The sequence below is a fragment of the Sphingomonas sp. IC-11 genome, from assembly GCF_021043365.1.
Classification (GTDB): Bacteria; Pseudomonadota; Alphaproteobacteria; order Sphingomonadales; family Sphingomonadaceae; genus Sphingomonas.
Map to the genome: position 1 here is coordinate 1 of NZ_JAJNDU010000004.1, position 56,977 is coordinate 56,977.

Sequence of the window (56,977 nt, forward strand, 5' to 3'; positions counted from 1 at the left end):
GCCGTCAAAACGTCCAACGCACCTGAAGCCACTATGGGCGCAAACGTCGGCAGCTTGATCCTGATATTGTCGGGCGAGAAAAGCCAATTGCCAGCCATTGGAGAACGGCGGCTCCGCGCGCCGGACGAACGGCAACTTACGGGATCGGCGCCGCGGCCATGGAATGGCTCAAATTGGGCGCATAGCTGCCCCGCGCCGCGGCAAAGCCGCGTCGTCGATCGACACGCCCGGTGGGGCCGGGCGGCCGTCGGCCGGGCGCGACGCTTTGCTGAATTTAGCGCGGCGATGCCGCGCTAAATTCAGGCGTCGTCGCCCATCCTCAACGCTGCGATGAACGCCTCCTGCGGTATGCTCACCGAGCCATATTCCCGCATGCGCTTCTTGCCTTCCTTCTGCTTCTCCAGCAGCTTGCGCTTGCGCGTCGCGTCGCCGCCATAGCATTTCGCGGTCACGTCCTTGCGCAGCGCCGCGATCGTCTCGCGCGCGATCACCTTCCCGCCGATCGCCGCCTGGATCGGGATCTTGAACATGTGGCGCGGGATCAGGTCCTTCAGCCGCTCGCACATGCCGCGCCCGCGCGTCTCCGCGGTGCCGCGGTGGACGATCATGCTCAGCGCATCGACCGGCTCGTTGTTGACCAGGATGCTCATCTTGACGAGGTCGCCCTCGCGATAGCCGATCTGGTGATAGTCGAAGCTGGCATAGCCGCGGCTGATGCTCTTCAGCCGGTCATAGAAATCGAACACCACTTCGTTCAGCGGCAGTTCGTACGTCACCTGCGCGCGCCCGCCGACATACGTCAGGTTCTTCTGGATGCCGCGGCGGTCCTGGCACAGCTTCAGGATGCTGCCGAGATATTCGTCGGGGACGTAGATCGTCGCCTCGATCCACGGCTCGCTGATCATCGCGATCTTGTTGGGATCGGGCATGTCGGCCGGGTTGTGCAGCTCGATCCGCCCGCCGTCATGCGTCAGGTCGATCTCGTACACCACGCTCGGCGCAGTAGTGATCAGGTCCAGGTCATATTCGCGCGTCAGCCGCTCCTGAATGATCTCCAGGTGGAGCAGCCCCAGGAAGCCGCAGCGGAAGCCGAAGCCCAGCGCCGCGCTCGTCTCCATCTCGAAACTGAACGATGCGTCGTTCAGCCGCAGCTTGCTGATCGATTCGCGCAGTTTCTCGAAATCGTTGGCGTCCACCGGGAACAGCCCGCAGAACACCACCGGCTGCACTTCCTTGAACCCGGGCAGCGCCTCGGCCGCGGGCCGCTTGGCATCGGTCAGCGTGTCGCCGACGCGCGCCTGCGCCACGTCCTTGATCTGCGCCGTGATGAAGCCGATCTCGCCCGGCCCCAGGTCCGCCAATTGCTCGATCTTCGGGCGGAAACATCCCACGCGGTCCACCAGATGCTGCGTGCCCGCCTGCATGAAGGTCACCTGCTGGCCCTTCTTCAGCGTCCCGTCGATCACCCGCACCAGGATGACGACGCCGAGGTACGGGTCATACCATGAATCGACCAGCATGGCCTTCAGCGGCGCGTTGGGATCGCCCTTGGGCGCCGGGATCCGCTCGACCACCGCGTCCAGGATCTCCTCGATGCCGATGCCCGATTTCGCGCTGGCCAGCACCGCGCCGCTCGCGTCCAGCCCGATCACTTCCTCGATCTCGGCCTTCACCTTTTCCGGTTCGGCCGCGGGCAGGTCGATCTTGTTGATGACCGGCACGATCTCATGGTCATGCTCGATCGACTGGTACACGTTCGCCAGCGTCTGCGCCTCGACGCCCTGCGCCGCGTCCACCACCAGCAACGCGCCCTCGCACGCGGCCAGGCTGCGGCTCACTTCATAGGCGAAATCGACGTGCCCCGGCGTGTCCATGAGGTTCAGGACATGGCCCTTCCATTCCAGGCGCACCGTCTGCGCCTTGATGGTGATCCCGCGCTCCTTTTCAATCTCCATGTTATCAAGCACTTGGGCCGACATCTCCCGCTCGGAGAGGCCCCCCGTGCGTTGGATCAGCCGGTCGGCCAGCGTCGACTTGCCATGATCGATATGGGCAATGATCGAGAAGTTACGGATCTTGGAAAGCTCGGTCGCCACGTACGTCTACCAGAATGAGAGATTGCCGCGCGCGTTAGCACCTCCCGCCGCAATGCCAAAGCGGCACCTTCGTCGCACCGCGCACCACCTTCGTCGCGCGATGATCAGCCCCGTCGCGGCACCGATGCGGCGCTCCGAACACGCGGCTAGATCCGCCGCATCAGATCAGGAGCAAAATCGATGACTCGCACTCTCTTCTCGCTAATGGCCGCCTTCGCCGCCAGCGCCCTCTGCCTCGTCCCCACGCTATCAACGGACATTCCTCAAGAGATCGTCCTTCAGCAGGTCGCATGACGTGTCGACGCTGGCGAGTGAAATGGCTCAGTGGTAAGTTGGCGGTACGGAACAATCCATCACACCGCAGATCGGGAGCGATGCGGTAACAACAACAGGGGGAATTGAGGATGCGCACTACACTCACCATCGCTGCAGCCGCCACGCTGCTTGCCGCGGTGCCGGCTACGGCACAGAACAAGGGCTCGTCTGCTCACCAGGCGCAGCAAAAGGGTGAAGCGCAGATCCCGGTGTGCACCAAGCGATTGGGAACGCTGGCGATCGTTGAGCCGGACAATCAGTGGTGGCGAGAATTGAACCTCGGCAGCCCCGAAGCCATTATCAAAATCTTCGTCCAGAAATCCGGCTGCTTCACCATGGTCAACCGCGGCCGCGCGATGGTCAGCCGGAACATGGAACGCGCCATGGCCGACTCTGGAGAGCTGCAGGCCAATTCGAACCTGGGCAAAGGCCAGGTTCGCGCCGCGGACTACTTCCTGCAGCCCGATATTGTCACCGCAAACCGCAACTCCGGCGGCGGTGGCCTCGGAGGCGTGATTGGCGGCGTCGGCGGACTCTTCGGTGGGGCTGGCCGCGCAATCGGCGCGATCGCCGGAGGCATCAATGTGAAAAAGGGTGAGGCGAAGACCACGCTGAGCCTCGTGAACGCGCGCACCACCGAGGAGGAAGCCATGACCGAGGGCTATGCCCGCAAGTCTGACATCAGCTTCGGCGCAGGCGGCGGCGTTTTCTCCGGCGGCACCTTTGGCGGCGCGGCCGGCGGCGGATATCAGGATACGGCGATCGGCCAAGTGATCGTGCTGAGCTACCTGGACGCCTACACCAAACTGGTCTCCCAGCTGGGCGGTCTTCCGGCCAACGCCGCAGCTGCTGCTCCACGCGCGCAGTAATTTTCGAAGTGGGGCGGGCAGCCGTCCGCCCCACCATCATCGCACGCCTCGGCCGGTCCATTTTGAGGTTCCGGTCTCTAAAATCCTCGCTCCGCTCCGCAGCAGGCCGATCTCGTCGCGCACGACGCGTCTTCTAGTGCATGGCCGAAGAGGGCCCCCGAACTGCGGATCACCGGTTTCAGGCGGTTCCAGGGGTGGCAGGAAAATACGGCGATTAGCCTCTTGCTGCGCTGGATTTCGCTGATATAAGCCGCCGCCTGCCGCCGGCTCCAACCGGTTGGCATCTGGTCGGGGAATAGCTCAGCCTGGTAGAGCACTGTGTTCGGGACGCAGGGGCCGGAGGTTCGAATCCTCTTTCCCCGACCATCTAATCCTTACATTCGCTTTTTGAGACTGCCGCGCTCTGGGCGTTCTGCGGGCGAGGCGACTGTGAGCTTTGCATAGCATTATAATAGTCAAGCGAGCACATCATTGCTGTTGGCTCAGATGCGTGACAGCGGGAGCCCCATGCCGCATCGCGTGAAGCATCACTCCCGCTGCTGTTGACAAATATCTCCGCGGCGGTGTGTTTGCCTCGTCGGCGCAGAGGAGACTGAGCTATGGCCGCCAAACCGGTCACCATGGCGGATACCGTGCACAGTGTTTTCAAGCAGTGGTACGAGCGTGGACGCGAGACCGGACGCAGGCCGCCTCACGAACAATCTCGACATGCCGCCGACGGTGCGCTTTCAACATGAGCACCCTCGCCCTTGCGTCGAAGGATCACGTCGATACACCGTTGCTCGCTACGCTGAACCAGCATCTATCACAGGCCATAGAGCTGGTTCACCAGCCCGAACTCGCGCGCCCGATCAACCAGGCAGGCTATCTCGAAGGCATTTGGATCGACAGGTCCGGCCTTTGCTGGCTGGTCGGTTGGATGATCGAAGACGCTGTGCTGGACCGGTCGGTGATCATCCTGGATACTGCTCGGACCGCAGGGGGCCTCGCTCTTAGCTTGGCCCCGCGCGCGGATCTCGCGCCCGGCGCAAAGGCGTTTGTGGCCATGATGAGCTGCGCGTGGCAGGCTGATCCTGACCTGCCACCCCAAATTGTGCTGGCGGACGGGAGTGGACGCTACCTGGAGCCTTTGCGTCCAACACCCCTGACCTCCCCGGATGCGGTCTTGCCGATCATTCGAGATACACTCGACCGAGCCACAGGGCCCCACCGCGCCGCAATGCTGGAGTTGCTGCAAGCCAACCGCGACTGGTCGCCGCAGGAGTCAACCGTCGATCGCGTGCAGGTGGACGAGATTGCCGTGCTGCCGGGCTTTGGCGCCTTTGTAAACGGCTGGGCGCTCAGCCCGCGCAGACGAGCCGAACAGTTCATTCTCAAGGCAGGCACTCACATCATTCCGGCCGACCCCCGCAGCCAATCTCGGTTTACCCGCACCGACCTGATCCAAGCGCTTCCTAACGTCGAACATGCCCTGGAGACGGCGGCTTTCGTCACCTTGTTTCGTGGCCCCATCGATCGCGCTTTGTTGGACCGACTTACGCTGAGAGTTGTGTGGGACGATGGCACCATCACCAACACAGCCATTGCCCCTGCGGTTGTACGCGTGCTGGGGGTGACCTCACCGCTCGATTCAATCTCGCGCTTCTACCCGGCGGTCGAGGTAGAGCACTTCTTTGCCGATTTTGCGCGTCAGGCGGCCATCCATGCACAATCCCTGGCTGAGCGTGTTCAAGCCTATGATTTGAACAAGGCCGGATCAGTGCTGCTACTGGCCGCCCCCAGACAACCAGCCGATATATTCCTGTTGTTTGATCAAGCGTGCCAGCACGTTGCCTCGTTGCCGGAGGATTGGGGCGTCGCCATCGTCGCACGTCCGGATGACACCCGAGGTCTCGTCCTGACGCTGTTCGCGCAATTGCAACGAACAACAAGCCGTGCCTGCAGCCTGTTTTTCACCAGCGACACCGATCCCACCTCTGACGTAATCGAGGGAGTCGCAACGGTGCTTTCTTGCGAACGGCTGGCCTGGGTGGACGGCCGGGTGTCCTTGACCAGTAACGGGTGGCGTGAAGTCGCCAAGCAATCCGCCAGTCTCGCGCTGCTCGCGATCAATGACCCGCTCGGAAACTCAGCGGCTATTGCCAACCTCAATGCCTTTGTTGCCGATGTCACCGAATGGAAGCGTTTGCGTTCCATAGCGCCGCCTCAAATCGGTGGAATTCAGCTGCCACCGCAAGACGCGCCATTGCCGGTCGTACCCGACGCCGCGCTGTATCTGGCGCCGCGCAGCCATTCGTCGTTCACGCTCAAGATCAATGAGGCCCTCCATCGTGCTCATGGATAGCGGCGATATCCGTGTGCCTGCCGGCAACAAACGGATCGCCATCTACAGCCACACGCACCCTTCGCTTACGTCGGGCGGGGCGGAGATCTCCGCATACAACCTGTTCCGCGGGCTCCGCACCCTTGGGTGGGATGCGATCCTCATTGCTGCTTGCGACGAAAGCCTGAGAGACAAGATCAGTCTCGGTCCTAACGAATTCGCTTTGCCCGTTCGCGGCGGCATCTACGATCACTTCTACCATATCTCTTCGGTCGAAGTCCGGCGATCGCTGGTCAGGCTGCTCCAAGAACAGAACGTCACGCTCTTCAACGCCCACCATTTCCTGCACATCGGCATCGGTGCATTCTCGGACATCGTTTCGGCGGGTATCGACGTGGTGTTCACCATGCACGAGTTCCTGGCCATCTGTCACAATCATGGCCAACTCGTCACACGACCCGGCCAGACACTTTGTCACGGCCCGTCACCCTCCGCGTGTCAGCGATGCTATCCGGAGCACAGCAGGCAGCAATTCGCAGTACGGCAAAGCCAGTTCGCGGCTGCACTTGATCAGGTATCGGCGTTCATTGCCCCCAGCCAGTTTCTTGCCGACAAGATGGTGGAGCAGGGCGTCGTTGCCGCGCGGGTCAGCATCATAGAGAATGGGGTGCCACATCCGGCACGCCCCCGCTCCTCCCGGCACTCGCGTGACAACTGGCGGTTCGGATATTTCGGCCAGATCAACCCGTTCAAGGGCGTTGGCGTGCTGCTGGACGCCTGTGCAGTGCTGGCGCGCCGTCCTGATCTTGCCGCAAGGATACGGATCGCCATCCACGGAAACTTCATCGGACAGCCAGCCGCCTTTATCGACAGGTTCAATGCCGCCGTGGAGGAATATCCATTCCTCACCTACCTAGGGGCCTACGACAATCAGAACGTGGCTTCGCTGATGGCTGCCTGCGATTACGTCGTCATGCCCAGCACATGGTGGGAGAACTCCCCGGTCGTGATTCAGGAAGCCTTGGGCGCTCGTCGTCCCGTCATTTGCACCGGCATCGGCGGCATGGCTGAAAAAATCATCGACGGCGAAACCGGGCTCCACTTCGCTCGCAACGACCCTGCTGACCTTGCCGACCGCGTCGCACAGGCCGCAGATGAGGCGCTTTTCGCCAAGCTTCAGAGCGCACTCCCAACGCCGCCGACGCCGATTGAAATGGCCGAGCGCTATGCAGCCGTGTTCGATCAGGTTGCAAAAACAACCGCTTGATCAATCCACCATTCTGTCGATCTCGTCGGGCGGAATGTCGTTGAAGAACTCCAATCCCGCCTCGCGGACAACATCATAGAAGACGCGGTAGCGCTTCGCATACGTCTCCCGCATCTGCCGCAAAGCCGCTTCACTTAGCCGCTCGCGCATAATGTCCTGCGGATCGTTGTTGAGCAGTTCGTCGACGGTAGCGGTGGGAAGGTCGTAGAAGGAGGTGAGCTCCCGCACCCGCGCGTCCGCCTGAACGATGATCGCCGGTTTGCCCACCTGCATGAAGACCACTCCGCCGTGGAAGCGGTCACCGAAGAACGCTTCATTGCCAGTGGCGAAGCCTCGCCATTTTTCCGTGCTGCGGAACATCCAGTAATCGTTGAAAGGCAGGTTGAACCCAAGCTCGACCCCGCGCCGTTTCACCTGCTCAGGCGAAACTTCCCCCGTCGCGTCGTTGTAGATAACTTCTTGCGGATCAGCTGCTTGCAGCGTGCTGAAGAAGTCGTTCTGGAACACATAGCTCGTTTGGAAACGCTGGCCGATCCGCACCACGGCTTCCAGGCGCCTGTTGTCGTCTTGACGTGTCAGGCGCCCGGCGGTTGCCACCCGCAACGAGGGGACCACCGTTGCGGGGCTCCGTATGCTCATAATGTTACGGGGATAAACGAACAGGCTCGGGCAACCCAGCGCCCGCGCATTGGTCAGCCCAACGGCATGCAACCATGCTTCGGTTTCTCTTCCGCGCACCCCGAAGATAGATGCCCGCCGATTGATCGTGCTCAGCAGCGCGAACAGGCTCGGATCCACTACATCAGGGTTCGGCTCGAGCGCTTCTTGTATCCCGATCCCAAGCGCGACAATCTCGCAACGAGTCGCTGCCAAGAGTGCGGTTTCGCGACCGCGAGCGCCAATATTGCGGCTGTCCCGATTATCTTTTTCCTCCCGGGGCCGGATCATGTTGGCATATCCCAGCACGATGGCGTCGAAACGACGATCAAGCTCGGCGGCATCTGTCGCCCTTTGATCCGGCGCGACCGGTTTGTGTCGGAACAACTTCTGCGGCGCTTCCAGGTGAACCAGATTGCCCATGTTTCGAGAGGTCAGGCGAACGCTCTCTTCGATCTGGGCCAGCGTTTCCGCAGGTGACAGGATTTGGTCCGGGCGGCCGGAGACGCGGTGAAACAGCAAGCGCAGCGGCGCCTCAGAGGGCGAGCGCTGAAGCCTTCGCTGAGCTCTTGCCTTGGTTCGCTCCTTCGCCCTTGCGCCCGCCCGCGCTCTGGCACGCCGAAGCGCGAAGGAGTTTGTGGCGTCACTCACCTTTGCTCTCCTAGCTGCGCCACCCGTTCGCATTGCTCCGGCTACCGGACAATGTCACGATCTCGACGTGTACCATACGTTGATTTGCTTGAACCTTCGAGGCTAGCAGAGCCGGATGGCCGCTCACGTTCTCCGCCTTTCGATCAAGATAGCGATCTGGTTCGTGGGTCTGTCGCTCGCGCTCGTCGCGTTGTTTCGTTTCGTGCCGCCACCGATCACCTTCACGATGATGGGCGACCTGCTGTCAGGACGCTCGATCACCAAGGAATGGCGATCATTGGCACAGATTGACCCGGATATGGCGCGTGCCGCCATCGCCGGGGAAGACGCGAAGTTCTGCACTCATCATGGCTTCGACTTTAGCGCGATTGCCGGTGCTGCCTACCGCAATGCGCAAGGGGGAAAGATCCGAGGCGGATCTACCATTAGCCAGCAGACCGCCAAGAACGTCTTCCTGTTCCAGGGCGGCGGCTATGTACGCAAGGCCTTTGAGGCCTGGTTCACCGTCCTGATCGAGGCAATCTGGGGTAAGCGCCGGATCATGGAGGTGTACCTCAACGTCGCGGAAACCGGAATCGGCACCTATGGGGTGGAAGCCGGCGCCATCCGCTACTTCAATCACTCGGCAAACAGGTTGTCGGCCACCGAGGCGGCGCGGATCGCAGCGGTTCTTCCGCTGCCGAAGAAGCGGGAAGCTGTCACGCCCACCGGCTTCGTGCGTCGCCATGGCAACGCGATAGCCCGGCATGTCGGGGTTGTTCGGCGCCAGGAACTGGACGCCTGCCTGCGGTGACTTGCCGGGCCCAGCTCGATTACTTGGTCGCGCCGTCGATCGCCGCGCCTGCCTTGTCCGCCGTCTCGCCGACGCTCTGAGCGGCCGAGGTGATCGCCTTGGTTTCCAGGCCCTCGTTCTTCGACTGATTGAACAGGAAGAATGCGGCCACCACGACGGCAAGTAGAACGGCAAGCCCGATCAACATACCGCTTCCGCCGCCGCCGCGCCGTTCGATGATCGTGGTATTTGGCGTCGACGTCTCAGTTACACGTTCGTCGGTCATGTTACGCTCCATCGTTACCGATGAGCCGCAACGCAGGGCCAATCTTGGTTGTTCCCTTTGCGGAACGGGTGGAACCTCCACCCGCTCCGGGACCCGGATCAGAACGGGAGCTTGAAGCCCGGCGGCAGCGGAAGGCCACTGGTCATTTTCGCCATCTCCTGCGACGACGCGGCATCTGCCTTCGCGCGCGCGTCGTTGAAGGCAGCAGCAACCAAATCCTCCAGCATCTGCTTGTCGGCAGGCACGATCAGCGAATCATCAATGGAGACGGAGAGGATACGCCCCTTGGCCGTCGCCTTGATCTTCACCAGCCCTCCGCCGGACACGCCTTCCACTTCGATCGTGTCGAGCGTGGCCTGCGCCTCGTCCATCTGCTTCTGGACGTTCTCCGCCGCGCTCTGGGCTGCGGCGAGAAGTTCGTTGATATCCTTCACGCGTGGTTCCTCTTCTTGGGCCAGTCAATCAGTTCGGCGTCCGGAAACGCCTCAAAAGCAGCCTTTACCAGCGGAGACGCGAGCACCGCCTGCCGCTGTGCTTCCGCAGCCGCATCGGCGGCCTCTTTCAGCGTCGCCTCACCCGGCGCATCCAGCATCGAAAGCTTCCACGCGATACCGGTCATACCGCGCAGCGCCGTGGTCGTTTCCGCCAGCGTATCGGCGGCAATAGGCCGCGTGCCGCTGAAGACGATCTCCGGCGGGTCATAGCTGACGACCCGCGCGCCATGGGCCAGCCGGACGGCCAGCAAATGATGCCCTTTTTCCTCCATCTCCTCCACAAGCGCGGCGAAGGTGGCTGGCAACGCCGGCTTCTCAGGCGGAGCCGGCGTGGTCGCCGGCGGGGGAGCAGATGGCTGAGCAGAGCCGCCCTCGCTCAAAACGCGAGCGAGTTCGCCCGGATCCGGAAGGCTCCGTGCATGAACGATCCGCAGCAAAGCCATTTCAGCCGTCTCGATCGGGAGCGCAGCCTTGGCGACCTCATCATGCCCCTTGAGGAGCAGTTGCCACAAGCGATGCAGCATCGGGAAGGACAGCTTCCCCGCCCAGTCGCGGTAAGCCTCCCGCTCTTCGGCGGGCTGGGCGGGATCTTCGGCACTGCCGACCTTGGCCAACGTCACGCCGTGAACGGCTTCCAGCAAAGCCCGCAACACGCCTTGCGGGTCAACGCCGAAGTCATATTGCCGGCGCAGCGCCACCAAAGCGCCCGGCGCATCTCCCGCGAGCAAAAGCGCCAACAAGTCCCGTACGGCACTTCGGTCGGACAGGCCCAGCATCTCGCGCACCGCTTCTGCCGTGACCCCACCCCCCTGCAGGTCGGCATGGGCGATCGCCTGGTCAAGGATCGACAGACCGTCGCGAGCGGAGCCCTCAGCGGCGCGGGCGATCAGCGCCAGCGCCTCCGCCTCGGCTGCAACGCCTTCCTGGTGGCTAACAGCCGCGAAATGCTCCGCCAGCTTGTCGGCAGGAATACGCCTCAGGTCAAAGCGCTGGCAGCGTGACAATACCGTCACCGGCACCTTGTTCACCTCAGTTGTGGCGAACAGGAACTTCACATGACCGGGAGGCTCCTCCAGCGTCTTCAGCAGGCCATTGAACGCCGCCTTCGACAGCATGTGAACTTCGTCGATGATGTAAACCTTGTACCGGGCGGAAACCGCGGCGTAGCGTGAGGCTTCGATGATCTCACGAATGTCGTCGATGCCCGTATGGCTCGCGGCATCCATCTCGATCACATCGATATGGCGGCCTTCCGCAATCGCCCGGCACGGCTCGCAAACGCCGCACGGATCGATTGTGGGGCCGCCGGTTCCGTCGCGGCCCACGCAGTTGAGCGCCTTTGCGATCAGCCGTGCGGTCGACGTCTTGCCGACCCCTCGCACCCCGGTGAGCAGGAACGCATGCGCGATCCGATCGCGGCGAATGGCGTTCTCCAGGGTACGAACCATCGCATCCTGGCCGATCAGCGCTTCAAACGTCTGCGGTCGATATTTGCGCGCCAGCACGCGATAGGCTTCGCCACCGCGCTTCGGCTGAACCGGTTCGTCTAGGCCAAGAAGGGAGTCGGTCATCGCAGCCTATCTAGGCGCACAGACCATGCTTGTCGAAGGGGCAACGCCGGTCGGCACACGCGCGGTCCCGTCAGGCAAGGCGCCTACGACCGTCCATATCGATGTCGGAGAATGCTGCGGTGGGAGCCGGAACGACCCGCGGCGAAATCGTTGTGGCTGCTTCCGTCAGGATCTGACCAGGTTGGCGACGACCACGTCCGCCCGACTCCCGCGCGCCATATGGCCGAGCCAGGCGAGCGGTTCAAGCCCGTCAGTGACTTGGCTAGGGAATGCGGACGGTGAGGCCATTATGCTCCGATTTCAGGACGATCTGACATGATAAGCGGCTGGTTCGTGCCGCATTCGGTGCGAGATCGAGCATATCTTCCTCTTCTTCGGTCGCCTTCGGCAGGCGGGTGAAGTCATCGGGCGCAACGATAACGTGGCAGGTCGCGCATGCCATCTGGCCCTCGCAAGTGCCTTCAAGCGGCATTCCGACCCGCTGCCCTACCTCCAGCAATCGTTGGCCCGGTGACGCATCGGCTTCCACAACGGACCCATCCGGTGCCTCGAAGCGAACCTTCATGCCGCAACCTGTTGTGCGTCGGCCGCAGCGACGATCGTCTCCAACGCTTCGCGCATTTCTGTTTCCGTCGTGTAGCGCCCGAACCCCAACCTGATTGAAGACCGGGCATCGGCATCAAGCAATCCGATCGCCTTCAGGACATGAGACGGTCGACCTGAACCGCTGGCGCAGGCCGAACCCGCTGAAAAGGCGACGTGTCGGCAGTCACTCATCAGCCTGTTCACGTCCAGTCCACGCCGTCGCACGTTGAGATTGCCGCGGTAGCGGTGCTCCTCCGATCCGTTGATCGTCCATCCGCTCAACCGTTGCGTTGCGATCTCCCAGAGCTGGGCGACATGGGCCGAATCGGCGTCATGCCGCTCCATCATGAGCCGGGCAGCAACGCCGAAGCCCACGCACAAGGCGGGGCTCAACGTGCCCGAACGGCCAAGTTCCTGATCCCCGCCGTGAAGAAGTGGCTCCAGCGTCACGCCGTCCCTGATCCACAGCGCACCGACGCCCTTGGGGCCGTGGATCTTGTGCGCCGAAAGCGCAATCATGTCGCATTCTTCCGGGATGGCGACGCGGCCATAGCCCTGAACCGCATCGCAGAGCACCAAGGCACCATTTTGACGCGCGATACGCGCCAGCTCCGGAATAGGTTGAATCACGCCCACTTCATTGTTGACCAGCATGGCGGCAAGCAAACCGGCACCCTGCCCCAGAACTCGTCGCGCCACCCAGAGGTCGATCCGGCCATCGGGCCGCACCGGCAGCACCGTAATCTCCCGGCCACGCGCCCCCTCCGCTCGCGCGGTATCCAGTACCGCAGCATGTTCGCTTGCGATGGTGACCACGGAACCGCGGGTGCCCTTAACGGCCCAGTTGAGCGCTTCGGTGGCACCGCTCGTGAAGACGACGCGGCCACCATGGGGAAGCAGCGCCGCAACCTGCTCACGCGCGACCTCGATCGCCGCCTTGGCTGCACGACCTAGCCGGCTTGCAGAATGAGGGTTGGCGTACTGGTCTCGCAACCACGGAACCATCGCCTCGAACACCTCTGGCGCTAAAGGCGTGGATGCCTGATAATCGAGATAGATCATGCAGCAAGGATCCGGGCGCCGCGCGCCAAGCTGCGCCACGCATGAATGAAGCGATCGATATCTGCCTCCGTCGTCGTGCGCCCGAAGCTGACCCGCACCACTTCTCTGGTTTCCTCTTCGGTCCAGCCCATGGCCCGAAGCACATGGCTTGGCTTGAGGCTGCCGCTGGCACAGGCGCTGCCGGCAGACACCGCAATTCCTTCAAGATCGAGCCGGATTAGCTGCGCGTTGGCACTCACACCAGGCAGCCGGTAGCTGCCAATCGCAGGATTTCGCGGAGCATTCTCGCCCACCACCAGGCCGCCGGAGCGACGTATCGCGTCATCCAGTCGCGCGCGGCGGGCGGCGTGATCCGGTTCGGGCTCTTCCAAGGCAGCTGCATAGCCGAGTGCGGCCGGCAGGTTCTCCGTCCCCGCTCGGTAACCGCGCTCCTGTCCCCCGGTCGGAAGCAGCGTTCCAAGATCTCGAACCAACAACGCCCCAATACCGGGCGGCCCGCCGCGCTTGTGCCCGGAAAGCGCTACGAAGTCAGCCAAATCGGCCAGTTCTGAAGTTGCCGGCATCTGTGCCGCATCAACGAACAACAGCCCATCGGCCTCGTGCACGACCTCGGCGATTTCCCTGAGCGGCTGGAGCACACCGGTTTCACTGTTGCACCATTGGATGCACACTAGCGGTGGTGCCGACTTCGAATTCGTTTTTTCCGCGCCCGAACGAAGCTGCTCGCGCAGCGCCTCCGGGCTGACGCGCCCATCACCATTGACCGGCACATACTCGGCCTGATCCCCCGCCGCTCGCATCGCAGCATCATGCTCAACCCGAGAAACAAGCCGGCGCCCCACAATGCCTCGGCGAAGCGCTATCCAAAGCGACTCGCTGGCACCGCTCGTCAACAGCACCTCACCGCGCCAGCCATAAGCTGCGCCAATCGCCGAACGGGCCTCCTCAAGCGCTGCGCGCGCCGAACGCCCCTCGGCGTGAGGAGACGAGGGATTCGCCCATATTTCGACACCGTGCAGCATGGCGTCACGCGCTCGTGAAGTCATTGGAGTGGTGGCGGCGTGATCCAGATAGAGACGCTGAGGCAAAACTCGTTCCATATTCGGGTGCGATCCCTATATAGCCGATCGTTCAACGCGCCACATCCGCGGCAACAAACTAACAGAGTAACGATGCCCGAAGTCATCTTTCCTGGCCCAGAAGGCCGCCTCGAAGGGCGTTTTGCCCCTGCTCCCAAGCCGCGTGCGCCGGTAGCGATGATCCTTCATCCGCACCCGACGGCTGGCGGAACGATGAACAATCACATCGTTCAGGCCCTCTACAAGACGTTTCAGCGCCGTGGTTTCGCGACGCTGCGCTTCAACTTTCGCGGCGTCGGCAAGAGCCAGGGCACCTTCGACAATGGCGTTGGCGAGCTCTCTGATGCTGCCAGCGCGCTTGACTGGGTGCAGAGCTTCCATCCAGAGGCGTCGACGACCTGGATTGCTGGCTTCAGCTTCGGCGCGTGGATCGGCATGCAGCTTCTGATGCGACGGCCGGAGATCCGCGGCTTCATCTCCATTGCTCCGCCGGCCAATCTGTACGACTTCACTTTTCTTGCACCCTGCCCCTCCTCGGGGATCATCATTCAGGGCGCCGAAGATGAAGTGGCCACCCCGCCGGCCACTCAGAAACTCGTCGATAAGCTTCGCACGCAAAAGCACATCACGATCCACCACGACGTGATCCCGCGCGCGAACCATTTCTTTGAGCATGAAATGGACGACCTGATGAAGTCGGTCGACGATTATCTGGATATGCGGCTGGACCCGAACTCCCCGATCCGCTGAACATTTCTGCCGGTGCGCTGCGCTTGGCCGTGCGCACCGGCCGCACTCACGCCGCACTCACAGGCACCAAGGGCCCTCGTGACTGCTGAAACGCCGTCACCGCTCGTGTACGACGGCAGATCGTAGTCGAAGCACCGCCCTCCGGCGGGGCTCCTGCCTTTCTCCTCAGTAATCCTTGGAATAGCGTAGCTGCGCGTTCGATCCGCCAAATGATCCTGCCTGGGTCAACACACTGAGCGACCGGGTGAGCGCGATCGTCAGCTGCGTCGCGGTGAAGCCGCGAGCGTCTGTGACGATCTCGATATAGATGTCGTCCGTCAGATACTTGCCCGCCGCGAGCGCAGTACCACGGCCGCTCGCCTCGTCTGCGCCAAGCACCCTGAGACGATCAAAGCCGGTTGCTGACCGCAGCTTGCCTAGCGGATTCAATCCGCCGCCCGAGCCGCGCAGCGAGTTCAATGCCGCTGCCAACTGGATAGCTTCGGTTGCGGACAGATTTTCCGGGTTCGTGCCGAAGAGCAGCCGGCTCAACACCTCATCCTGCGGAAGCGCAGGATTAGACGTAAACGCGATTTGCGGACGCTGACCCGTGCCAGTGATGTTGATGACGAACGTCACCCCGTCGTTTTCGGTGGTTGCACGAATATCGAGGTCGGGGTCCGTCATCTCGCCGCCCCGGAAGCGAATACGGCCGCGCTCCACCTCAAACCGCTTGCCGGCAAAGGAGTATGTGCCTCGCACGAGATCCAGCCCGCCGGCGATCGTCGGCGCGGCCGAGGTGCCGCCGATCCGCATATCGGCTTCCCATTCACTCTCCAGACCCATGCCGGAAACGAACAACCGGTTATCGGCGCGCACCCGCATATCGAGGCGGAACAATCCCGGCGGTGATGCAGGTGGAGGGCGGTCGGTGATCCTGGCGGGTCTGATGTCGCTCTTGCGGCGCACACCGGTCAATTCAGGCACTTCGGCCGCACCCTGGCGAATGATCTCGTATCGCGCCTCGGGGATGGTCAGGTTCGCCTTGATCAGGCCACCACCCCGCCCGTTCGTGACAGAAACTGTTCCACTTGCCGTCGCGCCAACCGCGTCCGAACGCGCCAGTTGAGCGTCGTTGAGCCGAGCGTCGATCTGCATGGGATAGCCTTGGTCTGCTGCAAGGCTGACGAAGCCCTGAGCCCGAACCGAGCCATCGCCCGCCTTCGCGGTCAGACTGTCCAGCTGCAATCGATCCGCCGTGAACCGCGCCCGCACCGCCATGTTCGACAGGCGGGTGCCGTACGTCTCATTGTCATACGTCAGGCTGTCGGCGCGGATGACGCCATTCAGCTGTGGAGCCGAAACCCGCCCCGTGAAATCCGCCGCGACCACAACAGGACCGCTCAACTGCTGCTCTGCCAGCCCGGCAAGGCTGAAGAGTACGCCAGAAGGACCATTGTAGCGAATGCCGCCGCTCAGCGGCGCCGCCATCAGGCGCGACGCCCAGGAGCCGCCGGTACCCGCGGGGCGCAGAAAAGCTTGCGCCCGTCCGACGGTGGTCGCCCCGCGCTTCACCAATGCGCGTAGCTCACCGCCATTCTGCACCAGCCGCCCAGCCACTACGACATCGACCGGCTGCGAAACGCTGGCCAGACTGGACCGTGTGAACCCATTGATCGTCATGCGGGCGTCCGCCTGCGGGAACGCGCTGGGACTGCTCTGCACGAAATCAAGGCTGCCCGTTGCTCTGCCGCCAAGGCCGAGGTTCGGAACAAGGGCGTTGGCGATCGACAGGTCCAGGCTGTCGAGGCGCATCTGCGCGGACAGGCCAGCGCCATAGCTACCCGCGATCCGCAAACGTCCCTGATCGAAGATCACCTGCGTCGGAGCCAACCGGTAGGTACCGCCGGTGGCGCTGATACGCGCAGGATTGCCGGTGCGGAAGTTGATGTTGTTGGCCTGCCCCTGCAGCGCCACCAGGTACTCGTTCGGCGACAGCCGCGCATTGGCTGCCAGACGGAACGGCACGCTATTGGAGCCGGTGAGCAATGCTTGAGCGGTTCCGCGACCGCCCGCATAATTCACCTTCATGCGACCGGCCTGGATCACGGTCGGCCCGTAGCGAAGGTCGGCCACCTGCGCATCGGCAATGACTTGCGGGTTGTCGTAAAGAACAACGCTGGCCTTCACGATCGCCCGGCCGATTACAAAGTCGACGTCGCCGGGGATCTGGGCGGCGTAGGCCCGGGCATCCACGTCCGCCCGCTGGTAACGGCCCTGTGCCCCCAGGCGTGCTGCGCCGGACAGGCCAGAACCGGCGAACTGCACCCTTCCGGCGAACGGCCCGGCCGCCGTTTGTACAACCCGACCCGAGAAGTTGACGCCCGCAAAGACCACGCGACGGATATCGATTGCAAGTTGCGCGCCCGGGCTAACGAGCACGTTGGCATTGAACGGCCCGTAGGTCGTCCCGCCGGTCGCCGTTACGGCATAGGCGCCGCCCCGTCCCACGATGCGCGCGTCAAGGTTCGCCAAGCCTACGCCCAGGCCCGGTCGCGGCGCCCGAAGGTTGACGACAGGAGCGGCCGCGCTCCCCGTGACGCGTGCGAACAGAGGTCCGTACTGGGAGGAATATGCGTCCGCTTCGAGGAGCACGGCCCCCGTGTTCAGGTCATATCGCCCGTTGCCACGCGTTATCTTGAATGACGGTGCCGTGACCCGGACGTTGCGGAAGGTGACCAGCCCATCCGTGTCGTACCCGAGATTCGCGACTGCAACGGCGTTGCCCCCGAGGAAGGTACGCACCCCGTCGTTGAAAATCTGGCGTGTCTGGATACCAACGCGGCCAATGATCCCGAAGCCGCCATTTGGCTTCGCCACAAGTTCTGCGTCGGTGTTCAGATTGATGATGCCGACACCGTCTACGCGAAAGTTGTTAACCCGGCCCTTGATGGCACCAGTATAGCGACCAGTCTCCATATTGGCGGCGACAATCGCCGTCGCGTCGATCGTGTCGGAGCGAATGCGCAAATTGTCGGACAGGATCGTCGGCATGTCGATGGCAATATCGCCCTCGATGCGCGCATTCGTGGTCAGCCCGCCGAGCGCAGGGTTAAGACCCGTGATGCGCCGCGCCCGTGCCTTTACCGGGACAAGAATTCGATCGGCATCAACACGCGCCAACCCTTCAGCATAAACATTCTCGACGGTGGTCTCGCCGAACCCTAAGGTCGTGGCCCGCACCTTGTAGTCCACCGTCGGCGTTCCGAAAGCGCCGTTCAGCACCACCCGGGCCAGGACATCGCGGCCCCGCAAGTTGGGCGCGATCGCTCCTGGCGTCAGCAGCTTGGCGTCAACGGCGAAGTTCCCGAACTGGCTGTTGGCGAGATCGATCAATCCGCCTGCATCGACAGCAAGCGCATCGGATTGCAGCTTGATGCGGGTATCGGCACGCCGCTCCTGCAGCGTGGTGTCGATCGCCACCTTCAACTGCGGGGCAGTAAGCCGCTCCACAGGCCCTTCAAGATACAGCCCCGGCCGGGTGAAGCCGCGCACCTCGATATGGCCATTCCGGGCCATGACGCCAAGGTTCGCGAGCTGTCCGCCGCCTAGGCTCGCGACGGCTTTGCCCTGCCAGGAAGCCCAGCTGCCCCTGCCGCCGATCGTGGCCGTCAGCGGCGCCTTGGTTCCGGCGAGTGACGCTACCACACCGCCAGCAGGCGCAAACAGCCGCGCGTCGAGATCAAGCTTGTTGTCCTCCGGCACGGCGTCGAGGCGCAGGCGAAGGGTGTCGCCGCCAGCCACGCCTGGGCCACGCAGCGCGGCGGCGTTGACGGCAAGCTGCGCCCGCCTGTCCGCGATGTGAGCCGAGCCTTCGATCCGGCCGACATGGCGCCGGCCCGCAACCGGCGGTTCCATGACAAAGCGCGCAACGCGCAAGCGATCGATATCGATATCGAGATCCGGCAAGAGCGGGGCGTTCGGATCACTCGGTTGCGCAATCAACTCCGGGTTGCGGGCCATGGTGATGAGCTCGCTTTGCAGGCTCTTCACATCCACATGATTATTGATGAACGCGAATGGCCGCCAGTCGACATCAAGGCGTGGCGACGAAATGAACACGCCCTTCGGGTCACTGACGCGAACATCCGTCAGCACCATTCGGCCATAAAGCGAGCCATCAACCCGCCCGACCTTGATGTTCAGGCCGCCGGCGGTGGTGTAGTTGCCCAGTTGGTCTGCAACGAAGCGTCGCCCGGGATCGGTATTGATGCCGAAGACCACTGCGAGCAGCAGCAGCAACAGCGCCAGAACGGCAATGCCCAGCCATTTCAGGATCCGCTGCCACAAGGGCCGATGCACGATCACCGTCTGCACGGAGGCGGTTTCTTCGGCCATTAGAACGCCTGTCCGATCGAAACGTAGAGCGCGACTCTGCCATCGCCCTCACGCGGGTTTAAGGGCGTCGCCACGTCGACACGCATGGGCCCGAAGTTGGTGTAGAAGCGCCCGCCGATGCCGGCACCGAAACGAAGATCGGAGGCCTTCGGGAAGGTACTCTCATAGGCATTGCCCGCGTCGATGAAGGGCACGATGCCGAAATTTCCGAAACGATAGCGAGCTTCCAGCGCAAACTCGTTCAAGCTGCGGCCGCCGACTGGGCGCAAGTCACCGATGTCGATCTTGCCGTCTTCATCAGGAACGAGCGAGGAAACGGGCTCGAACGGTCCGAGACGCTGAAAGCCGTAGCCGCGCACGGATCCGCCGCCGCCACCGTAATAGCGGCGAGACGGAGCGATATCATCGCGATCCACACCCAGGATGGATCCGGCACGCGCCCGACCGGCGATCACCAGCTTATCGCTGACGGGATAGTAGAACGTACCCTCCACCATCGTCCGCGCGTAAGGCCGAACGGAGCCCTGCACCGACGTCTCGGGACTGACGTTCAACTTCAAACGATAGCCACGCGTGGGATTCAACAGATCGTCCGACGTGTCCCACACTGCCTGGGCAGGTATTGCTGCAATACCGTAGGTGCGCCGCACACGTTCGTTGCGGCCGAAGTCGAAGACGCTTTCGTTCGTGCCGGTCAATTCCGCGCCGAAAGCATAGGTGAAGCGCTTCTGCCAGATCGGGGTGGAATCATAGGCCCAGCGCACGAAGGCAGTGCCGGTGAACGCATCAAACGCATCATAATCGGCGTGATTGGCCGAAACGCCAGCCGAGAAGGTCCGATCGCGCTTTCCCGCATTCTGCCGTCGAAACGTCGCGGAGGCACCCTGCTGCTGGGTACCGCCTATGGCTGTGAGGATTAGCGCACCTTCGGGCGGGAAGAGGTTCCGGTGCGTCCAACTCCCCTCCACCTTGATGCCCTCGCCGGTACCGTAACCGGCGCTACCCGCCAGGCTACGCCACGGCCCCTTGGTTTGACGTACCAGGAGATCGACTTGCTCCGTTCCGTCCGGGCCTGGCTGACCGGTACGAACCGGCTCCACCCCTATGGTATCGAACAGTCCGGTGGCTACCAGCGCTTCGCGCAGATCGTCACGCTTGCGCGTGTCGTACAGATCCCCCCGCTTGAACCTGGGGAATATGCTCAGGTGATCGAGGTCGAATACCGCGTCGCCTTCGGTGCGGAGTACGCCAAAGGATGAACGCGGACCTGTTTCCACCGGCAATGTATAATCGCCGGTAACCGTCTGTTCGTCGAGGAGAATGTCCCTGTCGCCGACATCCACGAAGGGGTAGCCGCGCTGAGGAAGCACAAGCGCCACGTTCGCCTCTGCCCCCTGAACGCGCGTGGCCTCTAGCGGATCGCCTGTTCTGAGCGGAAGCTGCTCGCGCACCAGGTTCGGCGGCACCGTTGGCCCAGCCACGACGTTGATCGCGCCGAGCTTGTACAGCCGACCAGGGGTGGCCGCTAATACGGCGCGAAGCCGGCCTGGCTCCGTCCCGACCGTCTCGATGGTAGAACTGGCGACACCGTCGTAATACCCCAGCGACTTCATCAGGCGGATGGCGAGTTGCTCATCCTCCTTTGCCCGCGCATTCACCTGCGTGGCGTTGGTCGCCTTTCCGTCTCCATCTTCAAGCGCTGAGAGGGATTTGAATTCATCCTCGAGCCCGATTTCTTTCAGACCACGCACGGCCAGCTCATATCGGATCTGGGGCCGGTCATTTTCGGCAACGTCAGCGGCGGATTGAAGCGGAACCGTATTCGTGTTCGCCAGCGGCTGTAATGGCTGGTCAAGTTCGGGATCAGCGGCAGTTGCCGGCGGCATCGTCCCCGGGGGCACGACCGGAGCGGGCGCGCGCGCATCACCAATGGGCGGCAGCGGCTCCAGCGGAGCGTTGATGTCATTCGACAAGCTTGGCAGAGCCGCATCAAAGGCGGCATCCGGCACGATGGCTGAACCCGCGTCAGGATCTGTGGCGGGAGCCTGAGTCACTTCTTCGCGAGGAGCATCGGGCCCTCTCGCTGGCGCAGTGCCCGGCTTCGCCATCTGCGCGCCCGCCCCGGACGAGGCCGCTATAAGCGCGAAGGCCAGCCAGCGGTGACACCCCGAATTGAAACTCACGATTGCCCCTTTTCCACTCGGGGCCGCCCGATCTTTCGATACGTCCCCGTTCCGTCCAACGCCTTCTTGGAAGATAAGTTTCCTCGTTCAGGAACCTGCACCGCTGCGACATGTTGCGACATGTTGAGGGTGGCAACCCGCCAGAAAAGTGATTACCCGCCTTCGCAACAGGCACGGCGACCGCCGCCCGCCTTGTCCTCATCGCACGTTGCGGAGATCACGTTATAATGCATCGCGTGACAGTTCGTGCGCCCCGGCGCCTCGGGGTTGATCTACGAATTGCTAAGCAAACAGGATTGATGTCGCTCATGAACGCGCGCGGGCTTGCGTTGTGCGGCGCGTTGGCTCTGACGGCGTGCGGCGGCCAGCCCGAGAAGGGTGGAGAAAGAGGCCCCGGGGGGGGCCGCGGTGGCCCGGCACAGGTCGGCTATGTGGTTGTGCAGCAAACCAGCGTGCCGCTCGTCACCGAACTGGCTGCTCGTACCTTTGCCTATCAAAGCTCCGAGGTTCGCCCGCAGGTAAGCGGAGTCATTCAGAAACGCTTCTTTGAGGAAGGCTCGATCGTTCGCCGCGGACAACCGCTTTATCAGATCGATCCCAGCCTTTACCGTGCTGCCGTGAACGAAGCGACTGCCAACGTCGCAAGCGCGCGCGCTACGGCGGAGGCGGCACGCGTTCGGGCAGACCGCTTCCGCCCGCTCGCCGCGATTGAGGCGGTGAGCAAGCAGGACTATACCGACGCGCTCGCAACGCAGCGGCAGGCCGAGGCCAGCATCGCGCAAAACCGCGCACAGCTGGAAACTGCCAGGATCAACCTTCGCTTCACCACCGTTCCAGCCCCGATCACGGGTCGGATCGGCCGATCGCTGTTCACGGTCGGTGCGCTTGTGACCTCAAGCCAGGCGGATCCGCTCACCACGATCCAGCAACTCGATCCGATCTACGTGGACATTCAGCAATCCGCTGCATCCCTGCTTCAGCTCCGCCGCCGCATGGCATCGGGCGGCGTTCTGCCGGCGAGTGCAACTGTGCGTCTGAAGTTGGAGGACGGCAGCGACTATGGCGCCACCGGCACGGTGGAGTTCAGCGAGGTCGTGGTCGATCAACAGACCGGCACAGTGACCCTGCGCGCCCGCTTCCCCAATCCCAACGGCTTGCTGCTGCCCGGCATGTTCGTGCGCGCGGTCTTCGCTCAGGCGATCGAAACGAACGCGTTCCTCGTGCCCCAGACTGCGGTGTCACGCGACCCTAAGGGTGACGCGACCGTGTGGATTGTTGGTCCGAACAACAAGGCTGTACAGCGCACGATCCAGACCGTCCGCGCGGAGGGCGCGAACTGGGTCGTCACCGGTGGTCTGCGGGCCGGCGATAAAGTGATCACCCAGGGAACCGCGAACCTCAGCCCGGACGCGATCATCCGTCCGGTGCCCGCATCGGCCCCCCAGCAGCCCAAGCCTCCCTCGCCCGAGCAGCTGGAACAGCAGCAAAAGGCCAAAGGCAAGGCGGGCTAACGTGTCGCGCGTTTTCATTGATCGACCGATCTTCGCCTGGGTGCTTGCCATCATCGTCATGATGGCCGGCGCCGGCGCGATCCTGGGCTTGCCCATCGCGCAATATCCTGACGTTGCGCCGCCTCAGGTTTCGATCCGCGCCAACTATCCGGGCGCGAACGCGCAGACGATTGAAAACTCTGTCACTCAGATCCTTGAACAGCAGCTGACCGGTATCGACGGACTGCTGTATTTCTCCTCCTCTTCCACCTCGCGCGGCTCGGTCTCGATCACAGCCACCTTCGAGAAGGGCACCGACCCCGACATCGCGCAGGTCCAGGTTCAAAATCAGGTTCAACAGGCGATCACCCGGCTGCCGGCACAAGTGCAGCAGCAGGGGGTGGTGGTGCGGAAGTCCAATCCGGACTTTCTGATGATCGCTGGCGTCTATGACAGCAGCGATCAGATGACGAACCGCGACGTCTCGGATCTGATGACCTCGACATTGCAGGATCCCCTGGGCCGTGTTCAGGGCGTGGGCGATACGAACGTCTTCGGCTCACAATATGCGATGCGCATCTGGCTCGATCCGGCACGCCTTGCCAGCTATCAGCTGATGCCAGGCGACGTTGTCTCTGCGATCCAGACGCAGAACACCGAAGTCGCCGCCGGTGAAATCGGCGGACAACCAATGCCTTCCGAACAGATGCTGAACGCGACGGTGACGGCCCAGTCCCGGCTCCAAACGCCGCAGCAGTTTCGGGACATCATCCTGAAGACGCTTCCGTCCGGCGGCACGGTTCGGGTTGGCGATGTGGCCAGAGTGGAACTCGGCTCGGAGAATTACAACGCGAGCAGCCGCATCAACGGTCACCCGGGTGCTGGCATTGCAATCCTGCTCGCGCCTGGCGCCGACGCGCTGGAGACCGCCGAGCTGGTGAAGGCGGAAATCGCGCGCATCGCGAAAACCTACCCGCCGAACATCCGCGTTGCCTATGCGAATGACTCGACTGACTTCATCAAGCTGTCGATCGAGGAGGTCGTGAAGACCCTGATCGAAGCGGTCATTCTCGTCGTGATCGTGATGTTCGTCTTTCTTCAGAGCTGGCGGGCGACGCTCATCCCGACGATCGCCGTTCCCGTGGTGCTCTTGGGAACGTTCGCGATCTTCTATCTGGCGGGGTTCTCGATCAACACGCTGACGCTGTTTGGTCTGGTGCTCGCCATCGGATTGCTGGTGGACGACGCGATCGTGGTCGTGGAGAACGTTGAGCGCCTCCTCGAAGAGAATCCTGACATGACGCCGCGCGAGGCGACGATTGAGTCGATGCGCGAAATCACCGTCGCACTTGTCGCCATCGCGCTTGTTCTTTCGGCCGTATTCCTGCCGATGGCGTTCTTCGGGGGATCGACCGGCGTCATCTATCGCCAGTTCTCGCTGACGATCATCTCCGCCATGGTGCTGTCCGTCGCGGTGGCCATCATCCTGTCCCCGGCGCTCACGGCTACGCTGCTGAAACAACGACACAGCAGGGGCGCCGATCAAAACAAGGGGTGGTTCGAGCGTCGGTTTTCAGGCGTCTCATCCCGCCTGACGCGCGCAAGCGAATGGTTCAACCGCAACTTCGAACGCGGAACGGAGCGGTACGTCGGCTGGGTCGCTCGCGTGGTCGATCGCAAGTGGCTGTTCCTCGGTGTCTATCTCTTGGTGGTGGCCCTGCTAGCGGTTCTGTTCCTGCGGCTGCCCACTGGTTTTCTCCCAACGGAGGATCAGGGCGGTGCCACCGTTCAGTTCCGTTTGCCGGCCGGCGCCACGCGTGCGCGCACGGAAGAGGTGCAAAAGTCGGTCGAACGCTACTTCCAGCAATATGAGAAGGCGAATATTCGCACCATGCTGACCGTTTCGGGCGGCGGGGGCGGCGCGTCGGGCCAGAATACGGGTCAGGGCTTCATTTCCCTGACGGATTGGGCCGAACGTAAGGGCAAGGAGAACACTGCGGATGCGATCGTTGCCCGTGCCGCCGGTGCATTCCGGGCGTTTCGCGATGCTCAGGTGTTCGCCCTCATCCCGCCTGCCATCCGCGGCCTCGGTCAGTCCGAAGGCTTCACGATGGAGCTTCAGAACACTGGCGGGCTGAGCACGCAGGAGTTCGCGGCCGCGCGCGACAAGCTTCTGGCGCTTGCCAATGCGGATCCTGGCCTCACCGGCGTGCGGCTGAGCGAACTGCCTGACATCGGCACTCTTCGCGTGAATACTGATCCCCAGCGAATTGCCGCGCTCGGCATCTCGCAGACAGACGTCAATACCACGCTGTCGACGGCGTGGGGCGGCCGGTACGTCAATGATTTCGTGGACCGCGGTCGTGTGAAGCGCGTCTATGTGCAGGGTGACGCGCCGTACCGCGATGATCCGGACTCGCTATACCAATGGTTCGTTCGCGGCTCGAACGGCCAGATGGCGCCGTTCTCCAGCTTCGCCACGACCAGCTGGTCTCAGGCCCCCACCACCGTCTCCCGCTTCAACGGCATTCAATCCTTCGAATTCCAGGGCCAGGCATCGGGCGGCGGAAGCTCGGGTGAAGCCATGGCACGGATCGAGAAACTGGCCAGCCAGATTCCTGGCACCAGCGTCGCTTGGGCGGGCATCTCGTATCAGGAGCGGCTGTCCTCGGGTCAGGCCCCGCTGCTGTACGGGCTCTCGATCATCGTGGTCTTTCTTTGCCTCGCGGCGCTCTATGAAAGCTGGTCCATCCCGCTCGCGGTGCTGCTCGTCATTCCGCTGGGTCTTATCGGTGCAGTGGCGTTTGTGACGCTGCGGGGTCTGACAAACGATGTCTACCTGCAGATCGGCCTGCTCACGACCATGGGATTGGCGGCGAAGAACGCCATTCTGATGATCGAATTTGCCGAGCAGGAGGAAAGAAAGGGCGCTCGGGTGATCGATGCTGCGCTGACCGCTGCACGCATCCGCCTGCGTCCGATCCTCATGACCAGCCTCGCATTCATCTTCGGCGTGCTGCCGCTGGCGCTTTCTACCGGCGCGGGCGCCAACAGCCGCATTGCCATTGGCACCGCAGTGATCGGCGGCATGTTCACCGCGACGGTCCTGGCGATTTTCTACATTCCCCTGTTCTTCGTGCTGGTTCGCCGCGGCTTCCGGGACGCGATGGCGAAGGTGCGCGGCGAGGAGCCCGGCTTCCATCCGCCAGAGGGGCTGAACGAGCCGCCCACGGGCACGCCGCGGCTGGAGCAATCGTGATGCGTGCAGTCCTGTCCCTGCTGCTTGGCAGCGCACTCGCCGGGTGCAGCATGGCGCCCAAATATGTCCGGCCGGACCTCCCGGTTCCTACCTCATGGCCGACCGGCGACGCTTACCTGAGCCAGGCCGAAGCGACTCTGCCCAGCGTCACCTACCGCGATATTTTCAAAGACGTTCGATTGCAGCGCCTGATCGATCAGGCGTTGGCGAACAACCGCGATCTGCGGGTCAGCGTGGCGAACATCGAAGCCGCCCGCGCGCAATACCGCATTCAGCGCGCGGAGTTGTTCCCGCAAGTCGATGTCGGCGCCACCGCCACTCGCCGGGAGGTTGGCGCAGGAGCCGCCGGTGGCGCGTTCGCGGTCCGCGGCACCACCTACCAGACGTCGCTCGGCGTCAATGCCTTCGAGATTGACCTGTTCGGCCGCGTTCGCTCGCTCAGCGACGCGTCCCTTGCTCGCTACTTTGGCCAGGAGGCCGCCGCGCGCGCTGTTCGTCTGACCCTGACCGGCGACATAGCGAGCGCATGGCTCACCCATGCTGCCGACCAAAGCCTGCTGAAGCTTGCCGAGGACACAGCCGCGGTGGCGCAGCGCTCCGTCGCACTCACGCGAGCGCGCGTTGAAGGAGGTGTCGCCCCCAGAACCGACCTGCGGCAGGCCGAGCAGACGCTGGCCAACGCGGAAGCGAATATCGCCAGCCAGCGCACGGCTCTGGCGCAGGATCTGAACGCGCTGCAACTGCTGGTCGGCGCGCCCATCGATCCAGCCCTTCTGCCGCCCCCGATTGAAAAGGCTGCGACCACGGTAGCGGAATTGCCGGCGGGGCTCGACAGCCGAATATTGCTGCGGCGCCCGGACGTGGTGCAAGCGGAGTATGAGCTTCGCGCTGCCAACGCCGAGATCGGTGCCGCGCGGGCAGCGCTGTTCCCGACTATCTCGCTCACCGGCCTGTTCAGCCTCGCGAGTACCGCCCTCTCATCCCTGCTGGAAAGCGACTCCCTTACCAAGACGGCCAGCGGCAATCTCGCCTATCCGCTATTTCGTGCCGGAGCCGGGCGCGCCGGCGTGGCACAGACGGAAGCGCAACAGCGCGCGGCACTCGCCAATTACGAAGGCGCAATTCAAACCGCGTTCCGGGAGGTAGCGGATGCACTGGCCCGCCGCGGCACGATCACTGAGGAACTCGCTGCCACTGAACGATTCACCGCTGCCGCCGCCGACACGTTGCGCTTGACTGAGGCGCGCTATCGCGGGGGTATCGATACGTTCCTTTCCTCTTTGGACGCCCAGCGTTCTCTCTACGCGGCGCAACAGTCGCTAGTGCAGACGCGGCTGATCCGCGCGACCAATCTCGTTACGCTGTATCGCGCCCTGGGCGGAGATTCGCAGCTTGCGGTGGCGCCCACGGGCGCCGTGCCCGCGCCCGCGCTTGTGTCACCTCAACAGCCATAGGTCTGATCGTCGCGGGCGTGTTTCCGGGCGGCCTTGCAGAACCACGCACCTGGCAGCACGTTGTTGCCCGGTGCTTGTGGCTCAACGAAGGGCGAACCGGGATGGCTGACTCGCCAGCAAAACGATCGGGAAAGCGGCCGTCGCCGCTCCTGGGACTGACGGAGATACCCCGTGCGCTGTTCGAGTTCGGCATGCTCCCCTGGGCTGCACCGGCACTCGCCAGCGTGCCTCGTGGCGACGGACATCCGGTACTTGTCATCCCGGGCTTCAACGCCTCGGACCGGGCTACGCATGTCCTGCGCAGTTACCTTCGACGCCTCGGCTACGATGCACATGGGTGGGCGCTTGGCCGAAATCGCGGCCCTCGCTCGATCGGGAACGAGGGCGAACGATTGATCCAACGGGTCGAGGCGATCTACGATCGTCAGCAACGGCGCGTAAGTCTCATCGGATGGAGCCTTGGCGGGATCATGGCCCGTGCCGTCTGCCGTCGCGTGCCTGAACGCGTGCGCCAGGTCATCACGCTCGGCGCCCCCTTTGCTGGAGCGCCCAGAGACACGCGCGTGTGGCGCATGTATGAGTTCCTGACCGGCCAAAAGGTCGATGGCGATAGCGCCCGCGCCTATCTTCATGAGGGCGAAACGCCACTACCGGTACCATCCACCGCAATCTGGAGCCGCGACGACGGCATTGTTCCCTGGGCGAACTGTGTCGAACCGCATTACGCAACCAGCGACAATATCGAAGTATTCGGCAGCCATTTCGGCCTGCCCGTCAACCCTGCCGTTCTTTACGCGATTGCAGATCGGCTTGCTCAGCCAGAAGATGGCTGGAAACCCTTCGACCGGCGCGGCGTGTTCCGCGCGGTCGCTTATCCCAGCTCCGGCCACATCTGACTGCACTGGCCGCGCCGGCCTGCCTTACTACCGAGTTGACCTGCTGGAAGGGCATAGCGGCCGCGATTTGCGGAAGGATCGCCTGTGGCTCTCCACGTTGTAGATGTCCTTGGCGATGAAGTAATCGAACTTGCTTGCTTCGCCGCGGCGGGTGTCTTGCGGATGCTGGCGAGCCTCGCCCACCGGTTGTGCTGGGAACCGTTCTGAAGCCAGTTCGCGATACAGTTGTAATCGACTGGGAAATGCTTCGACCCGCGTTGCCTTGAAGACGTTTGCCGGGTCGGTGATCGGCCGCGATCGGACTTTTGGCCTCCCGTCATCATCAGGAGCGACAGTCCGATCGCCGCCAGGATCAATGCACGGTCCTTGCTCCTCGCTTACTTCGCGCCGGAGAGCATCAGCAATGTTGCGAGGCTCACCGCCATGCTCTCCACGTCCTTTTCCTTGTCGATCACCATGGCTTCTTCCAGCGAGTGCGCGCGCTGCGTCTGAAAGCCGGAACCAAGTGTCACTGCGGGAATGCCAAGGCTCATCGGGATGTTGGAGTCGGTCGATCCAGCGCCATAGGACGGCGTGAACCCCGCTGCCTTCGTCGTTGCAGTGGCGATCTGGACGATGTCGACATTGGTCGCTGTCGTGCCGACCGGCCGGTCGCCAACCTTCTTCGCCTCAAATGCCACTTTGCCCTTGGCCGTTGAGCGTGCGGCATTCTCAGCCTCCACCGCCCGCGGCAGGATCGCGAGGAACGCCTGTTCCTCGGCATCAAGCTCCGCCTTGCCGACGGAGCGCATATCCACTGTCATTGCCGTGGAGAAGGGAATGGAATTGACGGACGTTCCCCCTTCCAAAAGCCCGATATTGTAGACGGTGCGCGGCTCGCTCGGCACCTTCATCTTGCCGAACTCCACCATCGCATTGGCCATCGCATAGGCCGGGTTGACGATGCCGAAGTCGCCCATGGAGTGGCCGCCAGGCCCGGTGAACGTCACCTTGTACCGTCTGGAGCCCACGCCCGCATTGGTGATCCGGCCTGCGCGGCCAGGCTCCAGCGAGATGAAATAGTTGATCCGGTCCTTCAGCGGGCCTTTCGTGAACAGGTGCCGGGTGCCGCGCAGGTCGCCTGGCCCCTCCTCCCCCACGTTGCCCATGAAGATGATATCGGCCTTCGTGGTGTACTTGGCCGCGTTCATCGCCCGAATGAAGGCAAGCAGGACTGGTAAGCTGGACGTATCGTCGCCCACGCCGGGCGCGTAGAGCATATTGCCCTCACGCCGCACCTTCACGTTGGTGCCTTCTGGAAAGACGGTGTCGAGGTGCGCAGTGATAACGATCAGCGGCCCGCCACCCGAACCCTTGCGCATGCCATAGACATTGCCCTCCGCGTCGGTCGTGAGATCCGTCAGCCCTTCCGCCCGGAGCATCTCCAGAAAGGCTGCCGCGCGGTTCGCTTCCTTGAAGGGCGGCGCTGCGATTTCGGTCAGCTTGATCACGTCAGCCACGATCCGCTCGTGATCGGCCGCGAGCTTCGCCTTCGCCGCGGCAAATTTCGGGCTGGCGAGCAGCTTCTTCGCCTCGGCATCCCTGTTCTGCGCGATCGCGCTTGCCGGCATAGCCGCCGTGGCCGCCAGCAGCGCCAGCGTCATCAGTCTCTTCATCGGTGCGACCCCCTCACTGAAAACCATTTCGTCCGTTGATGCCCGCCGTATGCGGTCCCGTCGAGGCATAGAAATCTCAATTGATGGCTGGCGAACTGACCCGCTCCCACCACACTTGCCCATCAGGTTGTTGACGGACACGAAAGCGCTAAGGTCTGTCGCCATGCCGGTGCCCAGGTCACCAACCTCGCGATAGAAGGCCCTCGGCATAATTCGTCGGCCGCGTCATCGATCAGTATCGGTTCAGCGCCTTCAGGTCGGCCTAAGCACCACACCTATGCTGCACCTCGCGCAAATTCGACCGCCCGCTGGGCCAGAATGTCAGTTGAGTCGATCAAAGGGACGGGCAGATCCTCTGGTCCGACCACCAGCGGCACTTCGGTACAACCCGCGATGATCACCTCTGCCCCTTGCTCGATCAGGCGCATCGCCGCTTCCAGAACACCTTCCCGCCCGCGTGCGAGATCGCCTGCCTTGATCTGCCACACCGCCTCCATGAACGCAGCGCGGGTCGCCTGGTCGGGAACGACGGGCTGCAACTCGCGTGCCTCAAGTGCACGCTCATAGAGCCGGGCTTCCGCCGCCCCATTCACGGCCAGCACGCCAATCCGGCGTGCCTGTCCATGGTCGCTCGTCACCGCGGCCACCGTTTCCTCCACCAGATGAAGGAACGGCAGCGGCGTGGCCTCCTTAACCGCATCCGCAAAGGCGTGGGCCGCGTTGCAGGGCATCACCAGCACCTGTGCGCCCGCCGCCTCAAGGCCGCGCGCCATGGCCGCGAGCCCTGGCGCCGGCGAAGGGCCGGTTCCGGCAACGGCGGCATTGCGATCTGGCAGAGACGGATTGCTGTCCACGATCAGCCGAACATTGTCCTGCTCGCGCGCGGCGCCTGCCTGAGAATGACGCAACACCTTGGCCATGAAGTCGATCGTGGCCGCCGGCCCCATGCCGCCGAGCACGCCAATGGTCAGCGGCAGGGCCGTCATCAGATCGCCACCGCGCCGGTCAGCACGGGTTGATAGGCATAAAGCGCAGGCGATCCGCCCGTGTGAACAAACAATACCCGCTCGCCCTTTGCGATCTCTCCGGACCGCACCAGCGCGATCAGGCCGGCTGCCGCCTTGCCCGTATAAACCGGGTCGAGAAGCACACCTTCAAGAGAAGCGAACATCCGCACCGCTTCGATCATTTCAGCCGTCGGGAGCGAATAGCCCGGCCCGACCCACTCGTCCCGGCACTCGATTGCGTCGGGCGTGATTTCGGGGACAACCCCCGCCAGCTCGCCGACGGCAACCGCCAGCCTATGGACATTGCCTTCCTGCTCCGCGCGCGGACGCCGCACATTGATACCGGTCACCGGAATGCCGGCACTGTTGCCGATCAGGCCAGCGACGATCCCGGAATGGGTCCCGGCGCTTCCGCTCGCCACGACGATGCGGTCAAAGGCGATGCCGCTTGCAAAAGACTGCGCCAAGATCTCTTCGGCACAGGCGACATAGCCAAGCGCTCCCAGCGGATTGGAGCCACCGCCCGGGATGATGTAGCCCTTGCGCCCTTCGGCCTCGAGCTCAGCGGCAACTTTCTCCATCGCCGCTTGCAGATCGTCACCCAGCTTCACGACGGTGACCGCCTCCACGCCGAGCAGGTCGAAGAGGAAGTTGTTGCCCGACGCGTTCCGGTCATAGCTGTCCGGAACACGCTGTTCGAGCACCAGACGGCACTTCAGCCCCTCGCGAACGGCGGCGGCAAGCGTCAGGCGGCAGTGATTGCTCTGCACTGCGCCCACGGTGATCAGCGTGTCCGCCCCCTGGGCCAGAGCCTCGGCCACGAGGAACTCGAGCTTGCGCGTCTTGTTGCCGCCGCCGGTCAGGCCAAGCTGGTCGTCGCGCTTGATATACAGTTCCGCCCCGCCGAGCGCCTTGGTCAGGTGCGGCATGGCTTCGATCGCGGTGGCGCCCGGCGTGTAGCGGCGGCGCGCGAACTTCGCGAGGTTCATGGTGTCAAACTCCTGCTCTTGGTCCAATGCCTGGGCGGGATCGTCATTCCAGGCTGCTGTGTTCCGATGATCTATTGCTGTTGCGCCATTGCCGCAGCGCCAGCGCGATAACTGGCAACAAAGGCGGTCGCTTCGCCGACCACGCCCATGGTCAGCGTGAAGCCAATGTCCTTCAACTTCTTGGGGCCAGCCTCCCCCGGCACCTGATTGCGCGTATCCGCCGCCAGCGGACGAGCGTGCGCCGCACTGGCAACAGGAAACGCATCGGCGATCCCAGCCACATACGCGCGATCGATCATGTGCTCCCCCGTTCCAGACAGACGGGAAAGACTCACATCATCCGACCTACAGGCACAACCCTTCAGTGTTGGCAGGCAGCCATAGCATTTAGGCAATTGACGTGTGGGGTCACGTCTGCGGGCCGAGTACGGATCATCTCGCGCATGAGATCAAGGAAGCTGCGCGCGAGCCGCGACAGTGGATGCGTGGCGAGATGCTGGACCGACAGTTCGAACTCAGCCGCTGGCGCCACCGGCCGGAAATGAAGGTCCGGCCCGACAAAGGCCTCGGCCGTGAACTCATCCACGATCGCCACGCCAGCACCGCTACGGGCGAGTGCCGCCGCAATATAGACCGACTTGACCTGGATACCCGGCGAGTTGCCGGTCGCGCGCGAGAGGATTGGCGACACCAGATCCGCAATCGCCACGCTGGGCGCAAGATCGATGATCTCATGCTCGCGAAGCAGGTCCAGCGGGATCGACGACAACTCGCTACAGAGCAGTCCCGCCCCGAAGAGTGCCCCTACCCGCCCAGCGCCCAGCCGTGCCGATGCAATGTCCGGGTCTGTGGATCCCTGGTGCCCGATCACGAAATCACAGTCCCGGGAGACCAGCGCCTCACGGAAATCATCATGGTGGATCGCGGACACCTCGAACGTCACCCGCGGCAGCTTGCGGCGAAAGGCAGCGATCGCGCGCGGCGCCATTGCCAGCGCTAGTGACGGCAGCACGCCGACGCGGATATTCCCCTCCGACGTGGAGCGGAGGTTGCGGGCGGCGCGCTGAAAGGTGTCGATCCGGCTATGCAGATCGTCCACCTCACGGAACAGGATGTGCGCTTCCTCGGTCGGCGTCAGCCGCCCCCGAACCAGCGTGAACAACGGGAATCCCAGTCGGGACTCGGCGTGTTTCACAATCTTGCTGACCGAGGGCTGCGAAACGTTGAGCAGGCGCGAGGCACCGCTGATCGACCCGACCGAATAAACGGCGTGGAAAACTTCGATATGACGGAGATTCATGGCGCCCCCGGACCTGTCGCGTTCCGTCCCTGCTGCGTACGTAGTTCTATTTATGACAGGTCGATAACAGAAACGCCGCGCGCGAGACCAGCCCTGACGTGTCCGTGTCCGTGTCCGTGTCCGTGTCCACTAAGGCGGTGTCGAGACAGGCAAATGCGCAAGCGATCCGGTGACGGAGAGTACCGCACGGCGATAACCGCTGATTGTCTGGCTGGGGCGGCAGGATTCGAACCTGCGAATGCCGGTACCAAAAACCGGTGCCTTACCGCTTGGCGACGCCCCAGCAGAGCGCGCGGCCCTATAACGAGCCGGCGCGAAGTGCAATCACCTCAAAGGATCGGGTGAAGCCAATTGTGCGGATCGGCCAAGTGACCGCGTTGAATGCCGGTCAGCGTATCGAGGAAGCGCTTCGTGGTCTGCCCCGTGCCGCCGGTACCGATGGTGAAGCTGTAATCAGGGCCCGACACCTTCCCGATGGGCGTCACCACGGCTGCCGTGCCACACGCAAAGCTTTCCGTCAGACGTCCGCTTTCCGCATCGGCACGCCATTGCTCGATCGAATACAGCTCCTCCCGCACGGTGAGCCCGGCGTCCCGCGCCATCTGTAAGATCGAGTCGCGGGTGATACCGGGAAGGATCGTGCCGGTCAGTGGCGGCGTCTGGATCGATCCGTCCTCGAACACGAAGAAGATGTTCATGCCGCCGAGTTCCTCGATCCAGCGGCGCTCGGCCGCATCGAGGAAAACCACCTGGTCACAGCCACGGCGGATCGCTTCCTGCTGAGCCACCAGGCTGGTGGCGTAATTGCCGCCGCATTTGGCGGCGCCGGTGCCACCGGGCGCAGCACGCGAATAATCGTGGCTCACCCACAGCGAGACGGGGCGAACCCCGCCCTTCCAATAGGATCCGGCTGAAGAAGCGAGCACCATGTAGAGATACTCGCCCGCCGGCTTCACGCCCAGGAACACCTCGCTGGCGATCATGAACGGGCGAAGGTATAGCGAGCCGCCCTCTACAGAGGGAAACCAGTCGGCATCGGCCTTCACCAGTGCTTCGATCGAACCGATGAATAGGTCGTCCGGCAGTTCCGGCATCGCCATGCGACGGGCCGAATCGCGGAACCGGGCAGCATTGGCATAGGGACGGAACAGCGCAACGCTGCCGTCGTCATGACGATACGCCTTCAGACCCTCGAAAATCTCCTGCGCATAATGGAGCACTGCCGTTGCGGGATCGACTGTCAGCGTCGTGCGCGCCGTGATCTTCGCATCATGCCAGCCCTTCTCCTCGGACCAGCGCACCAGCGCCATGTGATCCGTGAAGACCCGCCCGAACGCCGGGTCCGCGATGCGACCGACCCGCTCGGATGCCGGAACCGGCGCGGGGTTTGGCTCGAAAACGAAGGGAGCGGGAGTCGACAAGTGGAAGCTCCTGGAGGGCACGACATTACGCGCCGTTGAGAGGGTTGCGGTCGGGTAGGGCGGATGGCAATGCCGGTCAACATGGCTGCCACACCCTCCTCCGCATCCCCGCTCTTCCTGCGCGAGCCTGAGATTCGGCGCGGCATCGAGCTGCTCTATTTCGGGAGCACTCATGTCACGCGCTCGATCGATCGTGGCCTGGCCCGCAAGGGGATGGGACGGGCGCATCACCGCGCGCTGTATTTCATCGCTCGAAAGCCGGACATGGCGGTGTCCGATCTACTGGCGCTGCTCGGCATCACGAAACAGTCACTTGGCCGCGTGCTGGGCGAGCTGACCGACCGCGGCTATGTCGAGGCGCGTCCGGGCGAGCGAGACCGCCGGCAGCGGCTTCTTCGCCTCACCAAGGAAGGCGAGGCATTCGAGGCCGATCTGTACAACGCGCTGCGTGAGCGATTCGCCGCGGCCTATTCGGAGGCCGGCCAGGGCGCCGTCAGCGGGTTCTGGGCCGTGCTTGAAGGTCTGGTGCCAGAGGAAGAGCGCCCGCGGGTCGAAGCGCTACGCGGCTGAGGCAGCGTTCCGACGTGCGCGCGGCGTTCCTGCGGCAGGCCCACCAGACATTCTGACTTGCTCGTTCCAAGCAGCATTTGGCGGCGGTGCGGGGGCGATCCAACCCGCTGCGGCCAGCGGGAGAGCGACTGATCGGACGCTTCATCCGTTCGCAGTCTAGTATCCCGACAAGCCGCCGCGGTTCAGTTCCGCGCGGCAGCCGCGAGTTCCGCGTTCCGTTGGCGGCTGGCTGCCAACGTCGCCTTCATCAGCGCTTGCAGTGCGTCCCCGCGATCAAGGACGTTAAGTCCCTCCCGCGTGGAGCCGCCCGGGCTCGCGACCCGATCTGCCAATGTCGCCGGGCTCTCCCCTGCCCCCGCAGCCATCGCTGCGGAGCCTTCCACCGTGGCAAGCGCCAGCCGCGCCGCCTGATCGGCCGGCAGGCCCAGCGAAGCTCCGGCGGCGGCAAGAGCGTCGATGAAGCGAAACACGAAGCCCGGCCCGCAACCGGACAGCGCCGTCACCGCGTCGAACATCGCCTCGTCGCCAATCCACTCGACTTTCCCGAGCGGCAGCACCAGCGCCTCCGCGATCGCGCGCGCCTGATCCGTGGACTTGGCGGCGTGGAGCGCGGTTACGCCCTTCCCAATCGCCACCGGCAGGTTTGGCATGGCACGAACGACGGACTCGGCGGTGATCCGCGTTTCCAGCGCAGCTTCCTCCACGCCCGCGAGGATCGACAGCAGCAAGGCCGGACGAACGCCGGCGAGTGTCGGCGCCACCGCGTCCAGCATTTGCGGCTTTACGGCGAGGACAATCACTTCCGGTGCCTGGCCCGCCGGCGCCGGAATGAGGTTCACCCCCTCCGGCACCGTCGGCGCCCCGGGATCGACCACCGTCACCGCAGCGGGTGAGAGGCCCGCTGCGATCCAGCCGCGCAGCATGGCGCCGCCCATGTTCCCGGCTCCGACGAGCCAGAGCGACTTCGGCAGTGTCATGATGCTTTAAGCCTCGCCCTGTGTTTCGATCAGCGCGGCGGCAATGGCGTCGCGGGGGGACTTGCCGCCCCACAACACGAACTGGAACACCGGGTAGAACCGCTCGCATTCGTCGATGGCGGTATCGACCAGCACCTGTGCCGCCTCCAGCGACAGGGTCGCCTCGTCTTCGGACTGATCGACCAGCGTTGCGTGCCGATACAGCAGGATGCCGCTGGACGACCAAAGCTCGAAATGCCCCAGCCAGAGCTGCTCGTTCACGAGGCCGATGGTCTCGTAAATCGCAGGACGCGCGTGCTCCGCAACCTTCACGTCTGGGAAGGTCAGGAACTGCAGGACACCGTCTTCCTCACGCCAGAGCGCGCGCAGCTCATAATCGGTCCAGCTGCCTTTCATGCTGGCGCTGATCTCGTCTTCATGCCGGTCATAGGACCAGCCATGCGCCGAGAAATAGCTCTCGAGCATGTCCAGCGGAGCTTCGGGTTCGTGTTCGTTATCGGCTTCGTCGAGCATCACCGCCTTATCGCACGGGAAGGGGTCATGACGCAAAGCACGCAGCTTAGCCGATTGTGGATGAATCGGCCTGCTGCCGTGCCTCGATGGCGTCCAGCCGCGCACGCAGCGCATCCGCCTCGTCCCGCGCGGCCACCGCCATCGCCTTCACGACCTCGAATTCCTCGCGGCTGACGAAATCCAGTCCGCCGATCCATTCGCGAGCCCGCTCGCGCGCGCCGGCCTGCGCTTCGCGCCCCACGCCTGCAACGGTGCCAGCGGCTCCGTTCATGAACTTCACCAGATCGTCGAACAGCCGGTTTTCGGACTGCATGGAGCCAAGCCTTTCGGGTAGAGAATCAACCGATGACTTGGGAGGTTCGAGCGCCGGGCACAAGAGCCTGCGCGTCAGGGTTCAGCTGCCCGATCCGCCATGTCAGCACACCGGCGAAGCTGATCCAGACGAGATAGGGCACCATCAACCACCCGGCCCATGGTCGGATGCGCGCAAAAGCGACCGTGGTGGCGATTGCCAGAACGAGCATCAGGATCAGAACCAACAAGGCCGATCCAATCCGATGTGCGCCGAAAAACACCGGAGTCCAAGCCAGGTTCAGGCCGAACGCTGCCGAAAACAGGCCAACGGCAAGCCGGCGGCCGAGCGCTCCCCTCGCGTTCAGGATCATGGCCAGTGCCAGACCGAGCATGATGTAAAGCGCCGTCCACACAACCGGGAACAGGGCGTCGGGGGGCGTCAGCGCGGGTTTGGCAAGCGACTGATACCAGGCGCTATCCTCGCCCGACGGCACACTGCGGCCCGACAGGAATCCCAGCAGCAGGATGAGCGGCACGCAAAGCAGTGCCCATCGCGCATAGGACATCCGCAACTGCTCCCTCGACGCGATGCCCCCCACAAGCCCTCCATCCTCGTTTCCCCGGCATAATCACGCCGCGCCGAACGGGTAAACCGGTGGAATCGTCTGTGTGGGCGGCAATCGCCTCAATTACGGACAGCGGCGAGCAGGAACTCCACATTGCCTTCCGGCCCAGTGATCGGGCTCTCCACCACCCCCTGGACGTGCCAGCCCCTGCCCTCAAACCAGTCAGCCACTTCGTCGCATGTTCGACGGCGGACGGCCTCGTCGCGGACCACGCCGCCCTTCCCCACTTCCTCTCGCCCGGCCTCGAACTGCGGCTTCACCAAAGTCATCGCTCGGGCGTGCGGCTTGGCGAAGCCAAGAGGCACGTCGAGAACCTTGGCGATGCTGATGAAGCTAGCATCGCAGACGATCAGGTCGACTGGCTCCGGCACGTGGTCCGCCGTGAGCAGGCGTGCGCTGGTCTGCTCGTGAACCACGACCCTCTCGTCTTGCCGAAGCTTCCAGGCGAGCTGATTGGTGCCGCTGTCGACTGCATATACCCGGGTCGCCCCGCGGGTGAGCAGCACGTCGGTGAAGCCTCCCGTCGAAGAGCCAACGTCGATCGCGATGGCTCCGGCAACATCCCACCGGAAGTGTTCCAGCCCGTGCGCCAGCTTGATGCCACCACGTGAAACCCACGGATGATCGCGCCCGCGCACGTCGATAATCGCGTCGTTCAGGAGGGTCTGCCCGGATTTTTCCACCTTCCGATCGCCGCTAAAAACCAGGCCGGCCATGATCAGCGCCTGGGCGCGTGTGCGCGACTCGGCGAGTCCCCGGTCAACAAGCAATTGGTCTGCGCGAACCTTTGGCATTGGGTCCCTATCGGGCGCCGAGCGCTTCGTCGCAAGCGCCGCTCGCTCCGTCTTCGGCTCGGAACTGAGTTATTGCCTATGGATTTAGTAGGGTATAGTTGACGTAGCGAGGTCGCGATGCCGGGCGTCCCCCTAGAGCACCGGTAACGCGGCCTCGCCGACGAAGAGGAGCACCCATCCATGGGCCATTATTCGTCCTCGCTTGGGCTGAACCCCAGCGTTCTTACCGTTCCTGGCCTGGGCAACTCCGGGCCAACGCATTGGCAGACCCTCTGGGAACAATCACGGCTGGATACCCGCCGCGTGGAACTGGGCATGTGGGACACCCCCCACCGCAATGCCTGGGTGACCAAACTGGATCAGGCAATTGCGCAGGCAAAGGCTCCCGTCATCCTGGTGGGCCACAGCCTCGGCTGCCAAGCGATCGCCTGGTGGGCTTCACTGAGCCCGCAGCCCTATGGCTGGCCAGTGGCCGGTGCGCTTTTGGTTGCCCCTGCCGATGTCGATCGCGCCGGCATACCGCCCGAACTGTCGACCTTTGCGCCGGCACCGCGCACGCCGCTTCCGTTTCCCTCGATCTTGGTGGCGAGTACCGATGACCCCTGGATCGAGATCGATCGTGCGCACAGTCTTGCCGCGGATTGGGGCAGCCACTTCGTCGACGCCGGTGCGCAGGGTCACCTCAACGCTGCGAGCGGGCTTGGTTGGTGGCCGGATGGGCAGGAACTGCTGGAGCGGGTCATCGCCGCCTCTGGTGGCCCGCACGGCGAGGTTCGGGCGCCTGGAGACGCTCGTGCGATATTGGCGCAGGCCTCAGCTGGGTCTCCGTCCGGCATCCACGCCTGAGTAGAAGGCGGGATCGACTACTCGCCCCCCGCCGAACCAAGATCCGTTCATCCTCGATCGGCCGCCGTGCTGCCGGCCATCAGGGTTGTGGCGGCGCCTGCTCCTGATCGTTTTGCACGTCTGCAAGGCGGCGGGCCTCCTTCAGCCTGCGCCACAGGGCCAGGTTGAAGCAGGCGAGCGCTACCACCATCAGTCCGGTCGCGAGAAAAACCTTGGTCCAGCCGCTCACGCGCGTGCGCCGACTGCCTCAGCTTCGTTCCAGCGCAGCGCCTTCAGAACGGTCCTGACAATCCCGTCTGCGTCCAGACCCGCTTCGGCATATTGAGCCTGGGGCGTATCCTGATCCTGGAACGCGTCCGGCAAGCGAAGCGTGCGAAGCTTCAGCCCACCATCGATGAGACCTTCGTCGGAGGCCATGGTCAGCACGTGGGCGCCCAATCCGCCGATGGCTCCCTCCTCGATCGTCACGGCCACCTGATGGCTGGCCAGCAACTTGCGGATAAGCGCTTCGTCCAGTGGCTTCGCAAACCGCAAGTCTGCCACCGTAGTCGACAGCCCCTTCGCGTCGAGTTGATCGGCTGCCTTCATCGCCTCGGCAAGCCGCGTGCCCAGCGAAAGGATCGCCACCGTCTTGCCTTCACGGACGATCCGACCCTTGCCGATCTCCAGCTTCTCCGGCGTGCCAGGCAACGGAACGCCAACGCCATTACCGCGGGGGTAACGCACGGCAATCGGCCCCGCGTCGTGCTCGACGCAAGTGTGCGTCATGTGAACGAGCTCCGCCTCGTCAGCCGCAGCCATGACAACGAAATTGGGAAGGCTGGCGAGATAGGTGATGTCGAACGACCCCGCGTGGGTCGCGCCATCCGCGCCTACCAGACCGGCTCGGTCAATCGCGAACCGTACCGGCAGGTTCTGGATCGCGACGTCGTGCACCACCTGATCATAGGCGCGTTGCAGGAACGTGGAATAGATCGCGCAGAACGGGCGCATTCCCTGCGCGGCGAGGCCCGCCGCGAAGGTAACCGCATGCTGTTCGGCGATACCTACGTCAAATGCGCGGTCCGGATGCCGCTTGGCGAAACGATCGATGCCGGTGCCGGAAGGCATGGCGGCGGTAATCGCGCAAACGCGCGCATCTCGATCGGCTTCGTCAGCAAGCGCGTCGCCAAAGACGTTCTGATAGGCCGGCGGCCCCGGCGGTGCCTTTGCCTGCGCGCCTGTAATCACGTCGAACTTCTGCACGCCGTGATACTTATCCGAAGCTGCTTCAGCCGGGGCGTAGCCCTTGCCCTTCTTCGTCACGACGTGAACGAGGATCGGTCCCTCTTCAGCGTCCCGCACGTTCTCGAGCACTGGAATCAGATGTTCCAGATTATGGCCGTCGATCGGCCCCACGTAATAGAAGCCAAGCTCTTCGAAGAGCGTCCCGCCCATCGTCATGCCGCGGGCGAACTCATCAGTCTTTCGCGCGGCGTTGTGGATCGGGCGCGGCAAGCGGCGCGCGACCCGCTTCATCAGCTCGCGAACGGACAGGAACTCGCGGCTCGAAACGATGCGCGACAGATAGGCTGACAGGCCACCGACCGGTGGCGCAATCGACATGTCGTTGTCGTTCAGAATTACGACCAAGCGATTGCCTGCAGCTTGGGCGTTGTTCATCGCCTCATAGGCCATGCCCGCCGACATCGCCCCGTCACCGATCACGGCAATCGCTTTGCCGGGCTGGTCCGCAAGCTTGTTCGCGACCGCGAAGCCCAGCGCCGCCGAGATCGACGTAGAGCTATGGGCCGCACCGAACGGATCATACTCGCTTTCCGACCGCTTGGTGAAGCCGCTGAGCCCACCGCCCTGGCGAAGGGTGCGGATCCGATCACGGCGCCCGGTCAGGATCTTATGCGGGTAACATTGGTGGCCAACATCCCAGATCAGCCGATCACGGGGGGTGTCGAACACGTAATGAATAGCCGTTGTGAGTTCGACTACCCCAAGCCCCGAGCCAAGGTGCCCGCCGGTCGTGCCAACCGCGCTGATGGTTTCAGTGCGCAACTCGTCCGCGAGTTGGCGAAGCTGCTCGGGAGCAAGCTTTCTCAGGTCGGCCGGCGTCGATACGGTGTCGAGCAGCGGCGTCGAGGGCAGATCGGTCATTCTGCGAGGCTTACTCCAGCGGGTCGATTGTGTCGAATGCTACCGCTTCGGCACCAGCGAACAAAAAGGGTCAGTCGGAACTGCAGGCCCCGCACCGCCCGCGTACCTCGATCACAGGGCGCACCGGTGAGAAACCGGCGGCGGATGCGGCATCGCGAACGCCACGGGTCAGCCGATCATCGTCAAGGTGCGTGGTCTGCCCACATGAATCGCATACCAAGAAGATGCAATCGTGCAGACAGTCAGGGTGCGCATTCGCCACATAAGCGTTGGCGCTCTCCACCTTTCGCGCGAGGTTCGCACCAACGAACAGATCGAGGATCCGGTAGACGCTATTCGCCGCAACACGCCGACCTTCCGCCTTAGACACCGCATCGGCGATGTCATACGCGCTGGCCGGCTTCTCGAAGCCGGCTAGTGCTCCGAAAACGCTCGCCCGCATCGCGGTCCATTGCTCGCCGGCGCGTTCCAGCGTCGCTTGTGCAGCCTGCGCGAGATCCGCACCTTGCGGTTCGTGATGGTGGTGACCGTGTGGCATGATCTGGATTTAGGTCCGCGAGCGTCTTGCAGCAAGCCGGACCGGCCCCACGGCGGCAGGCCGCGCGAAAGATGGCGGTTCGTTCTCCCGCGCGACTAGCATAAGGCCAACTGAAACGATCGGGAGGGAATTGTCATGGATCTCGGCCTTGCCGGAAAGACTGCCATCATCTGCGCCTCGAGCCAGGGATTGGGCAGGGCCTGCGCGGAAGAGCTTGCACGTGCCGGCTGCCGCGTCGTCCTGAACGGCCGGGACGAACAGGCACTGGTCGAAGCGGGCGCCGCGATCCGGGCTGAAACTGGCGCGATCGTTGAAACGGTTGCCGGCAACATCGGCGATCCCGGAGTTCAGGCCGCGCTGATTCAAACAGCGGGCACGCCGGACATCCTCGTCAACAACAATGGCGGTCCGCCTCCGCGAGGGTTCAGGGATCTCGACAGCGATGCGCTGCATGCCGGCCTTGATGCCAACATGGTCACGCCGATCCGCTTGGTTCAGCAGGTCATCGACAGCATGGTGGAGCGGCGGTTCGGCCGGATCGTCTGCATCACTTCGGGCTCGGTCAAATCGCCTGCCGCCGGGCTCGATCTTTCCAGCGGCGCCCGGATCGGCCTGCACGGCTTCCTCGCAGGCGTGGCGCGCGAGGTGGCCAGCGCCAACGTGACGATAAACTTCCTTCTTCCCGGCCTGTTTGCGACTCGACGCCTTGGCGGTGTGATGGCCTTTGCCGCAAAGGCACAGTCGATCGACATTGAGACTGCGGAGGCACGCGGTCGCGAGCGCATCCCCGCGCGGCGCTTCGGCGATCCCGCGGAGTTCGGCGCCGCCTGCGCCTTCCTCTGCTCGGCCCAAGCCGGGTTCATCACGGGACAAAGCCTGCTGATCGATGGCGGCGCCTTCCCCGGAGTGCTATAAAGCACAGCTTGTTTGCGCAGCGGGGCAAATTCCCGCATGTCCGCGCGCCGAAAGGAACTTTGCCATGGCCGCCAACTGGGCCCCCGACAGCTGGACTGCGCATGAAGCGCGTCAGCTCCCCGATTATCCCGACGTCGCCGCACTAAAGGCAGCGACAGACACGCTCCGCTCGCATCCGCCGCTAGTGTTCGCCGGCGAAGCCCGGAACCTGACGGCAGAGCTGGCACGTGTCGCGGCAGGTGAGGCTTTTCTGCTTCAGGGCGGCGACTGCGCGGAAAGCTTTGCCGAGTTCCACCCGAACAACATTCGCGACACGTTCCGCGTCATCCTCCAGATGGCAGTGGTACTTACCTTTGCGTCGAAACTTCCTGTGGTGAAGCTTGGGCGGATGGCGGGCCAGTTTGCCAAGCCACGTTCCGCTCCCACTGAAGTTATCGATGGCGTGGAACTGCCCAGCTACCGTGGCGATAACGTCAACGACATCGGTTTCACGCCGCAATCCCGCGTGCCCGATCCGCAGCGCATGGTGCAGGGCTATGCGCAGTCGGCCGCTACGCTGAACCTGCTCCGCGCCTTCGCACAAGGCGGTTACGCCAACCTGGCTCAGGTGCATCGCTGGACGCACGACTTCATGGGTCGCTCGCCCTGGGCAAAAAAATATGCGGAAACCGCCGATCGGATCGGTGAAGCGCTCGAGTTCATGGCCGCGTGCGGAATCGATCCGGAAACGGTGCCGCAGCTGGCGCAGACGAGCTTCTATACCAGCCACGAAGCGCTGCTCTTGCCCTATGAAGAGGCGATGACTCGGCAGGACTCGCTGACGGGCGACTGGTACGACACATCGGCCCACTTCTTGTGGATCGGTGACCGGACCCGTTTCGAAGGGTCGGCTCACGTCGAATTTCTTCGTGGCATCGGCAACCCGATCGGCGTGAAATGCGGGCCCAGCCTGGAACCGGACGTACTCTTGCGCTTGCTGGATACGCTCAACCCGGGGCGCGTTCCGGGGCGGGTGACGCTCATCACGCGGTACGGATATGACAAGATCGAGGGCTCGTTCCCGCGCCTTCTGCGAGCGGTAACGCGCGAGGGCCATCCCGTCGTGTGGAGCTGCGATCCGATGCACGGCAACGTCGTCAAGGCCGCAAACGGCTACAAGACCCGTCCGTTCGATCGGATCCTGGCGGAGGTTCGCGGCTTTTTCGCGATCCACCGCGCAGAGGGAACCCATGCCGGCGGAATTCATGCGGAAATGACCGGCCAGAACGTCACGGAATGCACCGGCGGCGCTGTCGACGTCACCGAGCAGAGCTTGGCCGATCGTTACCACACTCATTGCGACCCGCGCCTCAACGCTAGCCAGAGCCTTGAACTCGCCTTCCTGCTGGCAGAAATGCTGAACGCAGAGATGGCGGAGCGTCGCCGCGCGGCGGCTTGAAGAAAAGGCGACGCGGCGGGTTGACGGCCCGCCGCGTTACCCGTAGAGGCGCCGCTCCCGCTCGCACGGCCCCTTCGTCTAGCGGTCTAGGACGTCGCCCTCTCACGGCGAAAACACGGGTTCGAGTCCCGTAGGGGTCACCAGCCGCAGAATTCCGCCACTCGCGCTTAGGCGCCGCTGACCGGTTGCCCCTTTCTTTGTGGGCAGTTTGCCCCCGGTTGGCTGGTTCGCCGAGAGCGATGCGCATCTGGCGTCCAGTTGCATTTACATGGCACGGCCATAGTGTACTTTTCTGTTGAACTTTCGTTAGCACATGGTGTTGTAAGCATACCAAGGATGGTATATGTCTCAATACGCCCCGCGGGCATACCAGTTCACGTATGACAAGGCGGGCGTTCGAGATGACCTTGAGCGTTGCAAACAGGAGGACCGATATGCCTATGGCCGGATCTTTGTACTGCTTGAGCAACTTCTCGGTGATCCTGCGGACTGCGAGCGGTTCATAACCGAGGGCTGGCAGGACAACCAAATCGAAGACGTCACTGCGATTCGCTCTCTTCTAGATGAGCGGATTGATGGCGTTCGCACCAAGCTCTGGGACGTGCGTGCATGGCGCCTGCTTTTCATCTGTGACCTACCGGGACGTCGCGCGGGATTGGTTGCGATCATGCATCGATCACAAAACTATGAAGATGACCACGAACTGTGGGATAGGATAAGAAATGCCGTACAACGCTTTGGTTTCGGACGATACTAGCTACGAGTGGACGATCGCGCGTCCGGCTCGTGGCCCGGTTTCGTGTGAAAAGGAGCATACGAGCTCCGTCTATCGCGTTGACTTCTTCCAACATCCTCCGATTCCAGATGGATTTGGGCTCCTAAGCGATTTGTTGGCGGAACTCGGATCTGATCCGGATCTCATCGAAGCTCGGAAGGAGTTCGCTCGCGAGCATACTGTCGTAGAGCGTCCGACTCTGGCGATGCTGCGTCTTCAACGCGGGATGTCTCAGGGTGAGTTAGCGCGGATCATGTCAACATCGCAGGCAGCAATCTCGCGGCTAGAGTCTGGCGAGCAGGAGCCGCGCCTGTTGACTCTTCGGAAACTTGCCGACGCACTCGATGTAGACCTCAATGTTCTCGGACGAGCATTCCCTGATGAGTGAAGCGATACAGGGTATGATTTTGTTCGTGGACGATGTTCGCGACGAAGTCGGTGGCAAAACCAGCCTGATGGGCATAGCTGGTCAAAGTATCGATGTTTTTGGTAGCGATTCCGTGCGCCAGAGCATCACCCTTATGTTCTGGGCTCCGCCTGGTGAGCACAAGGTAAAGGGTACAATCGTTGTTGAGAACGCACCCGACGATTACAAACAGCCGCCCCCGCTGAACACAACAATCCCTGACCAAGGAGGTGAGGGAAGGACGCTTGTACAGATGGTCGCCAGGCTGCGCCCTATCAAACTCGGCGAGGCCGCTGTACGGATCATCGCCAAGTTCACGGTTGATCAGACTGAGTTTAGTTCTGAGATGACCTTTGACTATAAGGGCAGTGATAGACCACCGGGCATCTAAGACCTACATCGTTTGAGCGGTGATATTGTGCCGCGAACCATACGGTCGGCTGCTCCGCGAGCGATGGTCAAAGCCCTCGCCCGCTTGCCGTAGTGCCGCACCATCTCGCTCGACATGCCGAGGATCGATCCGACCTCGGTGTCGCTCAACCCGAGCTCCAGCAGGTAGCAGCAGGCGTTCTTGCGCAGGCCGTGGAACGAGAAGGTGGCGTCCTCGTCGATTACTTCGCGCGCGACCAGGTCGGCGTGCACCTCGCGCACCGCTTTGATCGCCATGAGATCGCGCAGGCGCGCCTGGATGGCGCCGGTTGTCTTGAACGGCGCGCCGCTGCGCTCGTAGAGCAGCGTGGTCGCGCGGCGCGGCAACTTCTTTAGCTCCTCATGCCAGAACGGGTGCATCGGGATTGCGACGTCCTTGCCCGTCCTCTTCTGGGCGAACTCCATGATGCCGCCGTCGATCCAACCATATTGCATGCGGATACAGTCGCTGACGCGCTGGCCGGAGCACAGACCGGTCACGATCGCGAGGCGCGTCATGGGTGTGGCCTCTTCGAGCGCGACGCGTAGCAAGTCGGCCGGCCATGGCTCGTGTTCGCCAAGCTCTAGGCGCTTAATGCCTGATGCGGGATTGTCGGCGCGCATGTCCAGGCGCGTGGCGTAGGCGAGCAGCGCGCGTAAGACACTGAGCCACGCGTTCGCCTTGCCGGGCGTCTCTGTCATGCGATCGCGCATGGTGTAGATGTGCATCGGCCGGATGCCCTTCACGCCGCGCTCGCCGATCTCCTTCGAAATCATGTCGAGGTAGCGCATCTGATTGGTGCGGGTGCTCAGCTCCAGCGAATGGAACTCGGGATTGGCCTTATAGGCGGCGACCAGGGCAGCGATGCTGCCCGGAGCCGGCCCTTCCCGCTTGGCACCGTCCTCGGACAGCCGTTTGTACTCGGCTTGGAAGTCGGGATCATCGATTGCCGGCAGACGAATGTAGGTGTCCTTGCCTGCGATCTTGCGACGGAAATAGAGCAGACCCTTTCGCTCGGTGACGTTCTTCAACGAAAGTCGTCCCATGACGTGTCTCGATCCTCCGCGGCCGCGCGAGGCTGCTTGATCGAGAACTGTTTGGCAATCATGCTGTCGAGCTGGATCTTTGCCCACAGCGTGTTCGATCCCTCCTTCACGCCGGCATATCCGTAGCGCGTAAGGAAGGTCGTCTTCGAGATCCCCATGTACGCGGCCGCGATCTCGGCCGTCATGCGGGCCGGCCAATCCGGTAGCCGTTCGAGGCGCGCAAGGTTCACGCCGCTAACCTCCCCTGCCCTGCCCGTTGACCCCGTAGCTGCTGGGTGATGATGCGGGCGCCACTAATCATTTCGACGATCCAGTTGCCCTGCTGCAACCAAGTGAGCGCCGCATAACAATCTGCCAGAAGCACGAGTTGTTCGTCACCGCGCCGGCCGGCGAGATCCTGCGCACGAGCGGTCGCGCGCGCCAAATCAGCTGCAATCTCGCTTGCTGGCGCGCCGAAATGCCCGCCGGTCGCTTCATCCATCGCGGGCGCGGGGGTTGCTCGACATCAAAAGCACGGGCGTTCGTTCTCCTGCCTTCAGTCATCGGCTCTTCAACGAGCGTCACCGCTTAAGGAATGTTCCGCCTCTGTTCTACCCTAAAGGTTTCTGAGACACGTCCGCCGGAGCGACATGGGGATGCCCATGTCGGCCGAGCGGGGGTGCCGTGCGTCAACACGGCAACCGACGGACCGAGGATCCGTCACGCGCGGCTGGCCAGCCGCAACGCCCCGCACCTGTGCACCAGGCGGGGCTCCTTTGTGAGCAAACATCGATTGAGTCGAATTCAAGCTACGCGCGGCCGGTAAGCCCGGTCGCACCTCTGAGGCAGGAACATGCCTCCTGACGACGCAGAGCCGACGGCACGAAGGAGGCTGGATTGAAGGGAGGTATGTCGCTACGTCTCAACCGCGTTCCTGCAGCAGCCCTACCGGCCAGATTGAGAGCTATGCGCCCTGAGCATTTCATGATCATCCTTGTCGGGATCTATGTGCCCCTCGTCGCAGTGCTGCTTCCGGCGTTCGTAGACGAAGATCAGTTGACGTGGTGGCGAGGAGTCCTTGAGCGGCAAGGTATTCGATATCGGCCCCGGGGCGCCGACCCTTGCGAAGACGTCGTTGACGGAGGCAGCGATTGGAAAGGCTTCGCCGTGAAGGGCGCCTTAGCTTTGCTGGCTTTGGCGGCATTCGGATACCTCTCGTGACCGAGGTGAAATGTTTGAAAAAACCGTTGGCACGGAAGATAGCTTGGATGGCTTTTAGCCTGACTTGGTCAGCGAGTGCATCAGCTCAGCTGCGAGAGACGGAAGACACCAGGAGATCAACCGCCGCCCTGTTGCAGAGATGCGAGGTCCCTGGTGGCTGGGTTAAAGTCCTGCTTCACCGGGACGGGGCGCTACGGACCGAGCGGTCGCCGTCGCTTACGCCAGCGCAAAACGCCTGCATTGACATGGCACTCGGGGTCTCCGCGGGCGCGGCCAACGAGCGGGTCAAGGTAAACTAGAAGGCTTGATTTGAGATGGTTTTCGCAGCCTTCTTGGTTTCTGTTTTCACCAGTCTGAAGGCACGAAACGCACTTTGGACTTATTTGATGCTCCTGGCTTCCTTCACAGCCATGTTTTGCGTCATGAATGTTGCCAAAGTGGTTGAAGGCGACTGGCTTTGGTACACTGAACACTACGCTCTATTTAGAGACATGGCGCTCTACGACTACCTGAATTCTCGCATCGAAAACATCACGATCAAGCCAAACGAACCCGTCTATTACGCGATCGCCAATGCGACTTTTCACCTATCGTCCGGTAGCATACCCGCCCTCGCAAGCGTAGTTACTATCACAGACTACGGCGCTATTGGCGCAGCCATTTGGCTTATCGGACGATCTACGTTTGCTTCCAGCAAGCAGCCGGTAAACCCTCACATTCTGATCGCGTGTTGCCTTATCGCTGTGACGTTCACATTGGTTACGCAACTGGTCCGGCAGGAAATGGCAGCTTGTTTCAGCCTCCTCGGCTTTGCCTTCATGCTGCGCCGGCGCTACCTGATTGGTGGGCTGGTCGCGATCATTGCAGTGGCGACGCATCAGTCCGCTATTTTGGGTGTTTTCATCCTGTACGCACCAGTTTTGGCGCTTCACCAACGCAGGTCGACGGCGTTCGCGCGAATACCCTTAGCACTTGCGTTCGGATTGGTCGCGCTCGGGCTCGGCTACGTTGTGTCAAGAAGTTCAATCGCTGACCTTGGTAGCAAAGATGACGGCGCGGTTTCGACAGCACTGATTTTGTTCGACGTCGCGCTTGGTCTCGCGCTCGGAGCAGCCACCATCCTAACGCGTGATCGATCAGGTCTCGGCAAGTACGTGCTCTTGTCCTTTGCTCTATTCTATCTGGCATTCTTGCCGATGATGACCGTGCCCCTCGCAGCTCTTAGACTCTATTTCTACATGGACTTGCTACGTGGGCTGGCAGTCCTGCTTCTGTTTTCCTCCTTGGTTCCAGCTAGAACACCAAATATCATTCGAGTGCTGATCGGCTCAGCCGTTTCGGTTGGAGCGGTCGCCTACCTTCACTTGCGGGTCGAACGATCGCCATTCACTTTCCGGGCGCCTGTCACCTCCTATATTTTCTATCCTGCCGAGCTGTGACCGTTAGCCGCCGGTCATTTCTTGGCGGCGCCGCCTCGTGGGGCGCTGCTCCATCTTTGGCATCCACCCTGCCGACGAGCCCAGGAGCCCGCGGCAGCGGAGACGTTACTCCAGAACAGTTTGGTGCCGTGGGGGACGGCAAGAGCGACGATACTCAAGCTTGGCAGCAAGCCGCCAGCACAGGCATGACCATCCGCGTCCGTCCCGGCGCCACATATTTGCTATCGAAGAGCGTGGCTTGGCCCCCGAACGCGGCGTTAGTGATCAGAGGCGGGGCGGTCCGAGGTAACGGCAGAACTATCGTTCGAGCAGCGCCGGGCTTTCGCGGCTTCTTGCTTCGTCCGAGTGGTTCATATGATATCCGAGGCATGTGCCTGGAAGGTAATGGTCGGGCTGGATGTTACCTGATAGGCTCCGATCAAGAGGGGTCCGCTGGCTTTGCCGTACTGGATTCTGTTGATCTCAGGTCAGCCGACATACTGGTCTACTTCGAGGCGCCCTGGGAACACCCGCTGCTACTGTCATACGACAAGGTGTACGGGCAACACTTCCGAACGGCGGGAATAGTGCTCGGCGGGATCGCCGGCGCGGCTCGCAGCGGCGAGAGTGCGTGGAACTTCGGGACGACGGTCATGACGAATGCTCGCCGTTCCGGAGACCCGCCTCGGAACGGCCATGTAGTCAACCGCACCAGTCCCACTTTCGACCTGATCTCTTGGAGAGATCTGGAAAAGCCTCTTTTTGGTTGGCTCGTGATGCGCTCCAAAGACGGTAAAAGCGGCTGGCACGTGCCTCCGAACTGGCGCGCCTCGATACACACCGGTACCGATTTTAAGGCCGATAAGGGCATCGGAGAGGTCTGGCAATACTGCGTCGTGCGGCAGACCGTTGGGATCAGTTTGCGCCGCGCCAAGGCAGTTGCCGCCGCGGTGCTACAGGCTGAGTACTGCGGCATTGGAATTCGCCTCGAAGGCGTAATCGGGTTCAGCTTTCAGGCAATCTATTATGAAAACCGTGATCGTTGGCCGGAGCCTCTGCCTGCGTACGCGGCGATGTTGGCCACGCGCAGCTTTGGTGAGATTGGAACCGGGTGGATCGAAAAAGCGAGCTATGGCCTCGTCGTGGAGGGTCGCAGCGGCGTAGAGGTAGGAACTCTTCTCGGGAACGACCTGACGAATGGTCTTTCTTCGGCAAATCTTGCAGGCACGCTTACGATCAGGCGAGCCATTCGGGGCACGTCGCCGCGGAAGCAAAACAACGAGCGTAGTTAAGCCGAAACCACGATGTTGGCGCCGGTAAGATGGGCAAGCCAGCGCGCTGAATGAAATAAGGGTAACCGATCAGGAACGCCGCTGACGATCGGGTTAGGGCGCGCGTACAACCTCGTGGCAGGTTTTCCGCAGCACAGTGTCGACCAGAGCCGCATAGCGATTATCGAGGCCCTCGTGGGCATCCGTGACAATGCCACTCACTTCGTCGTCGAGGACGTTGCTTTGAGGAAGGCGCTAACGGAAGTCGCCCTCGCTTCTGTCCGCAACTACGTGATGGCGGCGCAGCAATGGCGGGAGGGATCTTAGCGGACATACTGCAAACGTGTCCGACCTGTTTTCGCTGATCAATGCCAGATCGCGGGCCCTGATGAACTGGTATCGCGCTGGTATCGCAATTAGCTAATTACCTGCGCGATATTCAGCGTTTCAAACCCGCGTTCCCTCGGGAAAACTCGGCAAAGTGCAGGAGTGGGAGCAATCGCACTGCAGAGGCAGGGGGTGAACATATTCCCCGCTAAATCAGCCACCCCTCCCTACTTACCCGAGGGTCGGCGGACCAAAACTCGACCTGACACTGAAAGGGCTAGTAACAACCACCGGTTCAGGCAAAATCTGATAGTATCCTGCTTGAAGCCCCCCAGGCCCCGACAAGCCCATCAGGACCTTATTGTAGGACGAGGGCGCGACACGAGCAGCGATACGCCTTAGAACCTCCTGTTCGTTGTTCGGCCCAAGAAGTTGGGCCACAGCGACCCCCGTTCGCGTTAGAGTTGTCACCGGTAAGCTGAGGACCTGGCCTTCCTTCATGTCGAAAATTATGCCCCACTTCTCGCCCGACAGAAGGCACATGCTTCCACCCGAACCAGCATTTTGCCAAGTTCGCGATGTTGTCATCGTTGGGTCTACAATGAGACCTGCATCGGCTAACGCGGCCAGCTCGCTATAGTCCGGCTCCCTCTCCCCATCTCTGAAAATCGTATTTCCTAGGATAAGAGGCATCACGCGTTGTAGCCGCTCAAGATCTTCCTTCTCGAGTTCTACTATCTGGCGCACCGTCGATCGGGCGTAAGTGCCTGGAGACGCAAGCTCGCCCGCTAAGATCCGCCCCAGCCTGTCACGCAGATCTTCCGAAGTTGCGCTCTCAGCCAAGGGAGTGAAAGAAGCCACCCAATCTGGATCGAGCGGCTCAACTGGCCGTTCGTCCGCAGTGTTCGCCTGCTCCGAGGGCTCATCCGAAACCCCGGCCGAATCCGCGATCCCCCCTGGTGCGGGCAAAGCGGGTGCGTGGGTAGCTGCGCTCGTGATCACCGCTTCGAGGTTCTCCTGCTTCTGGAGCAACCAGGTAAGGAACCGCCCCTTGGATCGCTCCGCGAGATCGGGATCCACCATCGCTTGCTTGGAAGCAGCCGCGGCGAGCGCACCAGATACCACTGCACGCCTTTGTGCGTCGTCAGCTTTTAGCTCATCATAAAAGGCGGTTGTCTCCGTCCCGGCGATAAGCTGCAGAGCCGCCTTGGTCAGGGTGCGGCGCCAATTCGGAGAAGGAAGCTCATCAATTACCCTGAAGGGGTTAGTAGGATCACCAGTATCAGCCGGTACAGGTAGAGGAGCGCCTTCTTGAACAGTCATTTTGCTATGAAGGCACGGCGATGTTGGCTGGTCAAGATAACATGGTTCAATCAGGCCGCTGGCAACCTCCAGAAAGCTAATGTACGCGGCAAAGAACGGGCAGAGGCCGACTGGATCAAAGCGTGGATCAAATGGGGAAGAACAGGACAATTGCTTTAGGCGCGTGGACAATGGACCAGCCCGATACGGTGGCAGCCAAGCTACGCACTCTCGGAGTGCCATGTCTCCTGGCAACCGCAACTATCGTTTGGGCAAGTACGCCGCTCCAGAGATTTGCAACTCCTTGGGCACTTTTCGCCTCCGGGACGGTGCTCTCCGTTACAATGTTCTGGGGCGTATTAGCGTTTATGTTTGGCGACCTTCGGGAAAGGTGGACAAGGTTATCTTTGATCTTATCTGCCTTTCTTATTGCAACCGCTCTTTTGTCGATAGTACCATTGAGCATTTCAGCAGTGGGCGCCAGCATTCGATGGGATAACCAGTGCCAGCTTTTGGAACGCGATATGATGCGCCTTCGTCCTTTGCGGAAAGACAGTGCTGAGTTATTCGACAAAATGGGTTGCCGTCCGCAGGGAACTGGAACTCTCGAGTTTCCGCGCCGATTGCCGTGAGACTTGATGCCAGTTCTAAGAAGGCGCGGTGGAGGGGAGAAGAGTGCGTCGTGGTTCCGACTGTTGCTCATCAGGGCAGCCTACACGATCCGCCGATGTCCGCTATTTGGCATGAGCAGAATGGCGGCTTTCGGGATCGGAAGCGGCGTTCATGAGCGGCGGGAACTGGAGGTAAGCGGACGTTGCAGGATTATGCCAACGACTGATTGTTGGGTGCGTGGTCAGCTAGAAATAATTTCCAGTTGTAATGCCGGATGGCTGTTTATCCATTCCAACGCGCAGCTACGTGCCCCCGGTTTCGCCCGATTTTCCGATAGCATCACCACGCGCCGCCCGTTGAACAGCCCTGCCGTAAGGCCTGCTTCATTATAACCACAAGCGCGTGAAGCCGAAGAAAGTCGCTTCAACGACACTTCTGGCCCCGCGACCATTACTGGCAGCGCAAACAGGATTGTCGTTAAAACTCCAAAGACCACCTGACTTCCTCGAATTTGCGACCTTACAGGTTTTGTTTTCGGTCCCTCCGATAGGTTGAAGGACTTATCACCGTCATCGTGCCAGTGTAGTCGCATGTCCGCTAGTGGGCGATTGCTGCCAGTCCGCTTTTGGGTGCCACCAACGCGAGCGCAGATGACAAAGATGGGAGGAAAGCGGACCTAGCCGTCGCCAATCAGTGGCATCGCTCCGGCGAATGACAAGCCGCATCGTTGCTCAACAGATTGATTAGCCCGCATGAGCAATGGGAGTATTCGGCGCTGCTCCTCCGCAGATACTTCCGTTCCGATCTTACCCCATTCATGCCAGTAATGATTTACACCGTCCTGCTGCGCAGCAACATCAAGCGAGTAATACCCGCGCCCTGACGGGTCGGCGTATCCGAACTGTGTAACCACGCTTCCGCTTGAAAAGCCTCTCGGGCCATTCCCATCAGCTTCGTAAGTTCTCCGTTGCACTTCCGGCGCAACAGCCCGCAGCGCCGCTTCTATGCAGTTGTAATCGATGCTCCCGCGAAAGTCCTTTTGATAGGCAACATGCACCGCCGGATCGCCCATGTAACAACCCGCAAGAAGGAGGACGGTCGCCAACGCAGCTTGGAGACGAAGCATCGGCGACTTGGATCAGGAATGGCGTATGTCCGCAAGTGGGCGTAAGCGGAATGTCCGCTTGGGAGCAAGGAAACCGTCCTGGCGTAGCTCTGACATACGCAACGATTGAGTTCGCAGCTTGCCCGAAGCCAGATCGGGAGCGGCTGGTTTTTACCCCCGCGGCTGTAACCCATTGATCTGTAACGGACACGAACCATCTGCCAAGGCGGCAAATACCGTTGAGATCACAACATTTTTCTGGTCCACGGCGAAAACACGGGTTCGAGTCCCGTAGGGGTCACCAGCGCCGCCACTGCTGCAGGGTTGCAGCCGGGGCAGTTAGTTGCCTGAATGGCTGCGACTTCGAGCGATCAACGATCATCAAGTCGAAGTCGGACGGCGGTATGTCGGTAGCCGTTGCCCGCGCTGAGGCGCAGGGGAAAAGCTTGCTCGACTTCGAGGCGAGTGAACGAGCCGACGAGGTCAAGAACGCCGCCCGTACCCCTCAGATGTTAGCTACGCCACCGTGGCGAGCCAGGCATCGCCTTCGCTGATCGCGCTCTGGGCAAACAAGGTGCACTTATACCCGCGTCGGCGACGCCTCTCTCGCGGCGCATGACGTCTCAAGAGCACCCGCGAACTCAGGGCCTCAGCCGGAACGTCAGCAACAGAATGTGATCGACTCGGCTGTCGCTCCTGGGCGGTGCGCTGATCTGCGCCTGATAGCCGGCCTCAACTGCCTGTTCGGCCAGCGGGAGACGCACTCCCGCGAACAGGCGCGCAGCTTCGAAACCGCGTCGCGCTCCATAGTCTGTGTTCAGCACGTTGACGAACGCTTCCGCCGCTAGGACGCCTGTGGGGGACCTCTCAGCATCGCTCAACGGTCTTTCAAACCGTATCTGCTCTCGGAAGCGCAGCCCCATGTCGCTGCCCGTCGAAAACCAGCGCTGCTCCAGTCGAAGGCGCCCGGTCAATGCACCCCAATCGCCAGACGCGATGTCCAGATCAACCTGCTGATAAGGGCGATTCTCGCGCCGAGGCTGTCCATCGAATATCTCCTGATACACCAGACCTTGGTGCAGCGTCACGCGCTTGCTGGCGGCAAATCCGATGGCCACTCGCCCGAGCAGCGCGGTTGGCGCGGACAGGTTTTTGCCGATCCGCGGGTGCAGTTCGGCGGTCCACAGCTTACCGCCGCCGAGTTTCCCCTGCGCGGAAAAGTTGATCCAAAGCTGCCGATCCTGCTTCACACGGGCCGACGCAGCGCCCGCGCCGAGCATGGCCATGGCGGCACAAGCAATCGCGACTGGAGCGGCCGCAGAAGAATATATCTTGTTCATGCCGGTCCGTAGCGCTGACGATGCTGTAAATGCCTGTTGGCGGTGCGCTATTTGCCCGACCGCTGCAATCATTCAAAGCGAGGCGGCAGGTCATGAAAGCTAATGGCACCACGCATGCGCTGATCAAGCCGCGCGTTCGTTGAACGCTTTCAGGATCGGGCACGGTCCAGTCGCGTTGTCTGCACAATCACGCTCCAGATCGCTCAGCCAGTCCCTTGCTGCTTGCAGGCTCGAAATCCGCTGTTCGAGTTCCTCGATCCTCGCACGCGCCAATGCCCGGGCCCGCTCGCGATCATGGGATGAGTCGAGCTCAAGAAGCTCGCCGATCTGCTCAAGCGAGAAGCCGGCGGACTGTGCTGCGCGAATGAACTGGAGGCGACGCACATCGTCGACGTCGTAGCGGCGCACCCCGCGTGCGGGGCGATCGGGCTGAGCGAGCAGGCCACGCCGATGATAATAGCGAACCGTTTCGACGCCCACGCCGCCCGCCTGCGCCAGGCCCGCAATCGTCAGCGCCGTCATACTTGACTCCGTACCATGGTACGGACGCTATAAGGCAGCCATCAACGCGCCGGCAACCGATCGCCGACAGGAGGTGCTTCAATGAACAGCGGCAAGGGCAAAACCGCCATCCTGTACCGCATGGTCTTGCCCGACCATCTCTGTCCGTCGGGACTGAAATCGAAATGGCGACTGCAGCGTCACGGATACCGGGTTGATGATCGCCCCTTGCGCACACGCGCGGAAACCGACGCCTTCAAGGCGGAACATGGCGTTGCCACCACTCCTCAGACCTTCATCGACGGGAAGAGGATCGGCGGAAACGACGATCTCGCACGCTTCCTGGGCAAGCACATCGCCACGCCGGGTGAGACGAGCTACCGGCCGGTGGTCGCGGTATTCGCCATGACAGCGCTGATGGCGCTAGCAGCGAGCACGGCGGCGTTCGGCACGCCGCTGACGGAGCATGCCGCCATGTGGTTCATCAGCCTCTCAATGTGCGTGCTGGCGCTGCTGAAGCTGCAGGACGTGGAACGATTCTCCACCATGTTCCTGAACTACGATCTGCTCGCACGTCGTTGGGTGCCTTACGCCTATATCTACCCGTTCGGCGAAGCCCTGGCAGGGGTGTTGATGACCGCAGGGGTCGCCGAATGGATTTCCGTGCCGCTTGCCCTGTTTCTCGGCGGTATCGGCGCGGTGTCAGTATTCAAGGCCGTCTATATCGATCGCCGCACCCTGAAGTGCGCCTGCGTCGGCGGATCGAGCAGCGTGCCGCTCGGCTTCGTTTCGCTGACG

At 62.5% G+C, this 56,977-nt stretch carries 50 protein-coding genes, 3 tRNA genes, 1 other RNA gene and 1 pseudogene (1 of these 55 cut by a window edge); 22 read left to right on the top strand and 33 right to left on the bottom strand.

Annotated elements, in window-relative coordinates; genetic code table 11:
• Nucleotides 1-299: 299 nt before the first annotated feature.
• Nucleotides 300-2,096, bottom strand: coding sequence for a translation elongation factor 4 (gene lepA / locus LQ954_RS12330; RefSeq protein ID WP_227772542.1), 1,797 nt, complete (start codon nt 2,094-2,096; stop codon nt 300-302).
• A 404-nt stretch (nt 2,097-2,500) separates the two neighbouring features.
• Between lepA and LQ954_RS12335 the strand changes: the two genes are divergently transcribed.
• The 4 genes from LQ954_RS12335 to LQ954_RS12350 all read left to right on the top strand — a co-directional run bounded on the left by LQ954_RS12335 (nt 2,501) and on the right by LQ954_RS12350 (nt 6,870).
• The gene (locus tag LQ954_RS12335) at nt 2,501-3,280 is read left to right on the top strand and encodes a CsgG/HfaB family protein (RefSeq protein WP_227772543.1); all 780 of its coding nucleotides are present in this window, start codon (nt 2,501-2,503) and stop codon (nt 3,278-3,280) included.
• Between the two features lie 289 nt (nt 3,281-3,569).
• Nucleotides 3,570-3,646 (top strand) — tRNA-Pro (locus tag LQ954_RS12340).
• A gap of 367 nt (nt 3,647-4,013) precedes the next feature.
• On the top strand, nt 4,014-5,624 hold the full coding sequence (locus LQ954_RS12345; protein ID WP_231023407.1) for a hypothetical protein: 1,611 nt from the start codon (nt 4,014-4,016) through the stop codon (nt 5,622-5,624).
• A gap of 13 nt (nt 5,625-5,637) precedes the next feature.
• Nucleotides 5,638-6,870 carry a glycosyltransferase family 4 protein gene (locus tag LQ954_RS12350; RefSeq protein ID WP_231023409.1) on the top strand — a complete coding sequence of 411 codons (1,233 nt, stop codon included), beginning with the start codon at nt 5,638-5,640 and terminating at the stop codon, nt 6,868-6,870.
• On the opposite strand, the gene LQ954_RS12355 is transcribed toward LQ954_RS12350, so the two are convergent.
• Nucleotides 6,871-8,049: a polysaccharide pyruvyl transferase family protein gene (locus LQ954_RS12355; RefSeq protein ID WP_231023410.1), complete on the bottom strand. Its 1,179-nt coding sequence runs from the start codon at nt 8,047-8,049 to the stop codon at nt 6,871-6,873.
• A 244-nt stretch (nt 8,050-8,293) separates the two neighbouring features.
• On the opposite strand from LQ954_RS12355, the gene mtgA reads away from it, so the two are divergent.
• Nucleotides 8,294-8,971, top strand: a complete 678-nt coding sequence (gene mtgA / locus LQ954_RS12360) for a monofunctional biosynthetic peptidoglycan transglycosylase (protein ID WP_231023411.1) — start codon at nt 8,294-8,296, stop codon at nt 8,969-8,971.
• 19 nt (nt 8,972-8,990) lie between these two features.
• Here the strand turns inward: mtgA and LQ954_RS12365 are convergent, their stop codons facing one another.
• The 7 genes from LQ954_RS12365 to LQ954_RS12395 all read right to left on the bottom strand — a co-directional run bounded on the left by LQ954_RS12365 (nt 8,991) and on the right by LQ954_RS12395 (nt 14,048).
• A complete protein-coding gene (locus LQ954_RS12365; RefSeq protein ID WP_227772547.1) occupies nt 8,991-9,236 on the bottom strand; it encodes a hypothetical protein in 246 nt (81 codons plus the stop codon).
• A gap of 98 nt (nt 9,237-9,334) precedes the next feature.
• Nucleotides 9,335-9,670, bottom strand: coding sequence for a YbaB/EbfC family nucleoid-associated protein (locus tag LQ954_RS12370; RefSeq protein WP_227772548.1), 336 nt, complete (start codon nt 9,668-9,670; stop codon nt 9,335-9,337).
• Nucleotides 9,667-11,301, bottom strand: a complete 1,635-nt coding sequence (locus tag LQ954_RS12375) for a DNA polymerase III subunit gamma/tau (protein ID WP_231023412.1) — start codon at nt 11,299-11,301, stop codon at nt 9,667-9,669. Before LQ954_RS12375 ends, LQ954_RS12370 begins: the two co-directional genes overlap by 4 nt.
• Nucleotides 11,302-11,416: 115 nt before the next feature.
• An RNA gene (gene ffs, locus LQ954_RS12380) (signal recognition particle sRNA small type) lies at nt 11,417-11,514 on the bottom strand.
• A 49-nt stretch (nt 11,515-11,563) separates the two neighbouring features.
• Nucleotides 11,564-11,866 (bottom strand): 2Fe-2S iron-sulfur cluster-binding protein, encoded by a 303-nt coding sequence (locus tag LQ954_RS12385; RefSeq protein WP_227772550.1) that lies wholly within the window; start codon nt 11,864-11,866, stop codon nt 11,564-11,566.
• Entirely contained in the window at nt 11,863-12,948 is a 1,086-nt protein-coding gene (locus LQ954_RS12390) for a cysteine desulfurase family protein (protein WP_227772551.1), read from the bottom strand. Before LQ954_RS12390 ends, LQ954_RS12385 begins: the two co-directional genes overlap by 4 nt.
• Entirely contained in the window at nt 12,945-14,048 is a 1,104-nt protein-coding gene (locus tag LQ954_RS12395) for a cysteine desulfurase family protein (protein WP_231023413.1), read from the bottom strand. The genes LQ954_RS12390 and LQ954_RS12395 overlap by 4 nt, the downstream gene beginning before the upstream one ends.
• Before the next feature lie 72 nt (nt 14,049-14,120).
• Here LQ954_RS12395 and LQ954_RS12400 point away from each other — a divergent pair, with 72 nt between their 5' ends.
• Nucleotides 14,121-14,777 (top strand): alpha/beta hydrolase, encoded by a 657-nt coding sequence (locus LQ954_RS12400; protein ID WP_231023414.1) that lies wholly within the window; start codon nt 14,121-14,123, stop codon nt 14,775-14,777.
• A 165-nt stretch (nt 14,778-14,942) separates the two neighbouring features.
• On the opposite strand, the gene LQ954_RS12405 is transcribed toward LQ954_RS12400, so the two are convergent.
• Both LQ954_RS12405 and LQ954_RS12410 read right to left on the bottom strand, forming a co-directional pair.
• Nucleotides 14,943-19,154 carry a translocation/assembly module TamB domain-containing protein gene (locus LQ954_RS12405; RefSeq protein ID WP_231023415.1) on the bottom strand — a complete coding sequence of 1,404 codons (4,212 nt, stop codon included), beginning with the start codon at nt 19,152-19,154 and terminating at the stop codon, nt 14,943-14,945.
• Nucleotides 19,154-21,262 carry an autotransporter assembly complex protein TamA gene (locus LQ954_RS12410; RefSeq protein WP_231023633.1) on the bottom strand — a complete coding sequence of 703 codons (2,109 nt, stop codon included), beginning with the start codon at nt 21,260-21,262 and terminating at the stop codon, nt 19,154-19,156. The genes LQ954_RS12405 and LQ954_RS12410 overlap by 1 nt, the downstream gene beginning before the upstream one ends.
• 374 nt (nt 21,263-21,636) lie before the next feature.
• On the opposite strand from LQ954_RS12410, the gene LQ954_RS12415 reads away from it, so the two are divergent.
• The 4 genes from LQ954_RS12415 (at nt 21,637) to LQ954_RS12430 (ending at nt 28,436) form a co-directional block, all read left to right on the top strand.
• Complete coding sequence (locus LQ954_RS12415; protein ID WP_231023416.1) at nt 21,637-22,848, top strand: efflux RND transporter periplasmic adaptor subunit; 1,212 nt, start codon at nt 21,637-21,639, stop codon at nt 22,846-22,848.
• 1 nt (nt 22,849) lies between these two features.
• Complete coding sequence (locus LQ954_RS12420) at nt 22,850-26,086, top strand: efflux RND transporter permease subunit (RefSeq protein WP_231023417.1); 3,237 nt, start codon at nt 22,850-22,852, stop codon at nt 26,084-26,086.
• Entirely contained in the window at nt 26,083-27,540 is a 1,458-nt protein-coding gene (locus LQ954_RS12425; protein WP_415837143.1) for an efflux transporter outer membrane subunit, read from the top strand. Before LQ954_RS12420 ends, LQ954_RS12425 begins: the two co-directional genes overlap by 4 nt.
• A gap of 101 nt (nt 27,541-27,641) precedes the next feature.
• A complete protein-coding gene (locus tag LQ954_RS12430; RefSeq protein ID WP_231023418.1) occupies nt 27,642-28,436 on the top strand; it encodes an esterase/lipase family protein in 795 nt (264 codons plus the stop codon).
• Nucleotides 28,437-28,813: 377 nt separating this feature from the next.
• On the opposite strand, the gene LQ954_RS12435 is transcribed toward LQ954_RS12430, so the two are convergent.
• The 7 genes from LQ954_RS12435 to LQ954_RS12465 all read right to left on the bottom strand — a co-directional run bounded on the left by LQ954_RS12435 (nt 28,814) and on the right by LQ954_RS12465 (nt 34,808).
• A complete protein-coding gene (locus LQ954_RS12435) occupies nt 28,814-30,091 on the bottom strand; it encodes a M20/M25/M40 family metallo-hydrolase (RefSeq protein WP_227772558.1) in 1,278 nt (425 codons plus the stop codon).
• Nucleotides 30,092-30,366: 275 nt separating this feature from the next.
• Nucleotides 30,367-31,077 carry an aspartate/glutamate racemase family protein gene (locus tag LQ954_RS12440; protein WP_231023419.1) on the bottom strand — a complete coding sequence of 237 codons (711 nt, stop codon included), beginning with the start codon at nt 31,075-31,077 and terminating at the stop codon, nt 30,367-30,369.
• A complete protein-coding gene (locus tag LQ954_RS12445) occupies nt 31,077-32,087 on the bottom strand; it encodes a D-cysteine desulfhydrase (RefSeq protein ID WP_231023420.1) in 1,011 nt (336 codons plus the stop codon). Before LQ954_RS12445 ends, LQ954_RS12440 begins: the two co-directional genes overlap by 1 nt.
• Nucleotides 32,088-32,158: 71 nt before the next feature.
• A complete protein-coding gene (locus LQ954_RS12450) occupies nt 32,159-32,386 on the bottom strand; it encodes a hypothetical protein (protein ID WP_231023421.1) in 228 nt (75 codons plus the stop codon).
• A gap of 62 nt (nt 32,387-32,448) precedes the next feature.
• Nucleotides 32,449-33,387, bottom strand: a complete 939-nt coding sequence (locus tag LQ954_RS12455; RefSeq protein WP_231023423.1) for a LysR family transcriptional regulator — start codon at nt 33,385-33,387, stop codon at nt 32,449-32,451.
• 208 nt (nt 33,388-33,595) lie between these two features.
• Nucleotides 33,596-33,670 (bottom strand) — tRNA-Gln (locus LQ954_RS12460).
• Between the two features lie 46 nt (nt 33,671-33,716).
• The gene (locus LQ954_RS12465; protein WP_231023424.1) at nt 33,717-34,808 is read right to left on the bottom strand and encodes a branched-chain amino acid aminotransferase; all 1,092 of its coding nucleotides are present in this window, start codon (nt 34,806-34,808) and stop codon (nt 33,717-33,719) included.
• Between the two features lie 63 nt (nt 34,809-34,871).
• Here LQ954_RS12465 and LQ954_RS12470 point away from each other — a divergent pair, with 63 nt between their 5' ends.
• Nucleotides 34,872-35,378 carry a MarR family transcriptional regulator gene (locus LQ954_RS12470; RefSeq protein WP_227772564.1) on the top strand — a complete coding sequence of 169 codons (507 nt, stop codon included), beginning with the start codon at nt 34,872-34,874 and terminating at the stop codon, nt 35,376-35,378.
• A gap of 182 nt (nt 35,379-35,560) precedes the next feature.
• Here LQ954_RS12470 and proC read toward each other — a convergent pair whose 3' ends face one another.
• From proC to LQ954_RS12495, 5 genes are all read right to left on the bottom strand, one after another.
• Nucleotides 35,561-36,355, bottom strand: coding sequence for a pyrroline-5-carboxylate reductase (proC, locus tag LQ954_RS12475; protein ID WP_231023425.1), 795 nt, complete (start codon nt 36,353-36,355; stop codon nt 35,561-35,563).
• 6 nt (nt 36,356-36,361) lie between these two features.
• Nucleotides 36,362-36,868 (bottom strand): YbjN domain-containing protein, encoded by a 507-nt coding sequence (locus LQ954_RS12480; RefSeq protein ID WP_227772566.1) that lies wholly within the window; start codon nt 36,866-36,868, stop codon nt 36,362-36,364.
• 46 nt (nt 36,869-36,914) lie between these two features.
• Complete coding sequence (locus LQ954_RS12485; RefSeq protein ID WP_227772567.1) at nt 36,915-37,181, bottom strand: accessory factor UbiK family protein; 267 nt, start codon at nt 37,179-37,181, stop codon at nt 36,915-36,917.
• Between the two features lie 25 nt (nt 37,182-37,206).
• Nucleotides 37,207-37,728, bottom strand: coding sequence for a TspO/MBR family protein (locus tag LQ954_RS12490; protein ID WP_231023426.1), 522 nt, complete (start codon nt 37,726-37,728; stop codon nt 37,207-37,209).
• Nucleotides 37,729-37,847: 119 nt separating this feature from the next.
• Nucleotides 37,848-38,582: a TlyA family RNA methyltransferase gene (locus tag LQ954_RS12495; protein WP_231023427.1), complete on the bottom strand. Its 735-nt coding sequence runs from the start codon at nt 38,580-38,582 to the stop codon at nt 37,848-37,850.
• A 180-nt stretch (nt 38,583-38,762) separates the two neighbouring features.
• Here LQ954_RS12495 and LQ954_RS12500 point away from each other — a divergent pair, with 180 nt between their 5' ends.
• Entirely contained in the window at nt 38,763-39,428 is a 666-nt protein-coding gene (locus LQ954_RS12500) for an RBBP9/YdeN family alpha/beta hydrolase (RefSeq protein WP_227772570.1), read from the top strand.
• 79 nt (nt 39,429-39,507) lie between these two features.
• On the opposite strand, the gene LQ954_RS12505 is transcribed toward LQ954_RS12500, so the two are convergent.
• From LQ954_RS12505 to LQ954_RS12515, 3 genes are all read right to left on the bottom strand, one after another.
• Nucleotides 39,508-39,657 (bottom strand): hypothetical protein, encoded by a 150-nt coding sequence (locus LQ954_RS12505; protein ID WP_227772571.1) that lies wholly within the window; start codon nt 39,655-39,657, stop codon nt 39,508-39,510.
• Entirely contained in the window at nt 39,654-41,576 is a 1,923-nt protein-coding gene (gene dxs, locus LQ954_RS12510) for a 1-deoxy-D-xylulose-5-phosphate synthase (RefSeq protein WP_227772572.1), read from the bottom strand. The genes LQ954_RS12505 and dxs overlap by 4 nt, the downstream gene beginning before the upstream one ends.
• Nucleotides 41,577-41,646: 70 nt before the next feature.
• Nucleotides 41,647-42,114 (bottom strand): Fur family transcriptional regulator, encoded by a 468-nt coding sequence (locus LQ954_RS12515; RefSeq protein WP_231023429.1) that lies wholly within the window; start codon nt 42,112-42,114, stop codon nt 41,647-41,649.
• Nucleotides 42,115-42,249: 135 nt separating this feature from the next.
• On the opposite strand from LQ954_RS12515, the gene LQ954_RS12520 reads away from it, so the two are divergent.
• From LQ954_RS12520 to LQ954_RS12540, 6 genes are all read left to right on the top strand, one after another.
• Entirely contained in the window at nt 42,250-43,029 is a 780-nt protein-coding gene (locus tag LQ954_RS12520; RefSeq protein ID WP_231023431.1) for an SDR family oxidoreductase, read from the top strand.
• A gap of 64 nt (nt 43,030-43,093) precedes the next feature.
• Nucleotides 43,094-44,467, top strand: a complete 1,374-nt coding sequence (locus LQ954_RS12525) for a class II 3-deoxy-7-phosphoheptulonate synthase (protein WP_231023432.1) — start codon at nt 43,094-43,096, stop codon at nt 44,465-44,467.
• Nucleotides 44,468-44,534: 67 nt separating this feature from the next.
• Nucleotides 44,535-44,610 (top strand) — tRNA-Glu (locus tag LQ954_RS12530).
• A gap of 200 nt (nt 44,611-44,810) precedes the next feature.
• A complete protein-coding gene (locus LQ954_RS12535) occupies nt 44,811-45,224 on the top strand; it encodes a hypothetical protein (RefSeq protein ID WP_231023433.1) in 414 nt (137 codons plus the stop codon).
• 223 nt (nt 45,225-45,447) lie between these two features.
• Nucleotides 45,448-45,630 carry a helix-turn-helix domain-containing protein gene (locus LQ954_RS16325; protein ID WP_443026634.1) on the top strand — a complete coding sequence of 61 codons (183 nt, stop codon included), beginning with the start codon at nt 45,448-45,450 and terminating at the stop codon, nt 45,628-45,630.
• Nucleotides 45,623-46,039, top strand: coding sequence for a hypothetical protein (locus LQ954_RS12540; RefSeq protein WP_231023434.1), 417 nt, complete (start codon nt 45,623-45,625; stop codon nt 46,037-46,039). The genes LQ954_RS16325 and LQ954_RS12540 overlap by 8 nt, the downstream gene beginning before the upstream one ends.
• Here LQ954_RS12540 and LQ954_RS12545 read toward each other — a convergent pair.
• The 3 genes from LQ954_RS12545 to LQ954_RS12555 are packed head-to-tail and all read right to left on the bottom strand — an operon-like array spanning nt 46,036 to nt 47,584.
• Complete coding sequence (locus LQ954_RS12545) at nt 46,036-47,088, bottom strand: tyrosine-type recombinase/integrase (RefSeq protein WP_231023435.1); 1,053 nt, start codon at nt 47,086-47,088, stop codon at nt 46,036-46,038. The two genes, LQ954_RS12540 and LQ954_RS12545, sit on opposite strands and share 4 nt — an antisense overlap.
• A complete protein-coding gene (locus LQ954_RS12550) occupies nt 47,085-47,333 on the bottom strand; it encodes a hypothetical protein (RefSeq protein ID WP_231023436.1) in 249 nt (82 codons plus the stop codon). Before LQ954_RS12550 ends, LQ954_RS12545 begins: the two co-directional genes overlap by 4 nt.
• A complete protein-coding gene (locus LQ954_RS12555; protein ID WP_231023437.1) occupies nt 47,330-47,584 on the bottom strand; it encodes a hypothetical protein in 255 nt (84 codons plus the stop codon). The genes LQ954_RS12550 and LQ954_RS12555 overlap by 4 nt, the downstream gene beginning before the upstream one ends.
• A gap of 1,033 nt (nt 47,585-48,617) precedes the next feature.
• On the opposite strand from LQ954_RS12555, the gene LQ954_RS12560 reads away from it, so the two are divergent.
• The 3 genes and pseudogenes from LQ954_RS12560 to LQ954_RS16330 form a co-directional block, all read left to right on the top strand.
• Nucleotides 48,618-49,742, top strand: coding sequence for an EpsG family protein (locus LQ954_RS12560; protein ID WP_231023438.1), 1,125 nt, complete (start codon nt 48,618-48,620; stop codon nt 49,740-49,742).
• A gap of 368 nt (nt 49,743-50,110) precedes the next feature.
• Nucleotides 50,111-51,013 carry a hypothetical protein gene (locus LQ954_RS12565; protein ID WP_231023439.1) on the top strand — a complete coding sequence of 301 codons (903 nt, stop codon included), beginning with the start codon at nt 50,111-50,113 and terminating at the stop codon, nt 51,011-51,013.
• A gap of 72 nt (nt 51,014-51,085) precedes the next feature.
• A pseudogene (locus LQ954_RS16330) lies at nt 51,086-51,319 on the top strand (DUF3644 domain-containing protein); the annotation flags it as partial.
• A 231-nt stretch (nt 51,320-51,550) separates the two neighbouring features.
• On the opposite strand, the gene LQ954_RS12570 reads toward LQ954_RS16330, so the two are convergent.
• The 4 genes from LQ954_RS12570 to LQ954_RS12585 all read right to left on the bottom strand — a co-directional run bounded on the left by LQ954_RS12570 (nt 51,551) and on the right by LQ954_RS12585 (nt 56,200).
• Nucleotides 51,551-52,813 carry a DUF2806 domain-containing protein gene (locus LQ954_RS12570; RefSeq protein WP_231023440.1) on the bottom strand — a complete coding sequence of 421 codons (1,263 nt, stop codon included), beginning with the start codon at nt 52,811-52,813 and terminating at the stop codon, nt 51,551-51,553.
• Between the two features lie 1,096 nt (nt 52,814-53,909).
• Nucleotides 53,910-54,305 (bottom strand): hypothetical protein, encoded by a 396-nt coding sequence (locus tag LQ954_RS12575; RefSeq protein ID WP_231023441.1) that lies wholly within the window; start codon nt 54,303-54,305, stop codon nt 53,910-53,912.
• Between the two features lie 674 nt (nt 54,306-54,979).
• A complete protein-coding gene (locus tag LQ954_RS12580; protein WP_231023442.1) occupies nt 54,980-55,678 on the bottom strand; it encodes a DUF2490 domain-containing protein in 699 nt (232 codons plus the stop codon).
• A gap of 123 nt (nt 55,679-55,801) precedes the next feature.
• Nucleotides 55,802-56,200, bottom strand: a complete 399-nt coding sequence (locus tag LQ954_RS12585) for a MerR family transcriptional regulator (RefSeq protein WP_227772586.1) — start codon at nt 56,198-56,200, stop codon at nt 55,802-55,804.
• 81 nt (nt 56,201-56,281) lie between these two features.
• Between LQ954_RS12585 and LQ954_RS12590 the strand changes: the two genes are divergently transcribed.
• Nucleotides 56,282-56,977 carry the 5' portion of a MauE/DoxX family redox-associated membrane protein gene (locus LQ954_RS12590; RefSeq protein ID WP_231023444.1) on the top strand. Its footprint extends 48 nt past the window's final position, so 696 of the gene's 744 nt are visible here — the first part of the coding sequence; the start codon lies at nt 56,282-56,284; the stop codon falls past the right edge of the window.

Excerpts from the sequence above, each read along its gene's own strand:
- LQ954_RS12335 (WP_227772543.1), top strand. The coding sequence starts at position 2,501 with ATGCGCACTACACTCACCATCGCTGCAGCCGCCACGCTGCTTGCCGCG.
- LQ954_RS12345 (WP_231023407.1), top strand. The coding sequence starts at position 4,014 with ATGAGCACCCTCGCCCTTGCGTCGAAGGATCACGTCGATACACCGTTG.
- mtgA (WP_231023411.1), top strand. The coding sequence starts at position 8,294 with ATGGCCGCTCACGTTCTCCGCCTTTCGATCAAGATAGCGATCTGGTTC.
- LQ954_RS12365 (WP_227772547.1), bottom strand. The coding sequence starts at position 9,236 with ATGACCGACGAACGTGTAACTGAGACGTCGACGCCAAATACCACGATC.
- LQ954_RS12375 (WP_231023412.1), bottom strand. The coding sequence starts at position 11,301 with ATGACCGACTCCCTTCTTGGCCTAGACGAACCGGTTCAGCCGAAGCGC.
- LQ954_RS12385 (WP_227772550.1), bottom strand. The coding sequence starts at position 11,866 with ATGAAGGTTCGCTTCGAGGCACCGGATGGGTCCGTTGTGGAAGCCGAT.
- LQ954_RS12390 (WP_227772551.1), bottom strand. The coding sequence starts at position 12,948 with ATGATCTATCTCGATTATCAGGCATCCACGCCTTTAGCGCCAGAGGTG.
- LQ954_RS12395 (WP_231023413.1), bottom strand. The coding sequence starts at position 14,048 with ATGGAACGAGTTTTGCCTCAGCGTCTCTATCTGGATCACGCCGCCACC.
- LQ954_RS12400 (WP_231023414.1), top strand. The coding sequence starts at position 14,121 with ATGCCCGAAGTCATCTTTCCTGGCCCAGAAGGCCGCCTCGAAGGGCGT.
- LQ954_RS12405 (WP_231023415.1), bottom strand. The coding sequence starts at position 19,154 with ATGGCCGAAGAAACCGCCTCCGTGCAGACGGTGATCGTGCATCGGCCC.
- LQ954_RS12410 (WP_231023633.1), bottom strand. The coding sequence starts at position 21,262 with ATGGCGAAGCCGGGCACTGCGCCAGCGAGAGGGCCCGATGCTCCTCGC.
- LQ954_RS12415 (WP_231023416.1), top strand. The coding sequence starts at position 21,637 with ATGTCGCTCATGAACGCGCGCGGGCTTGCGTTGTGCGGCGCGTTGGCT.
- LQ954_RS12430 (WP_231023418.1), top strand. The coding sequence starts at position 27,642 with ATGGCTGACTCGCCAGCAAAACGATCGGGAAAGCGGCCGTCGCCGCTC.
- LQ954_RS12435 (WP_227772558.1), bottom strand. The coding sequence starts at position 30,091 with ATGAAGAGACTGATGACGCTGGCGCTGCTGGCGGCCACGGCGGCTATG.
- LQ954_RS12440 (WP_231023419.1), bottom strand. The coding sequence starts at position 31,077 with ATGACGGCCCTGCCGCTGACCATTGGCGTGCTCGGCGGCATGGGGCCG.
- LQ954_RS12445 (WP_231023420.1), bottom strand. The coding sequence starts at position 32,087 with ATGAACCTCGCGAAGTTCGCGCGCCGCCGCTACACGCCGGGCGCCACC.
- LQ954_RS12450 (WP_231023421.1), bottom strand. The coding sequence starts at position 32,386 with ATGATCGATCGCGCGTATGTGGCTGGGATCGCCGATGCGTTTCCTGTT.
- LQ954_RS12455 (WP_231023423.1), bottom strand. The coding sequence starts at position 33,387 with ATGAATCTCCGTCATATCGAAGTTTTCCACGCCGTTTATTCGGTCGGG.
- LQ954_RS12470 (WP_227772564.1), top strand. The coding sequence starts at position 34,872 with ATGGCAATGCCGGTCAACATGGCTGCCACACCCTCCTCCGCATCCCCG.
- proC (WP_231023425.1), bottom strand. The coding sequence starts at position 36,355 with ATGACACTGCCGAAGTCGCTCTGGCTCGTCGGAGCCGGGAACATGGGC.
- LQ954_RS12480 (WP_227772566.1), bottom strand. The coding sequence starts at position 36,868 with ATGCTCGACGAAGCCGATAACGAACACGAACCCGAAGCTCCGCTGGAC.
- LQ954_RS12485 (WP_227772567.1), bottom strand. The coding sequence starts at position 37,181 with ATGCAGTCCGAAAACCGGCTGTTCGACGATCTGGTGAAGTTCATGAAC.
- LQ954_RS12490 (WP_231023426.1), bottom strand. The coding sequence starts at position 37,728 with ATGTCCTATGCGCGATGGGCACTGCTTTGCGTGCCGCTCATCCTGCTG.
- LQ954_RS12495 (WP_231023427.1), bottom strand. The coding sequence starts at position 38,582 with ATGCCAAAGGTTCGCGCAGACCAATTGCTTGTTGACCGGGGACTCGCC.
- LQ954_RS12500 (WP_227772570.1), top strand. The coding sequence starts at position 38,763 with ATGGGCCATTATTCGTCCTCGCTTGGGCTGAACCCCAGCGTTCTTACC.
- dxs (WP_227772572.1), bottom strand. The coding sequence starts at position 41,576 with ATGACCGATCTGCCCTCGACGCCGCTGCTCGACACCGTATCGACGCCG.
- LQ954_RS12515 (WP_231023429.1), bottom strand. The coding sequence starts at position 42,114 with ATGCCACACGGTCACCACCATCACGAACCGCAAGGTGCGGATCTCGCG.
- LQ954_RS12520 (WP_231023431.1), top strand. The coding sequence starts at position 42,250 with ATGGATCTCGGCCTTGCCGGAAAGACTGCCATCATCTGCGCCTCGAGC.
- LQ954_RS12525 (WP_231023432.1), top strand. The coding sequence starts at position 43,094 with ATGGCCGCCAACTGGGCCCCCGACAGCTGGACTGCGCATGAAGCGCGT.
- LQ954_RS12535 (WP_231023433.1), top strand. The coding sequence starts at position 44,811 with ATGTCTCAATACGCCCCGCGGGCATACCAGTTCACGTATGACAAGGCG.
- LQ954_RS16325 (WP_443026634.1), top strand. The coding sequence starts at position 45,448 with ATGCTGCGTCTTCAACGCGGGATGTCTCAGGGTGAGTTAGCGCGGATC.
- LQ954_RS12540 (WP_231023434.1), top strand. The coding sequence starts at position 45,623 with ATGAGTGAAGCGATACAGGGTATGATTTTGTTCGTGGACGATGTTCGC.
- LQ954_RS12555 (WP_231023437.1), bottom strand. The coding sequence starts at position 47,584 with ATGGATGAAGCGACCGGCGGGCATTTCGGCGCGCCAGCAAGCGAGATT.
- LQ954_RS12560 (WP_231023438.1), top strand. The coding sequence starts at position 48,618 with ATGGTTTTCGCAGCCTTCTTGGTTTCTGTTTTCACCAGTCTGAAGGCA.
- LQ954_RS12565 (WP_231023439.1), top strand. The coding sequence starts at position 50,111 with ATGTGCCTGGAAGGTAATGGTCGGGCTGGATGTTACCTGATAGGCTCC.
- LQ954_RS12575 (WP_231023441.1), bottom strand. The coding sequence starts at position 54,305 with ATGGGCGATCCGGCGGTGCATGTTGCCTATCAAAAGGACTTTCGCGGG.
- LQ954_RS12580 (WP_231023442.1), bottom strand. The coding sequence starts at position 55,678 with ATGAACAAGATATATTCTTCTGCGGCCGCTCCAGTCGCGATTGCTTGT.
- LQ954_RS12585 (WP_227772586.1), bottom strand. The coding sequence starts at position 56,200 with ATGACGGCGCTGACGATTGCGGGCCTGGCGCAGGCGGGCGGCGTGGGC.